35 protein-coding genes (1 of these 35 running past the window's edge) are annotated in these 41,264 nt (G+C 61.1%); 19 read left to right on the forward strand and 16 right to left on the reverse strand.

Annotated elements, in window-relative coordinates; genetic code table 11:
- Positions 1-329, forward strand: partial view of a phosphoenolpyruvate carboxykinase (GTP) gene (locus LOL23_RS15010; RefSeq protein ID WP_160975804.1) — the final stretch only. The gene continues 1,516 nt to the left of window position 1, outside the view; only the last 329 of its 1,845 coding nucleotides appear in the window; the start codon falls outside the window, past its left edge; it ends in the stop codon at positions 327-329.
- 288 nt (positions 330-617) lie between these two features.
- Here LOL23_RS15010 and LOL23_RS15015 read toward each other — a convergent pair whose 3' ends face one another.
- Together LOL23_RS15015 and LOL23_RS15020 are read right to left on the reverse strand one after the other, a co-directional pair.
- Positions 618-2,564, reverse strand: coding sequence for a PhoX family protein (locus LOL23_RS15015; RefSeq protein ID WP_160975806.1), 1,947 nt, complete (start codon positions 2,562-2,564; stop codon positions 618-620).
- 95 nt (positions 2,565-2,659) lie between these two features.
- Complete coding sequence (locus LOL23_RS15020; protein WP_160975808.1) at positions 2,660-5,047, reverse strand: TonB-dependent receptor; 2,388 nt, start codon at positions 5,045-5,047, stop codon at positions 2,660-2,662.
- 526 nt (positions 5,048-5,573) lie between these two features.
- On the opposite strand from LOL23_RS15020, the gene LOL23_RS15025 reads away from it, so the two are divergent.
- Complete coding sequence (locus LOL23_RS15025) at positions 5,574-6,560, forward strand: diaminopimelate dehydrogenase (protein ID WP_237173814.1); 987 nt, start codon at positions 5,574-5,576, stop codon at positions 6,558-6,560.
- 18 nt (positions 6,561-6,578) lie between these two features.
- Here the strand turns inward: LOL23_RS15025 and LOL23_RS15030 are convergent, their stop codons facing one another.
- Both LOL23_RS15030 and LOL23_RS15035 read right to left on the reverse strand, forming a co-directional pair.
- On the reverse strand, positions 6,579-7,553 hold the full coding sequence (locus tag LOL23_RS15030) for a Bug family tripartite tricarboxylate transporter substrate binding protein (protein WP_160975812.1): 975 nt from the start codon (positions 7,551-7,553) through the stop codon (positions 6,579-6,581).
- 197 nt (positions 7,554-7,750) lie between these two features.
- On the reverse strand, positions 7,751-8,467 hold the full coding sequence (locus tag LOL23_RS15035) for a GntR family transcriptional regulator (RefSeq protein ID WP_160975814.1): 717 nt from the start codon (positions 8,465-8,467) through the stop codon (positions 7,751-7,753).
- Positions 8,468-8,563: 96 nt separating this feature from the next.
- Between LOL23_RS15035 and LOL23_RS15040 the strand changes: the two genes are divergently transcribed.
- The 8 genes from LOL23_RS15040 to LOL23_RS15075 all read left to right on the forward strand — a co-directional run bounded on the left by LOL23_RS15040 (position 8,564) and on the right by LOL23_RS15075 (position 15,959).
- Positions 8,564-9,541: an ABC transporter substrate-binding protein gene (locus tag LOL23_RS15040; RefSeq protein ID WP_237173815.1), complete on the forward strand. Its 978-nt coding sequence runs from the start codon at positions 8,564-8,566 to the stop codon at positions 9,539-9,541.
- Positions 9,542-9,583: 42 nt separating this feature from the next.
- Positions 9,584-10,426, forward strand: coding sequence for an ABC transporter ATP-binding protein (locus LOL23_RS15045; protein ID WP_160975818.1), 843 nt, complete (start codon positions 9,584-9,586; stop codon positions 10,424-10,426).
- Positions 10,423-11,250: an ABC transporter permease gene (locus LOL23_RS15050; protein ID WP_237173816.1), complete on the forward strand. Its 828-nt coding sequence runs from the start codon at positions 10,423-10,425 to the stop codon at positions 11,248-11,250. Before LOL23_RS15045 ends, LOL23_RS15050 begins: the two co-directional genes overlap by 4 nt.
- Positions 11,247-12,011, forward strand: a complete 765-nt coding sequence (locus LOL23_RS15055; RefSeq protein WP_160975820.1) for an ABC transporter permease — start codon at positions 11,247-11,249, stop codon at positions 12,009-12,011. Before LOL23_RS15050 ends, LOL23_RS15055 begins: the two co-directional genes overlap by 4 nt.
- Positions 12,012-12,020: 9 nt before the next feature.
- Positions 12,021-12,911, forward strand: a complete 891-nt coding sequence (locus LOL23_RS15060; protein WP_160975822.1) for an isocitrate lyase/PEP mutase family protein — start codon at positions 12,021-12,023, stop codon at positions 12,909-12,911.
- Position 12,912: 1 nt separating this feature from the next.
- Positions 12,913-14,322 carry a 3-isopropylmalate dehydratase large subunit gene (gene leuC, locus LOL23_RS15065; RefSeq protein ID WP_237173817.1) on the forward strand — a complete coding sequence of 470 codons (1,410 nt, stop codon included), beginning with the start codon at positions 12,913-12,915 and terminating at the stop codon, positions 14,320-14,322.
- Positions 14,319-14,942: a 3-isopropylmalate dehydratase small subunit gene (gene leuD, locus LOL23_RS15070; RefSeq protein ID WP_160975826.1), complete on the forward strand. Its 624-nt coding sequence runs from the start codon at positions 14,319-14,321 to the stop codon at positions 14,940-14,942. The genes leuC and leuD overlap by 4 nt, the downstream gene beginning before the upstream one ends.
- Before the next feature lie 162 nt (positions 14,943-15,104).
- The gene (locus tag LOL23_RS15075; RefSeq protein WP_160975828.1) at positions 15,105-15,959 is read left to right on the forward strand and encodes a cytochrome c; all 855 of its coding nucleotides are present in this window, start codon (positions 15,105-15,107) and stop codon (positions 15,957-15,959) included.
- A 102-nt stretch (positions 15,960-16,061) separates the two neighbouring features.
- On the opposite strand, the gene LOL23_RS15080 is transcribed toward LOL23_RS15075, so the two are convergent.
- Positions 16,062-17,297, reverse strand: coding sequence for a TIGR03862 family flavoprotein (locus LOL23_RS15080; protein WP_160975830.1), 1,236 nt, complete (start codon positions 17,295-17,297; stop codon positions 16,062-16,064).
- 209 nt (positions 17,298-17,506) lie between these two features.
- Positions 17,507-17,722, reverse strand: coding sequence for a DUF1059 domain-containing protein (locus LOL23_RS15085; protein ID WP_160975832.1), 216 nt, complete (start codon positions 17,720-17,722; stop codon positions 17,507-17,509).
- Positions 17,723-18,122: 400 nt separating this feature from the next.
- Here LOL23_RS15085 and LOL23_RS15090 point away from each other — a divergent pair, with 400 nt between their 5' ends.
- Positions 18,123-18,626 (forward strand): hypothetical protein, encoded by a 504-nt coding sequence (locus LOL23_RS15090; protein WP_160975834.1) that lies wholly within the window; start codon positions 18,123-18,125, stop codon positions 18,624-18,626.
- A gap of 75 nt (positions 18,627-18,701) precedes the next feature.
- Here LOL23_RS15090 and LOL23_RS15095 read toward each other — a convergent pair whose 3' ends face one another.
- Complete coding sequence (locus LOL23_RS15095; RefSeq protein ID WP_160975836.1) at positions 18,702-19,415, reverse strand: GntR family transcriptional regulator; 714 nt, start codon at positions 19,413-19,415, stop codon at positions 18,702-18,704.
- A gap of 112 nt (positions 19,416-19,527) precedes the next feature.
- Between LOL23_RS15095 and LOL23_RS15100 the strand changes: the two genes are divergently transcribed.
- The 6 genes from LOL23_RS15100 (at position 19,528) to LOL23_RS15125 (ending at position 26,191) form a co-directional block, all read left to right on the forward strand.
- Positions 19,528-20,985, forward strand: coding sequence for a mannitol dehydrogenase family protein (locus LOL23_RS15100; RefSeq protein WP_237173818.1), 1,458 nt, complete (start codon positions 19,528-19,530; stop codon positions 20,983-20,985).
- Positions 20,986-21,028: 43 nt separating this feature from the next.
- On the forward strand, positions 21,029-22,099 hold the full coding sequence (uxuA, locus tag LOL23_RS15105; RefSeq protein WP_202411560.1) for a mannonate dehydratase: 1,071 nt from the start codon (positions 21,029-21,031) through the stop codon (positions 22,097-22,099).
- 120 nt (positions 22,100-22,219) lie between these two features.
- Complete coding sequence (locus tag LOL23_RS15110; protein ID WP_202411561.1) at positions 22,220-23,209, forward strand: TRAP transporter substrate-binding protein; 990 nt, start codon at positions 22,220-22,222, stop codon at positions 23,207-23,209.
- A gap of 82 nt (positions 23,210-23,291) precedes the next feature.
- Complete coding sequence (locus tag LOL23_RS15115; RefSeq protein WP_160975840.1) at positions 23,292-23,843, forward strand: TRAP transporter small permease; 552 nt, start codon at positions 23,292-23,294, stop codon at positions 23,841-23,843.
- Positions 23,840-25,123: a TRAP transporter large permease gene (locus tag LOL23_RS15120; protein WP_160975842.1), complete on the forward strand. Its 1,284-nt coding sequence runs from the start codon at positions 23,840-23,842 to the stop codon at positions 25,121-25,123. The genes LOL23_RS15115 and LOL23_RS15120 overlap by 4 nt, the downstream gene beginning before the upstream one ends.
- A 24-nt stretch (positions 25,124-25,147) precedes the next feature.
- Positions 25,148-26,191, forward strand: coding sequence for an L-idonate 5-dehydrogenase (locus tag LOL23_RS15125; RefSeq protein WP_237173819.1), 1,044 nt, complete (start codon positions 25,148-25,150; stop codon positions 26,189-26,191).
- Here LOL23_RS15125 and LOL23_RS15130 read toward each other — a convergent pair.
- Positions 26,178-26,357 (reverse strand): hypothetical protein, encoded by a 180-nt coding sequence (locus LOL23_RS15130; RefSeq protein WP_160975846.1) that lies wholly within the window; start codon positions 26,355-26,357, stop codon positions 26,178-26,180. The two genes, LOL23_RS15125 and LOL23_RS15130, sit on opposite strands and share 14 nt — an antisense overlap.
- Positions 26,358-26,387: 30 nt before the next feature.
- On the opposite strand from LOL23_RS15130, the gene LOL23_RS15135 reads away from it, so the two are divergent.
- Positions 26,388-27,005 (forward strand): trimeric intracellular cation channel family protein, encoded by a 618-nt coding sequence (locus tag LOL23_RS15135; RefSeq protein ID WP_160975848.1) that lies wholly within the window; start codon positions 26,388-26,390, stop codon positions 27,003-27,005.
- Between the two features lie 111 nt (positions 27,006-27,116).
- Here the strand turns inward: LOL23_RS15135 and LOL23_RS15140 are convergent, their stop codons facing one another.
- From LOL23_RS15140 to LOL23_RS15160, 5 genes are all read right to left on the reverse strand, one after another.
- Positions 27,117-32,840, reverse strand: a complete 5,724-nt coding sequence (locus LOL23_RS15140; RefSeq protein ID WP_237173820.1) for an RHS repeat-associated core domain-containing protein — start codon at positions 32,838-32,840, stop codon at positions 27,117-27,119.
- A gap of 20 nt (positions 32,841-32,860) precedes the next feature.
- Positions 32,861-33,718 carry a hypothetical protein gene (locus LOL23_RS15145; protein WP_160975852.1) on the reverse strand — a complete coding sequence of 286 codons (858 nt, stop codon included), beginning with the start codon at positions 33,716-33,718 and terminating at the stop codon, positions 32,861-32,863.
- Positions 33,719-33,729: 11 nt separating this feature from the next.
- Positions 33,730-35,853, reverse strand: a complete 2,124-nt coding sequence (locus LOL23_RS15150; RefSeq protein WP_160975854.1) for a hypothetical protein — start codon at positions 35,851-35,853, stop codon at positions 33,730-33,732.
- A 660-nt stretch (positions 35,854-36,513) separates the two neighbouring features.
- Complete coding sequence (locus tag LOL23_RS15155; protein WP_160975856.1) at positions 36,514-37,461, reverse strand: aldo/keto reductase; 948 nt, start codon at positions 37,459-37,461, stop codon at positions 36,514-36,516.
- 99 nt (positions 37,462-37,560) lie between these two features.
- Entirely contained in the window at positions 37,561-38,118 is a 558-nt protein-coding gene (locus LOL23_RS15160) for a hypothetical protein (protein WP_160975858.1), read from the reverse strand.
- 170 nt (positions 38,119-38,288) lie between these two features.
- Here LOL23_RS15160 and LOL23_RS15165 point away from each other — a divergent pair, with 170 nt between their 5' ends.
- Positions 38,289-38,795, forward strand: coding sequence for a TIGR00645 family protein (locus LOL23_RS15165; protein ID WP_160975860.1), 507 nt, complete (start codon positions 38,289-38,291; stop codon positions 38,793-38,795).
- Positions 38,796-38,945: 150 nt separating this feature from the next.
- Here LOL23_RS15165 and LOL23_RS15170 read toward each other — a convergent pair whose 3' ends face one another.
- The 3 genes from LOL23_RS15170 to LOL23_RS15180 all read right to left on the reverse strand — a co-directional run.
- Complete coding sequence (locus LOL23_RS15170) at positions 38,946-39,896, reverse strand: DNA-3-methyladenine glycosylase family protein (RefSeq protein ID WP_160975862.1); 951 nt, start codon at positions 39,894-39,896, stop codon at positions 38,946-38,948.
- A 159-nt stretch (positions 39,897-40,055) separates the two neighbouring features.
- Complete coding sequence (gene yfcF / locus LOL23_RS15175; protein WP_237173821.1) at positions 40,056-40,883, reverse strand: glutathione transferase; 828 nt, start codon at positions 40,881-40,883, stop codon at positions 40,056-40,058.
- Between the two features lie 217 nt (positions 40,884-41,100).
- Positions 41,101-41,264: transposase (locus tag LOL23_RS15180; protein WP_237173826.1), on the reverse strand; the 164-nt coding region annotated here is incomplete at its 5' end.

Here is a 41,264-nt window from a genome sequence, read left to right on the forward strand (position 1 = left end):
ATTGCGTCAATTGGTTCCGCAAAGGCCCGGACGGCAAGTTTGTCTGGCCGGGCTTCGGTGACAACATGCGGGTGCTCAAATGGATGGTAGGCCGCATCGAAGGCGCTGCCGATGGCCAGGAGAACGTCTTCGGCATTTCGCCGCGCTACGAGGATCTCGATTGGGCGGGCGCCAGCTTCGATGAGGACAGCTTCGCGCAAGTGATGGCGTCCGATGCACCGGCCTGGCAGGTCGAGCTTGCCTTGCATGAAGAACTGTTCGTTCGCTTGGCGGGGCGCTTGCCCGAAGATCTTTCGCGCATCCAGAAGGATTGGGCGGGGCGCCTGTAACGCTGGGCGCGTTTACGCGCTGCGCGCGCCAAAACGGAGCGGCGCAGCCGCCCTGGCACCGGTCGGGCTGCTGCGTTCGTGTGCGCGCCACGAAGCGCGCACACAGCGAAACAATAGCCCCCATTTCGAGAAGGCAGCGCATAGCGCCAGTCAAATCAGGAAAGCCCCTCTTTGTATCGACGCGAAGAGGGGCTTCTTCATTGGTGAAACCTGCTTATGCCAGCTTTGCCGTTGGCGATGTGGCGCGCCGGCACGGCTCACGTACCGACTGGTGCGCTTACGTGCGGCTCAGGTGCCGATTACGCCGCCGTCGTCTTTGGTGATTACCAGGGTGGCGGAGCGGGGGATGGCGTCGCCGCCATCGGGCCAATTGCTGTTGCCGTCTTCACCGGGGTGTTGCACATTGACGAACATTGTGCGGCTGTCTGGCGTGAACGTGATACCTGTTACCTCGCAGGCTTTGGGCCCCACCAGAAAACGCCGGATCTCTTTGCTGGCCGGGTCGGCGCATAGCATCTGGTTGTTGCCCTGGCCTTCATACTCGCCGCTGTTGCTGTACTTGCCGTCGGTTTGTATCCACAGCCGACCTGCTGTGTCGAAAGCCAGGCCGTCGGGGCTATTGAACATGTTGTCGGCGGTGATGTTGGCTGAGCCAGACTTCAGATCGGTGCGGTCGGGGTACTTGAGTGGGTTGCCAGCCAGCGCGAATAAATCCCACTCGAAAGCCGTCGCGCCCGCGTCGCTGCCTGCTTCGCGCCAACGCACGATGTGCCCGTAGAGGTTCTTGACGCGTGGGTTGACGCGGTCGATATCCTTACGCTTGCTGTTGTTGGTGAGGGTGGCGTAAACCTCGCCGGTTTGTGGGTGCACGGTCACCCACTCGGGCCGATCCATTTTGGTTGCACCCACGGCGTCCGCGGCCAACCGTGTATGGATCAATACCTCGGCCTGGCTGGCAAAGCGGTTGTCTGCCGCCAATACCGGGTTCTCGTTCTTATCCAGCAGCAGCCACTCGCCATGGCCCATGAATTCGCCTTGGGGGGCGCCATCATTGAAGCGCGCCACATACAGTTTGCCCGCATCCAGGAGGTCGGGGTTGTAGCCGTCGGGGCGGTACGCGCTTTCGGACACGAACTTGTAGATGTATTCGTTTTGCTGATCGTCTCCCATGTAGACGACGACGCGGCCGTCTGCAGCGAGCGCACAGGCGGCATTCTCATGCTTGAAGCGGCCCAGTGCTGTGCGCTTGCGCGGCATTGAGGCGGGGTCGAAGGGGTCGATCTCTACGATCCAGCCAAAGCGGTTCGATTCATTGGGCTCGCGGCGGTGGTCGAAGCGCTCCGCATAGGCCTCCCAGCGGAACGTAGATGCCTTTTTTGACAGGCCATAGCGTTTCTGCGCGTCGGTACGCGTGTCTGTATCCGATGTGGTGCCAAAATAGTTATTGAAGTTTTCTTCGCAGGCCAGATAGGTATTCCAGGGCGTCCAGCCATTGCCGCAATTATTGAAGGTGCCCTGCACGCGTGTGCCGCGCGGATCCGCCTTGGTGCGCAGCAGCGCATCGCCCGCAGCGGGCCCGGTCAGGCGCATGTCGGTGGAGGCGGTGATGCGGCGGTTATAGCGCGAGTTGGTCTTGATTTGCCACTTTCCATGCTTGCGCACGACGTGCATCACGCTTACGCCATGGGCATTCATGGCCTTGGCTACTTTTTCCGCCGTCCAGGGCATGGTCGCACCGCGGCCGAAGAGCCAGGCATACGTGCCGTCGTCGTTCACCGTGGTGTACTCGTGGTTCATAACTAGCAGGCCTTCGTCGCTGCGGCCTTCGAGCGGGAAGTAGTGGATGCCGTCATGATTGTCGCCCACCTGGCGTGCCTGCGCCTCGGCGCTGTCGCTGCCGTCTGTTTTCCAAGCCGGATCGCCTTCGAACAGTGGTGTTCCCCAGGGGGCAAAGGGTGTGGCGGTATAGCCGGGCGCCACGAGCACGTTATCGGACGTTGACGTGGGCACTGCTGTGAACCCGAGGAGGGCGGCGCTGCCCGCGGCTCCCCGCGCATCGCGCCGGGCGCCGCAGGCAGCCAGCGGGCCCGCGAGGAACATGGCTGCCGAGATCCCGGCGCCGGTCTTCAGAAAGCCCCGGCGGCTCCAGGCCCGCTGGACGATCGCCTGGAAATGCTCATTATCGGAAACATTGGTGGCAATATCTTCGGTGTCGGTGAGGGCTTGGTTTTTCATCTCGTCTCTCAACATACCTTGCATACTGGAAAGTTGAGAGTATCGTGCGCCAATGTTGCAGGTATATGAAGCGCGGGCCTGTGGCGCCGGGCCTTCTAGAGCTGAAACTCTGTGCTTAGCACTATGGTGCGCCCTGCGCCGGGCACACCATAGTGCTGGAAGCGATCATAGCTGGCCGACACGCGCTCGATGTAGAAGTGATCAAACACATTGTTGATGTTCAGGCGCAGCGTGACCGCCTTGCTGGGCTGATACTGCAGCGCCGCATTAGCGATCCAGTAGGCCGGTGCCGAGGCGTGGATTGAGTGGCCTTTGTAACGTCCTCGGGCTACCTCATTGCCGCTGGCATAACGGCGCTCGCCTACGTACTGGCCACCTGCACTTACCGTCCATTGCGGTGCGAGGCGGTACGATGTCCAGAGGTTGAACGTTATGCGCGGTACATTTTGCAGCCGCCCGCCTTCTTGTACAGGATGCTCCGCATCTTTGATAACACGGCCGCCATCCATTAGCGCCAGCCCGCTGAAGACGGACCATACGGGTGTCAGGCTGCCGGCTGCGCCCAACTCGATGCCCCGCACACGATGCGTAGCGGCCAGTTGGACACGCTCATCAGGCCGAACCGGGTTGACGTCGGTGGGGTTGGCGCGTTCCGACTGGAAGATTGCGCCCGTGAGGGCCAGCCGCTGATCAAGGACGTCCCACTTGCCACCCAGCTCCCAGTTGTGGGATGTGCCCGGCGAGTAGTGGGGGATGTTGGGGTCGGCGCGCTCGCCGCGCTTGGTGGCGGCCTCTGCCGCAGAAGGCTGGGTGGCCTGGGCGTACGAAACGTAGATGCTGGCATGGGTAGTTGGCTTGTAGATCAGCGCCAGGCGCCCACTCCATAATATGTGACGTTGGCTGAACGGCAGGCGTTCGCCGGCTCTGTCGTACCAGCTGGCCTTAAAGCGGTCGGCGCGCAGGCCGCCCGCGACCTCCCATTGGGGGGTGAGGGTGACATGATCATGGAAGTACGCCGCCCAGTTGTGGATGCGCGCGCCGCTGCGGTTGGCCAGGCCTGCGGGTACGTAGCCACCGTTATAGTGCATGTCTGGGTTGCCCACGTCGTACACCCAGCGCTGGCCGTAGGGAGGCACCAGGCGGTTGTCGGGCAGACGCAGATAGCTGTCTTCGTAGTGTTCGACGCCAACCACCGCCGCATGATGCATGCCCGCAGCGTCGAAATCGATCATGAAGTCGGTTTGATTGGCAACGATGCGGCCGCGATAGGCATTGGCATAATTGTTGAGTCGTTGTGTGGCCAACCTGCCGGTGGGGTAGGTTTCGTCGCCGCGCCGATCATAGCCCCAGTAATCGCTGTAGCCTACGGCAATATCCTGCACCCCCGTCGAGGCCGCGCCATAGGCATTGAGCGGGCGGCCACCGGTGTTTTGGAGGGTAAAGCGCCGCGTCTCGGACCATCGGGTTTGGTTACGTACAGCAAGTGCGTCGTTGAAACGGTGGTCGAGCCGAAGCGTGGTGGAGGATTTGCGCGTTTGCTCGGTATCTACGCCCTCGAGGCCAGCCCAGTGGTCGCGGCGAACCCAGCGCATGCGCTTGCCGCTGTTGCGGCTGATGGGCAGGCCGAAATCCGGAATATTGGTGTCTTGCTGGTGAAAGTGCGACAGCACCAGCGTGGTGGGCCCGCCCAGGCCCAGCGCCAGCGAGGGCGCAATACCCCAGCGATCGAACTCGACCGGCCCGCGCCCGGCCACGGCGTTGTGATGCCGCATGGCGTTCAGGCGGATGGCGGCGTGCTTGCCCAGTGGCTCGTTGAGGTCGAGCGTCGCGCGCCGGTATTTATCGGTGCCCAGGGCACCGTTGACTTCACGGATGGTGTGGGGGAGGGGGGATTTGGTGACGAGATTCACCGTGCCGCCCGGTGCGCCCACACCCGCTTCCACCGACCCAGTGCCTTTGAATACCTCGAGTTGTTCCAGATTGAAGATGTCGCCGCGCGTGTTCAGGGCGGTATCGCGCACGCCATCGATGGTAATGCCTTGTTCGGCGGGGAAACCGCGCAAGGTGAACATGTCGCCCCAGCCCAGCCCGCCTTCGCCGGATGAAAACGTAATGCCCGGCACGTTGGCGAGAACCTGATTGAGCTGCTGCGCACCCTGTTCGCGCAGCACGGTTTCGGGCACGATGGTGATTGATTGCGGTGTGTCGCGCAGCGGCTTGCGGTACTTGGGGGACTGGGGCTGTTCGGCCTTGTAAGCGGAGCCCTGGACTTGCACTGGCGCAAGCTGCTGCGGGGCGGCTTGTTGGCCATGGCCGGTGGCCGGCAGGGCCAGTGCAGTGAAGAAAGCCGCATGCCGCAGACGCGCCAGCTTGCGCAACTGACGCCGCCTGCTGTTGCCGCGTGGTTGGCTGGCGTGACGCAGCGATGCGCAGTGGGGAAGTGGCGCGCGGACGGTGTGCGCGACGAAGCAGCGGGGGTGCATGGGGCCTCTCCTGTGTGTTTAAACAAACACGAATGATAATCATTTGTTAAATTGGCCTCAAGCTGGAGATGAATGTAAGTTAATGATAAATAATGGAAATATCTGATATTAAAGGACGTTTTAGCAAGTTTTTGTGCCGAGGGGCGGCAGCCGCAACCACGCGAAAAGGACAATGCCGAGCGTGTACAGAGACTGGCGCCTGGCGCGTCCGTGGGCGCTGCTTCAGCAGGAAGATGGGCTCGCGCCGACGCATGTGCCCGCGTGTATTGCTTCATAAACGTGAGCGCGGGTTGTGCACCGATGTGGGTGGTGGACGTCGAGCGGGCAGCCTCAGGGGAAGGCGTAGCACATGGCGCTACAATCGGCCTTTGCCACGCGGCCGGCGCGGGTTAGAGCCCGCCGGCACCAGGCTATCTTGATCGCCGCTTTCATTGTGGGGCCATGCGTGCGTCGCCACGTGGCGTAGACAGGCCAACCTCTGAATGCGTGCAAAAGTGCGCTACGTTTTACGAGAGATACGAGTCACATGAAAGAAAAAATACGCGTCGGCATCGCCGGCTACGGCAACCTGGGCCGAGGTGTGGAAGCCGCCATCGCGCAATCAGAAGACATGACACTGGCTGCGGTGTTTTCGCGCCGTGATCCGTCTACAGTCAAGCTGCTAGATGTGTCGGTGCCGGTACGGCCGCTGGACGAGGTTGCCGACTGGCGCGGCAGGATAGACGTGCTGATTCTGTGCGGCGGTTCGCGCAACGACTTGCCCGAGCAGGGGCCGGCACTGGCGGCGCTGTTTACCACGGTAGATAGCTTCGACACCCATGCGCGCATCCCCGCGTATTTCGATGCTGTTGACCAAGCAGCACAGGCAGGCGACAACATTGCCATTATCTCGGTGGGCTGGGATCCCGGCCTGTTCTCGATCAATCGCCTGATGGGTGAGGCCATTTTGCAGCAGGGCGCCACTTATACGTTCTGGGGCAAGGGCCTGAGCCAAGGGCATTCCGACGCCGTGCGCCGCGTCTCGGGCGTGCGGGGTGCGGTGCAGTACACGGTGCCCGTGCAGAGCGCCATCGACCGCGTGCGCGCTGGCGAGCAGCCTCAACTGTCAACGCGCGAAAAGCATACGCGAGACTGCTACGTGGTGTTGGAAGAGGGTGCGGATGCACACGCCGTACGCCAGGCGATTGTCACGATGCCTGATTATTTTGCCGACTATGACACCACAGTGACATTTATCGACGACGAGACGCTGCGCCGCGACCACGGTGCCATGCCGCATGGTGGCTTTGTGATTCGCAGCGGGAAAACGGGGCAGGGTGATGGCCAGGTGATGGAGTTCTCGTTGGCGCTGCAAAGCAATCCGGGCTTTACGGCAAGCGTACTGGTTGCCTATGCCCGCGCCGCTTATCGGCTGCGCCAGTCTGGTCAGACCGGCGCGCGCACCGTATTCGATGTTGCGCCCGGCCTGCTTTCCCCGAAAAGCCCCGCCGCACTGCGCCAGGCTATCCTTTAACAACGCCCTCGCACGGGTTTACTTCTTGGACAGCCCCACAGCCTGCACCAACTCGGTGTTTGCCTTCAGCTCGTCCTGCATCTGTGCCGCGAAGTCGTTCGGGGTGCCGGTTGCAGGCACGTTGCCGCTGTCCTTCAGCAGTTTCTGCACCTTGGGGCTTTGCACCGCTGCGTTCACTTCCGCATTGATGCGCGCCAGGGTTTCGGCTGGCAGTCCGGCCGGCGCGAAGAAACCGAACACCGACATTATGTTTGCCTTAGGGTAGCCAAGCTCGGTAAACGTAGGCACGCCGGGTAGGGAATCGAGGCGCTGCGGCGCCGCCAGTATCAGAGGGCGCAAGGTACCTGCGGTGACGTGCGAGGTCAGCGTGGGGCTGACGTTCATTGACGCCAGCTCGAACTGGCCGCCCAAGGCATCGGTAAGCTGCTGGCCGCTGCCTTTGTAGGGTACGTGCGTCATGGTGGTTTTAGTGGCTGCCTGAAATTGCTCCATCATCAGGTGGCCCAGGGAGCCTTGGCCGGATGTGGCCCAGCGCAAGCCACCCGGATCTTTCTTGGACATCTCGACGACGTCGCCGACGGTTTTTCCGCTGAATGACTTGGTGCCCAGCAGCAGCACCGGAGACACCATGACGCGGGCCACGGGAATAATGTCTTTGGCCGGGTCATATTGAACTGGATTGAACAGGGGAGACAGCGTAAGCGGGCTGACGGCAGAGAAGGCCAGCGTATACCCGTCGGGTTTGGCCTTGGCGAGTTCGGCCATGCCAAGGGTGCCGCCCGCGCCGCCTTTGTTTTCGACCACAAACGGCGCACCCAGTTTTTCGCCCAAATGCTCAGAGATTGCGCGCCCTATCGCGTCGGAGACGCCGCCCGTCGAATAGGGCACGATGACACGCACCGTGTGATCGGGCCATTGCGCTGCGGATACCGCTGCCGCAGAGCCCAGCATCATGCCGGTGATGAAAAGACGACGGACGAAAGTGATTGCCATGTAGTGTCTCCTTGGTGTTTTCCGGTTTAAGGACCGCTTTCCATCGGAATTCTACATGTACGCGTTCTACCTGTATGCCCGCATGTTCGCAAGAGCGCCGACGTTTAGTATGTGTGCATACGCTCGGCGAAGCGTCGACAATCTGGCTGTTCAGCCGTTTACGGGCGCGGCACCAGCGGTCGTGTCTGGATGCGATCTCAGGCCCGACGCAGCCGACGAGGTGCTTGCAGCGCTTCGCGTTCCAGCATGGTTGTGGCGGAATGCCAGAGATGGCTGCTCATGGCCGCATAGGCGGCCTCTGCATCGCCAGCGAGGATGGCGCGGGCAATCGCGTCGTGCTGGGCAATCGATGTTTTGATGATGGCGTCGGCGCCCACGACACGCTTGAGTTGTGTCATGAAGACCGCCAGTTGATAGCGGTCGATGAGCATGGCGAGCTCCTGATTGCCGCTGACCTGCACAACGGCCTGGTGAAAGGCGCGGTTGTAGGTGATGAAGCGCCGCATGTCGAGCCGCAACGCGAGATCTTTGCCTTCTTCCAGCATGGCTTCCAGCAAGGCTCTGTTGCCCGTGCCCCCGATATTGCGAGCGGCGAGCCGGGCAGCTTGGCCTTCAAGGGCTTCGCGAATCTGAAACAGACTGACAACTTCGTCACGGGACAGCCTGCGCACTACGGCGCCGCGATTGGGAACTAGTGTCACCAGCCGATCGCCCGCCAGGCGGTGGAAGGCCTCGCGCAGGGGGCCGCGGCTGATACCAAGCTGCTCGACTAGGTCCCGTGAGATAAGCCGTTGGCCGGGCGCAAGCGTGCCGTCGAGAATTTGTTCCTTCAGCAGAGCCGCCACGCGTTCGACCGTGTCGCCACTGCGGGCAGTGGCTTCGGGGCCGGGGGCATCTGATTGAGTTTTTGCCATATCTGATATTTGCTTACTGGACGTGCTGCGCAAATGCCATTATAGTCAACAACAAAAGTGTAGGACAAAACTATACGATACTAAGAGGAGACAAGCATGAAGCTTCTATGCAAAGCTGTTGCGCGCAGTCTGTTGTTTTCGGCTGTGTTGGCCTGTGGATCGGCGTCCGCCGTCAATCTCACCGTCACGCATTGGGCGGACGGCATGTACGGCGCGCCGTTTGCGGTGGCTGTGGAGAAAGGCTATTTCAAAGGCGCGGGGGTGGATGTCACCGGATTCATTACCTCCAAGGGTGGCGGTACCACCGTGCGAAATGCGCTGGCCGCCGATATCCCCTACGGCGAAGTGGCACTGCCGGCGGCCATTGCCGCCATCAAGCAAGGGGTGAAGCTCACCATTGTCCACGGTGGCGTGGTCAGTCTCGCCGACAATTTTTGGGTGGCCCTGAAAGATTCGCCGCTCAAGTCGATTGAAGACCTGGCGGGTAAGAAGCTGGGGTACAGCAGCCCCAAGTCAGTCACGGATATGGTGTCTACCATTGCCTTAAGCAGCCGCAAGTTGCTGGATAAGGTCAATCGTCAGACGGTTGGTAGCCTCAGCTCGGCGTATACCGCCTTGCGCGAAGGCGGGGTGGATGTCATTTATATGACTGAGCCTATTTATAGTCGGGAAAAAGACAACCTCAAGATTGTGTTTCGCTCAGGCGATGAAATTCCGCACATGACGCAGACCGTCGGTATCGTACGCACAGATTATTTGAAGGAGCACCCGGAAACCATCAAGGCGATTATCGAGGGCCGGCGCAAGGGTGTGGATTATCTATTGGCCCATCCCGAGGAGGGCGGCGATATTCTGGCGCGCCAATACAAGATGGATCCGGCCATCACGAAGGCTGCCATTCGCAACATCATGTCTGCCAAGAGGGTGTACTGGAGCCCCGGCAGGCTGGACTACGAAGGCATGGACACAATGCTCAAAGGGTTGGTGCTGGTCAAGGCCATAGACGAAGGCCCGTTTGACTGGAAAGCGATCGTGAATGAATCGCTGCTTCCGGCCGATCAGCGCAGCAACTAGGTAGGGCATTACAACCTGGCAAGTGAGCGAGGGCGTCCAACCATGGCCAGTAGTTTGCATTCCGTTTCACTGACGCACGCCGCGCTGTCGGATGCGCCGGCGCACGTGAGCGTTGAAGCCGTCACCAAAATCTTTACGCGCGAGCGTGACGAGCCGCTGCATGCGCTGGGCCCTGTCAGCCTCACGCTGCGCAAGGGCGAGTTCTTTTCTGTTGTGGGCCCTTCTGGCTGTGGTAAATCGACGCTGCTCGACCTGGTTGCTGGTCTGGCGGGGCCTACCAGCGGGACGATTCTGTTCGAAGGCGCCGCAGTCAATGGCCAAGTGCCGGATGGTGTGGCAGTTGTCTTCCAGGAAGACGCCAGTTTTCCGTGGATGACCGTGTTCGATAATGCGGCTTTTGGTGCACGACGCGCAGGGCTGCCGGAAGCGCAGGTACGCGAGCGCGTCGATCATGCCCTGGCGTTCATGGGGCTGGGTGGTTTTGCCCGCGCCTATCCGGCGCAGTTGTCCGGCGGTATGCGGCAGCGCGTGTGCATTGCGCGGGCGATGGTGACGCGGCCGCGGCTCATGCTGCTTGATGAGCCGTTCGGCGCCCTGGACCAGCAGACACGCCTGCTGATGGGTGAAGAGATGCTCAAGCTGTGGCGCGAAACGGGTTCGACCATCATGTTGATTACCCACTCCATCGACGAGGCGGTCATGCTTTCGGATCGCGTAGGCACAATGTCGGCGCGCCCAGGTACCTTCATCGATATCGTTGAGACCGGCTGGCGTCGCGAGCGCGGTAGCGAGACTGCTCTTGATCCTCGTTTCGGGGCATTGCAATCGCAGATATGGAGTAAGCTGCGCGGCGAGTCGCTCAAGTCGCTCGGGGCGCGGCCATGACGCCCGCCATCCGCGAAAGCGTGCGCGGGCAGATGTACAAGACCGGCTTCGACCGATGGCGGCGTCATCGCGTGGCACTCTTGCGGCTGCTGTTCGTAGCGGCCGCCATCCTCATGCTTGAAACGGCCAGCAGGCTGGCCTGGATCGATCCCATCTCTTTCATTCCGCCCTCCAGCATGGCAGCGAGCGCCTGGCATATCCTGAGCTCCGGCACTTATAACGAAGACATACTGCTGACGCTGTCGTCGGCGGCAACGGCTGTGGTGTTGGCGATTGCTGGTGGCTTTTTGTCCGGCCTGCTGCTGTACCGGCTACCGCGCTTGCGCAGGGTGCTGGATCCGCTGCTGCTGTCTTATTACGCCGTACCCATTTTTGTGCTGTATCCGATGCTCATTGTGCTGTTCGGGCTGAACCGCTGGCCGCTGATCGTGCTGGGTTTTCTGTTTGCCATTGTGGCCATGGCCGTCAACACGCTCAATGGCCTGGAACGCATCCCCGCAGTGTTGCTGCGCACGGCGCGCGTTCTGCGCATGGGGCGTGTCCAAGAAGCCTGGCTGATCAAACTGCCGGCCAGTCTGCCCTTCATTTTTACGGGAGTGAAGCTGGCGATTGTGTACGCCTTCATTGCCGTCATCGGCGGCGAATTCCTGCTATCGGGCGCGGGCCTGGGTTATCAAATCGCGTTTGCCTACAACAATTTCGATAACCAGACCATGTACGGTTTGATGCTCCTGTTGTTGCTGTTCATTGGTGCCATCAACCTGATGCTGCATACTGCCGAACAGCGGCTATACCAGCGCAGGGTGCTGAAGGAGGGTGTATGAGCCCAGCGAGAAGGGATAGGCGGCGCAAGGCTGTGGATGCGTTCATCCTGGTCCTTGGCGTGCTGGTGGTATGGAAAGTGGCGTCATTGCCGCTCGGGCCCGATGCGCTACCGGGGCCGTGGCGCACGCTGGTACAACTACGGGACGAGTTGGCCGACCCCGACTTCGGCGCACACCTGGCTGAAACCAGCAAGGCATTTGCCGCGGCATTGGCCCTGGCAGTGGCCGGCGGCGTGAGTCTGGGGCTGGCGCTGGGCGCCCGCAGACTGGCTGGCGACGTCATGGAGCCCATCCTGATCGCCCTCTATTCCATTCCCAAGATCACGCTTTATCCCATCATTCTGCTCATGTTCGGTTTGGGGATCTCCGCCAAGATCGCCTTTGGCGTGATACACGGCATCATCCCGATCATGATTTTCACGATGACGGCGGTGCGCAACATCAAGCCTGTACTGCTGCGGTCTGCGCGCGCGCATCGGCTGACGCCCTGGCAGGCTGCCGTTCACATACTGATACCCGCCACCGTACCTGAAATTGTGGCAGGGCTGCGCATCGGCTTTTCGCTCACGCTATTGGGCACGCTGCTGGGTGAGATGTTTGCGTCGCAGCGGGGCATTGGCCATCTGCTTATGCTGGCGATCGACCGCCACAACCCGCCGACCATCATGGCACTGGCGCTGATGCTATTCGTGTTTGCCACCGCAGTCAGCATAGCGCTGCTGCGCTGGGATCGCCGGCTGCGGCGTGGAACCTTATCGTAGAGGAATACTATGGACAATCAGGCCAGCAAAGGTCAGACGCTGCGGCGCACGCTCGCGGACGACGAATTCGTTATCGCTCCGGGCGTCTTCGACATGTTCTCGGCGCTTGTCGCCGACCAGCTTGACTTCAAGGCGCTCTACATGACGGGCTATGGCGTGTCTGCTTCCCACCTCGGCCTGCCGGATGCCGGTCTAGTCACCTACTCCGACATGGTGGGTCGCGCGGGCACCATCGCGCGCGGCATATGCAAGCCACTCATTGCCGATGCCGACACTGGTTTCGGCGGTCTGATCAATGTACGGCATACAGTGCGCGGCTACGAAGCGGCCGGGGTGCAGGCCATACAGATCGAAGACCAGGAAATGCCGAAGAAGTGTGGGCACACAGCCGGCCGCCGGGTCATACCGCTACCCGACATGCTGCGCAAAATCGAGGTGGCGGTGGAGGCGCGGCGCAGCGAGGAGACGCTAATCATTGCCCGTACCGATGCCCGCACCAGCCTGGGGCTGGATGAAGCGATTATCCGCGGCAAGGCATTTGGCAAGGCAGGCGCCGATATCGTGTTTGTGGAATCGCCCGAGACGGAAGAAGAGTTCAGGCGCATCGGCGGCGAGATTCCGTACTGGCTATTGGCCAACATCGTGCCCACAGGCCGTTCACCCGAGGTGCCGGCTGAAACGCTGCGGCAATGGGGATTCAACGTCGCGATCTATCCTGCGCTGGGCATGTCTGTCGCGACAGCTGCGCTGGCGCAAGGCTATCGGCACCTGTCGGCGCGTGGCCATACCATCGACCTACCAGTGCCTATGTACACGATGGATCAACTGCACGAACTCGTGGGTTTTCACGAAGTGTGGGAGTTCGAACAACGTCACGCATCGGCCGGGCAGGAAGGCTGAGATGGCGCGCACGCTGTTCGACAAGGTGTGGGATGCGCATGAGATTGCAGTATTGCCGGGCGGCGTCAGCCTGCTGCATGTGGATCGGCATCTGATGCATGAGCTGACCGGTGTGGATGCACTTCGCACGCTGATGCGGCACGGCCTGGGTGTGCATGCACCTGCGCTTACGTTTGCCACCCTTGATCACGTCACTTCGACGCGGCCGCTTGCGCGTGATGGCGATGAGGCATGGAGCACGAAGATGATCGATGCTATGCGCACCTTGGCGGTTGAGCATGGTATCAAGCTGTTCGATGCGGATGGCGGCCGCAAAGGTATTGTGCATGTGATCGGACCCGAGTTGGGCCTGACGCTGCCCGGCCTGACCGTGGTTTGCGGAGATAGCCATACCTGCACCCACGGCGCCTTCGGCGCTCTGGCATGGGGCATCGGTTCGTCCGAAGTGGCGCATGTGCTGGCCACGCAGGCCATACGCCAGCGACGGCCCGGGACGCTGCGCATTAATTTTCGCGGCAGCACGCCCGAAGGCGTGAGCGCGAAAGACATCATTTTGCATGTGATCGGGGCGTTGGGCGCTGCGGCGGGTACGGGCTACGCTGTTGAGTACGCGGGGCGGGCGATACGCGCGCTTGACATGGAGGGCAGGATGACGCTGTGCAACCTATCAATTGAGCTGGGTGCGCGCATGGGGTTGATCGCGCCCGACGAGGTCACATTCAAGTATGTGGCCGGCCGAGAGTATGCGCCTGAAGGTGCACTGTTGGCGCAGGCGATGGAGGCATGGACGGCACTTGCTTCAGAGGAGGACGCGCGATTCGATCGAGAGCTGGAGATCGACTGCACAGCCATCCGGCCCACGGTGACCTGGGGCACCAGCCCTGAGCATACGGCTACTATTGATGCTTGCGTGCCCGACCCTGCCGGCGAGCGCGAGCCTGCCCGCCGGGAAGCCTGGCAACGCGCGCTTGACTACATGTGTTTGGTGCCGGGGCAGCGTATTGCGTCCATACCGATCGACCATGTGTTTATTGGTTCATGCACAAACAGCAGGTTGTCCGATTTGCGCGAAGCGGCGCGCGTGCTGCGTGGGCGGCGCATCGCTGCAGGTACGACGGGCTGGGTGGTGCCGGGTTCGCAGCAAATCAAGCGAGAAGCGGAACGCGAGGGGCTGGATCGCATCTTTACGGGCGCCGGATTCCAGTGGCGTGAACCGGGTTGCTCCATGTGTGTTGGCGCCAATGGAGACATGGTGCCGCCCGGCAAGCGTTGCGTCTCCACGTCGAACCGGAACTTTGTGGGGCGGCAGGGGCCGGGGGCGTTGACGCATCTGGCCAGCCCGGCGATTGCGGCGGCCAGTGCTGTGGCAGGCCACCTGGCTGCACCTTATATGCTGGAGCGGCGCGCATGAAGCCTTTTACCGTTTGCGAAGGGTACGCCGCTCCATTGCTGCGTGCCAATATCGATACCGACATGATCATCCGGATCGAACGCATTGCCCAGTTGAGCCGCGGCGAGCTTGGCCCATGGGCGTTCGAAACCTGGCGCTATACGAAGGAGGGAGAGCCCGATCCTGGGTTTGTACTGAACCGTGCACCGCATGCCCAAGCCAGTATATTGATTGCCGGTCGCAATTTTGGCTGCGGCAGCTCGCGCGAAATGGCGGTGTGGGCACTGGAGGAGTGTGGCATACGCTGCATCATTGCGCCCAGTTTCGGCGACATTTTCTTCAATAACTGCATTCAGAATGGGCTGTTACCTGTTGCTCTTCCTGAAGCCGAGGTGCACCAACTAGCGTATGCGGCGGAACAGGGCGCGCGGATGCGGGTGGATCTTGAAAAGCGTCTGGTGACGTGTTCCGGGGTTCTCGACACGGCTTTCACCGTGGCCGAACACGCTCGGCTCGCGCTGCTGGCTGGCCAGGATGATATTGCCCGTACGCTTGAGCATGCTGCGGAAATCAAAGCGTTCCAGAGCCGCGACAGGGTATCGCGGCCCTGGGCATATGGCGTGGTGTCTGTGCAGGCATGAATCGGCCTTGGGCGGCACGGGGCGGTACCCCTCTCGGCACGATTTGAACTTGGGTGTTTAGTGTTTAGCGTGATCGCTTCCACCGTTTGTATTAACGCAAACGAATGATATGTGCCGTGCGGAAGGGAGCGTAGATTTGCACAATCCCTCCAGGAGGCGATCATGCAATTCTTCTGTGCAAGTATTGCGGCAGGGCTGGTTTCGATCACCATATCGGCAAGCGTGATCGCCCAGTCTGACGATGCGCTGCTAGCCCGCGGCCGCTATTTGATGAACGGGGTCGTGGCATGCGGTAATTGTCATATTGCGCGCGGGCCGCAGGGGCAGCCCCTGTTCGAGCAGGGCTTATCGGGCGGGATGCGCTTCGATGAGGCGCCATTCACGGCGATAGCGCCCAACATCACGCCAGACCAGGAAACCGGTATCGGCAACTGGACGAATGCGCAGATTGCCCGCGCCATACGCGAGGGGGTGCGGCCGGATGGCTCGCTTATTGGCCCGCCCATGCCGGTGGGCTTTTACAGACATATCTCCGATGATGATCTGGCTGCCTTGATTGCCTACTTGAAGAGCCAACCTCCCGTGCACCATGTGGTCGAGAAATCGGTGTACCGTATGCCGCTGCCTGCCAATTATGGGCCACCCGTTGGAAAGGTGGGTGCGCCGCCACAAAGCGATCGGGTTGCTTATGGTAAGTATCTGGCTCAGATCGGCCATTGCATGGAATGCCATACGCCGCGCGACAGCAAAGGGGTGTTGGTGGAGTCGCGCACTGGCGCGGGTGGCCAGCTGTTCAAGGGGCCCTGGGGCGTTAGCGTGTCCAGCAACCTGACATCGAGCGAAAAAGGGTTGGGTGGCTGGTCCGATGCGCAGATCATTGCGGCGATCCGCGAGGGTGTGCAACCCACCGGGCGGCACCTGATGCCGCCGATGGCCTTCGGCTGGTACAAGAACATCAACGACGCGGACATGGCTGCCCTGGTTGCCTATTTGCGGTCGCTGCCGCCGCGGCAGTGATAGGTGTTGTGGCTGCTGTGTCGCGGCTGTCGATGACGGCGTGAGTTGTATCGCCGCCCCGGCGACGAGGCTTGCCTCTGTGCGGCTGCGAACCTTGGCGGATTATGTGCCGCTGCGCGGCGGCTGGCTTTGCTGCCAACGCATCAACCCTTGTGCAGCGGCCTTGCCACTGGCAAAGCAGGCGGTCAGCAGGTAGCCGCCTGTCGGGGCATCCCAGTCCAGCATTTCGCCGGCGCAGAAATAGCCGGGCAGGGCGGACAGCATCAGGTTGTCATTGATGCTGTCTGCGCTTACGCCGCCCGCAGTGCTGATGGCTTCGGCAATCGGGCGTGCCCCCGTCAATGTCAGGGGCAGGGATTTGATGGCGGCGGCCAGTGTGGCGGGATCGTCAAATACCGGCTTTGGTGTGCATTCTCGCAACAGACCGAGCTTGGCGCCTCGCAGGCCCAGCCTGCCGGCCAGGTGGCTGGACCACGAGCGTGCGCCGCGGGGCCGTGATACTTCCGCACGTACCTGGTCGATGCTGTGTGTGGGCAGCAAGTCGATATGCATAACCGCTTCACCGTCGGCCGCAAGCGCGTTGCGTAGCGCAGCGGACCACGCATAGATCAGGCCGCCCTCTAGTCCGTCGCGCGTAATCATGCACTCGCCGCGCCGCATGGGCTCGCCCGGCGGCGCCATTGCGATTGACTTTAGCGGCTGGCCTGCAAAGTGCTCGGCAAAATAAGGCGTCCAGCGCGTGGTGTAGCCGCAGTTGGAGGGTTGCAGCGGCGTGATCTGTACCCCGCGGGCTGCCAATGTCTCCTGCCATGTGCCATCTGAACCCAGGCGCGGCCAGCTGGCGCCGCCCAGCGCCAACACCACGGCATCGGCGCGATGCGACTGCGTGCCGTCCGGCGTCTCGAACATCAGGGTGCCGTCTTGAGCCCAGCCTGTCCAGCGGTGCCGGGTATGTACCTGGACGCCCGCTGTGCGCAGCCGGCGCAGCCAGGCGCGCAGCAGCGGCGCGGCTTTCATTTCTTGCGGGAAAACGCGCCCCGAGGACCCGACAAAGGTTTCAATGCCCAGACCATGTGCCCAAGTGCGCAGCGCGCTGGCGTCCATGACGGCAAGCCAATCCCGCACCAGTTCGGCTGCTTCGCCGTAGCGCGATACAAACGCCATGGGCGGTTCGCTGTGGGTGAGATTGAGCCCGCCGCGGCCCGCCAAGAGAAACTTGCGGCCAATGGACGGCATGGCGTCGTAGACGTGGACGCGCAGGCCTGCTGCGGCGAGCGTTTCGGCAGCCATCAGGCCGGCGGGGCCGCCGCCGATTACCGCGACAGGATGAGAAGACATGGGCAGGGGTGAGGGAAAAGTGGAGAGAAGTGTGGCCGACAGGTGTGTGGCCTTGGCGTAGCCTGGGCAGCGATTTTACCGCGTGCGGCACATCGCTGTCGTATGGCGGCGTGAAGCCATTGCGGCGTGCTGAATGATCCCGCCGTCTGGCCTTATGCACGACGGGTGCGGTGGCTGTGCCGGCGGCCAGCCCCGCACCAGGCGAGTGATCACGCCGCGCGCGCGGGTGCGGCGACGGGTGGTGTACCTTCGTGCATGCAAGTTTTGATTTGGGCGCGCAGCTCTGGCGTATCGGTGTGCTTGTGCACGGAGACGGCATGGTGGACGGCGGCCTCCAGTAGTTCCGCCTCAGAGTCAGCCGACAAGGCCAGCGAGCAATTCATCTCGCTAGGAAACTCGCGGCAATCGACGAATTTGCGTGTCATGGTGATCCCCTTTTGCACGCTGGCCCGCGCGGGGCTCGGCGCGCACAAATATAGACGCGCGACGCCTGCGATACCCAGCCCGATGGCGCGTCGCATCGATGCCGGATCGCTTTGAAAATTATAGGCCTGGGCATTGGCCTGTGGATGGTTTGTATTAGATTGCAACAAACCCGAGGCGCCCGCGGTTGTACGGCATGCGATGGACGCGTGGCCACATGCACGGCAGTTTGCCTCATACACACCAGATTGTGCGGCCGTCGGAGCCGAGCCCGCTGGACAGCGGCGGGTCAACAATGGTTTCAATATCGAAACAGACGCATCATAGGCATTCACCGCAGCGTCTAACATGGACGCGTCGTCATCAAGGCGGCGCCCTGCCGCCTGGTGGCGGCCGGTGCCCATGTACTCACGAACTATTTTCATGCAGGCGAATTCGCTATCAAACCGCGTCGGGGCGGCCGCGACCCGATCAAATCATGCCTCGTTTTACACCACCGTCGCACGGCTGCTGACGGTGGGGGCGTTGGTTGCCTTGGGCGGCTGTGCGCCGACGATGGTAGGACAGGTTGCCCAGGCGGGCTATGACGTAGCACGCAAGACGTTGGGTAACGATGCAACGGCGCAGGCGCCCGATGAACGACAGCAAAAGCTGAGGGCGATCATGAACCAGGTCGAGATTGGTCAGGAGATTGGCCCTATTGTCGAATCGATGGGTGAGCCACCCAAGGAAAAATCCGGCAACAGCCAAGGCTACACGTGCTACGAATATGCGTCGGTATATTCGGCTACAGATGCCGCTGTGATCGTCGCCCGTGACGGCAAGGTCGTGTATTACGGCAATTCGCGCTGCACGGCTGAGATGCAGGGTGTGAATTTCACCAGCGGCGGCAAATACGCGCCTTGAAAAAATAGAATACGTCGTTGTCCGCAAGGCAGAGCGATTGACCAGGCGCGCGGCCGCACGTGACCGCCCATTGCATTATGTTTCCTTCTCGAACAGATCGGGGTGCCGTTTGACGATTTCGGGCAGGGTGCGCAGGATCACTTGCAGATGCGCGCCCATGGCCGCCATCGCGGCCTTTTCGTCGCCTTGTTCGATGGCGTCGACGATGCGGCCATGCTGGCGCGCCAGCAACTCGAAGGGCGTTTGTGATTCCAGGCTGAGGTAGCGCACCCGATCGGTCTGCGCCTTGGACTGCTCGATGACCTCCCAGGCATAGCCGTGATGCACAGCCAGCGCAAGCGTGCGGTGAAAGGCGTCGTCCAGCTCTTGGAAGGCGGGGTAGTCTTCCGCCTGCACGCGCATTTGGCGGGCGATCAAGTCGCGCAGCGTGCGCACCAGCGCCGGGTCGTTGCGGCGCGCGGCTTCTCCAACGATGCGTGTTTCGATTGCCTCGCGCACCCACTGCGCTTCGAGCACGCGGGCCGGGGACACCCGCACGACGAAGGTGCCTCGTTGTGGAAGGATGGCCAGCAAACGGCGCTCAGCCAGTTTGATGAAGGCCTCGCGCACCAACTGGCGGCTGATCGACAGGTGCTGGGCCAGCTGCGCTTCGGACAAGCCCTGGCCCGGCCGCAGCCGCCCCTGGATGATGGATTCGTAAAGTGCGTTGAACAGCGCGGTACCCGCTGGGCCGGCGTCGGGGCGCCATGTCAGTGCTTTGCGCAGAAAATCCAGAGTGTTTTCGTCCATATTTTTCCTTGACTGGATTGGCTTGCATTCTCCATTTAAAAACTTTACCATGCCGTTCTACTAGTCTGACTAGTTAGGTTAAAAGAATGTCATACAAAACGGAGATGACAAGATGCGATTGAGCGCGGCCACCCTGGCTGCCTTGCCAGTCCAGGTCGCACGGCCCAGCTACCCGCGCAGCCGTGTGCAGGCGTCGGTCGTGCATCTGGGCAGTGGAGCCTTCCATCGCGCGCACCAGGCGTATTACACCGATGCAGTGCTGCGCTCGGGCGATCTTGCGTGGGGTATTGTTGGCGCCAGTCTGATGTCGGCCGACAAGAAGCTGGCCCTGCAGCCGCAAGACGGCCTGTATACGCTCAGCGAGATCGATGGCGGCGGGGAAGCGTTGCGCGTCATCGGTTCAATAGTCGGCCTGTATGGCGGGCGGGGAGATTTGCTCGCCTTGCTCGCCCGCATGGCCGATGCCGCTACACGCATCGTGTCGCTGACCGTCACCGAAAAGGGCTACCATCTCGACCCGTCCAGCGGCCTGCTGCAGCTGACAGCGCCGGACGTCGCCGCGGATCTCGCTCGTCCTGACGCTCCCGAGACGATACTCGGGCTCGTCGTGGAGGCCCTCAGGCGTCGCCGCGCGGCGGGTGTTGCGCCGTTCACAGTACTGTCGTGCGACAACCTGCCGCAAAACGGCACGCGCGCACGCGCCGCAGTGCTGGCTTATGCCTGGCAGCGCGATGAAGCGCTAGCGCGCTGGATCGAAGCCGAGGTTCCCTTTCCCTGTACCATGGTCGATCGCATTACGCCGGCAACCACCGATGCTGATCGCGCGCGCATCGAGGGGCTGCTGGGCATGCACGATGCCTGGCCCATCGTCACCGAACCCTTCAGCCAATGGGTGATTGAAGATCGCTTCGCCATGGGGCGTCCCGACTGGACCGTCGGCGGCGCAGTGTTTTCGGACGACATTGAGGCCTGGGAGGCCATGAAGCTGCGCTGCCTGAATGGTGCGCATTCCACGCTGGCGTACCTCGCGTGCCTGAGCGGCTGCGAGACGGTCGCCGATGCCATGGTCGAGCCCATGATTGTCGATGCTATCGATGCCTTATGGCGGGAAGTCTGCGCGGTCACGCAGGCGCCGCGCGGCCTGGATGCCACCGCCTACGTGCAGAGCTTGAAGCGGCGTTTCGGCAACCCGGCGTTGCGGCATCGCACAGCGCAGATTGCCATGGACGGTTCGCAGAAATTGCCGCAGCGTCTGCTGGCGCCATTGCGCGACCGCATTGCGCAAGGCCTGGATTCGCCCGCGCTCGTCACGGCATTGGCCGCCTGGATGCTTTATGTGTCCGGCGTGGCGCAAGGCCGGCTGCGCACTACGCTTGAAGACCCGCTTTCGGCTCGCCTGCTCGAGACGGCGCGCCGCAGCGGTGATACGGAGGCGCTTGCGGCGGGGCTGCTGTCCATCGAATCCATGTTCGGACGCGATCTGGGTGCCCAACCTGAACTGAAGGCGGCGCTTGCGCGGCGCATCGGCGAGTTGGCGGCCCATCCGGCCATCGCGCCCGCCATTTCCTGAACACCGGCATCGCCGGTCTCTCACACACTAACTGGTTGCAATCATGAAGATGACTTTTCGCTGGTACGGAGAATCCGATCCGGTGAAACTGGCGTACATACGGCAGATTCCCGGCATGTACGGCATTGTTTCGGCTGTTTATGACGTGCCGGTTGGCGAGGTATGGCCCATTGCCAGCCTGGTGGCGCTGCGCGCCCGCATCGAAGCCGCGGGCCTGAAGTTCGAGGTCGTGGAAAGCGTGCCCGTGCACGAGGACATCAAACTGGGCAAACCCGGGCGCGATCGCTACATCGAGAACTTCAAGCAGAACATCCGCCATTGCGCCGCCGCCGGCGTAAAGGTGATTTGCTACAACTTCATGCCTGTGTTCGACTGGACACGCACTGAAATGGCCAAAGTGCTGCCCGATGGTTCCACTACCCTGGCCTTCGATGCGGAACAGGTTGCCGCCATAGACCCGGAGCAGGGCATTTCGCTGCCGGGCTGGGATGCGAGCTACCGGCCCGAGCAGCTCAAGGGCTTGCTCGACGAATACAAAAACGTGGACGAAGACGCCTTGTGGCGCAATCTCGAATACTTTCTGAAAGCGATCATCCCGGTGGCGGAAGAGGCTGGTGTGCGCATGGCGATGCACCCCGACGACCCACCGCGCCCGATATTCGGGCTGCCCCGCATCGTGAAAAACCACGATGACTTGCAGCGATTGGTGGATATTGTCGATTCTCCCAGCAATGGCCTGACGCTGTGCTCGGGTTCGTTGGGTGCGGACCTGTGCAACAACATCCCTGCTCTGGTGCGCAAATTCGGCGGGATGGGCCGCATCCACTTCGCGCACATCCGCAATGTGTCGGTGCAGCCCGATGGCACGTTCTACGAATCCTCGCACCTGTCGTGCGAAGGCTCGCTGGATCTGGCGGAAATCGTGAAGGCCTACCACGACGTGGGAGGGGAGGTATATGTGCGCCCCGACCATGGCCGCATGATCTGGGGCGAATCCGGCAAGCCTGGCTATGGGTTGTATGATCGCGCGCTTGGTGCGGTGTATATCAACGGGCTTTGGGAGGCTGTCAGCAAGTATGCAGCCAGGTCTCAGGGCATGCCTGGCGCCGCTTGACGGCGCCGCCTCGTCAGCACCCACTAGCCGATTACAGATAGCCAAGGGCCAATTGTTTATTGTCCATTGCCCATAGCCAGTAGCAGGCAGTCAATTTTCAACCACAAAGGAGACACCACTGTGAAGAAATACGTAAAAACCCTTCTGGCCGCAGCCGCGGCAACATTAATGGCGGGCGCCGCCTGCGCCGATACCATCACGATCAAGGTTGCCAACTATTTTGCGGCCGAGCACCCGCAGAACGTTGCCCTGCGCGAAAAGTTCAAGCCTATGGTGGAAAAGAACTCGGGCGGCACGCTGAAGGTCAATATCTTCGAGAACAACAAGCTGGGTGGCGAGCAGCAGTTCTATACGGGCGTGCGCAACGGCACCATCGATATGGGTCTGCCGGGCATGATCATGCAGGCCGATGTGCCCCGCATGGGGGTGCCGGAGTGGCCCTTCATGCTGCGCGATTTCAAGCACGCCAAGGCCGTACTGCAGGGCCCCATCGGCAAGGAGCTTGCCGAAGATCTTGAAAAGACACACGGCGTGCATGTGCTGGCCTGGAGCGTCAACGGTTTCCGTATGTTCTCGACTAGCAAGCCGCTGGAAACCTGGGATGATTTCAAGAACATCCGTATGCGTATGCCCAACACGCCGGTATACGTAAAGATGGGTCAGGCACTGGGCATGACAGTGTCGCCCATGCCCTTGTCCGAGGTGTTCACCGCCATGGAGCAGAAGGTGGTTGATGGCCAGGACAACCCCATCGCCACCGTGCGGGCGTCCGGTTTCTACGAAGTGCAAAACCAGATCTTTGAATCGCGTCACAGCTTCAGCCCCAATGTGCTGATCGTCAGCAAGAAGCTGTGGGGCAAACTGACGCCCGAGCAGAAAAAGGTGGTGGAAGACGCTGCCGCAGCCTATGCCGATTACCAGTGGCAATTGGCTGAGAGCGGCTATGAAACCGACAAGAAGTTCCTGCAGGAACACAAGATGAAGTTCGTGACGCCGGATGCTGAGCTGCGCCGCAAGATGGAAACCGCCACTGCGCCGGTGCTGGACGAATACTACGCCAAGTATCCCTGGGCAAAGGATCTGGTGGCACGGGTCAAGGCGGCCAACTAGTCGTACGGGCCGGCTCCCGCAGCAATTCGAACGAGGCCGGGTGTGGCGCATGCGGCGCGCCTGGCCGTTTCAAGGAAGCAACATGAGCAAACCGTCGGGCGGCTCGGTCGGGCTTATTACGCGCGGCCTCAATCTGGCGATCGCGGGCGCATTGGCGCTGATGGCTATCTTTGTTTTTGCCAATGTCATCATGCGGTACTTTTTTCACTCGGGCCTGACGTGGGCCGAAGAGGTGTCGCGTTTTCTTTTCATCTGGCTGATTTTCCTGGGTGCCATCGTTGCCTTCAAGGCGAACGAGCATCTGGGCATCGACGCCTTGGCGCGCCGCCTGTCGGTGCGCGGGCGGCGCATCTTGTTCGCGGCTAACAGCCTTATCATCCTGGCCACGCTGGGCCTTACGCTGCATGGCGCATGGCTGCTCACGGTCATGAACCTCGATCAATCCTCGCCAGCCATCAATCTGCCTTATGCCTACGTGTATTCGTCGGGCCTGGTCGGGCTTCTGGGCATGGCCATCATCGTCGTGATCAATCTTTACAAGCTGCTTTCCGGGCGCATGGATGACGATGCTCTCATCATGTCTGTCGAGTCCGAAGAGATGGCCGACCGGGCCATCGCGGAGGAACGCAAATGACGGTGCTTGTATTTCTGGTGTCGCTGTGCGGCGCGATGGCGCTGGGTATCCCCATCGCGTTCTCGCTACTGGTCTGTGGGATTGCGCTGATGGTGTTCCTGGGCGAGTTCGACACACAAATCCTGGCGTCCAATCTGCTCGATGGTGCCGACAACTTCCCCCTGATGGCCATACCGTTCTTTATCCTGGCTGGCGAGCTGATGAACGCGGGCGGGATTTCCCGGCGCATTATCGAATTTGCCATGTCGCTGGTGGGGCATGTGCGCGGCGGCCTGGGGTATGTGGCGATCATCGCCAGCGTCATCTTTGCGGGGCTGTCGGGCTCCGCAGTGGCCGACACGGCCGCGCTCGCGGCGGTGCTTGTGCCCATGATGGTGGCGGCGGGCCATGATCGCGCCGAATCGGGCGCATTGATTGCAGCATCGGGCATTATCGCGCCCATTATTCCCCCCAGCGTACCCATGATTGTCTTTGGGGTGACCGCCGGGGTGTCCATTTCCAAGCTGTTCATGTCGGGCATCGTGCCGGGCCTTATGCTGGCGGTGTTTCTTGCCATCGGGTGGGCGTACATGACGCGCAAGGGCAAGTTCAAGGTTCGCCCGCGCAGCAATGCGCGCCAGATCGCGATGTCGGCGCGCGCCGCACTGTGGGCGATCGGCTTGCCCGTTATCATTGTGGTGGGCCTGCGCGGCGGGGTGTTCACGCCCACCGAAGCGGCAGCCATCGCCGCTTGGTATGCGCTGTTTGTGGGCGCGGTGGTGTATCGCGAACTGTCGATGCGCATGCTGCTGAACGCCTTGGTGTCGTCGGCCAAAACCAGTGCGGTCATCATGTTGCTGGCCGCGGCCGCGATGGTGTCCTCGTACCTGATCACGCTGGCCAACATCCCCGAGCAGCTCACCGGCTTTCTAGAGCCGCTGAAGGACAACAAGATACTCCTGATGCTGGCTATTAATGTCGTGGTGCTGCTGGTCGGCACGGCCATGGACGTCATGCCTACCATCCTGATCCTGACGCCCGTTCTGATGCCAATAGTGAAAATGGCCGGCATCGATCCCGTTTACTTTGGGCTGATGTTTATATTCAACAACTGCATAGGCTTGCTGACGCCGCCGGTGGGAACAGTACTCAATGTGGCCGCTGGGGTGGGGCGTATGTCCATGGAAAGCATCATCAAGGCGGTGATGCCGTTCGTCTGGATCGAAGTGGCTTTGTTGCTGCTGCTGACGCTCTTCCCCGACCTGGTGATCGTGCCCATGCAGTTTCTGACGCAACGCTGATTTTTAGGAATGCAGGAGATACCCATGAAAACCCGAGCTTGTGTATTGCACGCACAACAGGATGTACGCATCGAAACGCTGGACGTCGGCGAGATCGCGCCCACCGAGGTGTTGGTGAGGATGGGCGCAGGCGGCGTCTGCGGGTCTGACATCCATTATTTCTGGGATGGCGGCATTGGCACCATACGCGTTAGCGAGCCCATTGTTCTGGGTCACGAAGTGGCTGGCACAGTCCAGGCGGTGGGCGGTGCGGTACAGGGCCTGAAACCCGGTGACAAGGTGGCGTTAAACCCAAGCCGGGCCTGTGGCCAGTGTCGCTACTGCCGCGAAGGCCAGTATCACCATTGCTTGAACATGCAGTTTTTCGGCAGCGCGATGTTCAAGCCGCACAGCCAGGGTGGCTTCCGTGACCTGATGGTCGTTGACCAGGCGCAGTGCGAGCCAGTTGGTGCCAGTGTCTCCCTGGGCGAGGCTGCGTGCGCAGAGCCGCTCTCGGTCGCCGTGCATGCCGTTAACCAAGCGGGTAGCCTGGTGGGCAAGCGGGTGCTCGTCACCGGCGTGGGGCCGATCGGTGCACTGGTCGTGGCGATGGCCAAGTATGCCGGCGCGCTCGAGATCGTTGCTACCGACCTTTCGGCGGCACCGCTGAAGGCCGCCGTCGCCATGGGGGCCACCGCCGTCATCAATGGCAGCGAGGAACCGCAGCGCCTGATGGCCGAGTATTCCGCCGACAAAGGGGCTTTCGATGTCGTGTTTGAATGCAGCGGCGCCGCGCCGGTGCTCAAGCAGGTGTTTGCCTTGACGCGGCCGCGCGGCACCGTCGTCCAGGTTGGCGTCATGGGTGAGACCCCCATCCCCATGAACGCGCTGGTTGGCAAGGAAATCTCGCTGGTCGGCACCCATCGGGCCAACACCGAGTTCGCCACAGCCGCCCGCCTGATACGCGAACGCCGCATTGATGTGCGCCCCATCATCTCCGATACGCTGCCCATGGAGCGCATTGGCGAGGCTTTCAGCATGGCGCGCGACCGCTCGTCGCACATGAAGGTGCAGCTCAGCTTTGCGTGATGGCGCCGACGCCTGATCGCCGGGGATCAGGCTGGTGCTCGATGCGCGGCTTCAGCGCGCCGATGGCAGCGGCCGCCATCGTGGCTATCACGCTGATCGTGCCCGAAGGCAGAAAGGCCTTAGCCGCCAATTGTGAGTCATCAGCCGCCGACGCAGTAAACTTCATGCACGCGCACATCCCGGAGCTGAATACATTATGGTGTTGTTGACCCTATACTTGGTGGCGATCACCGCCGAGGCCATGACGGCCGCCTTGGCTGCCGGCCGGCGCGACATGGACTGGGTGGGGGTGTGTATCATCGCCTGCGTGACGGCGCTTGGGGGCGGCTCGGTGCGCGACGTGCTGCTGGGCCATTATCCACTTACCTGGGTCAAGCACCCCGAGTACCTCTGGATGACGGCTGGCGCGGCCATCTTCACGGCCATCATTGCCCCTGTCATGCGCCGCCTGCACGGTTTGTTCCTGCGGCTGGACGCGTTGGGCCTGGTCGTCTTTACCGTTATCGGCTGCATGGTCGCCCTTGAGATGCAACTCCCGTTCACCATCGTGCTCATCAGCGGCATGATCACCGGCTGCGCGGGGGGCGTGCTGCGCGACATCCTGTGCAACGATATCCCCCTGCTGTTGCGCAAAGAGCTGTACGCCAGCGTGTCGGTGGTCACGGGTGCGATGTTTATTGGCAGCCAGGCCGCGGGTTTACACACCAACGTAGCGATGATCGTTTCCATGGTTGTCGGCTTTGCCATGCGCATGCTGGCTCTGCGGTTCAACTGGCAGATGCCCAGGTTTGTGTACCGGGACGAGTGGCGATAACGCGGCAAACACGGCGGCAGCCTCGACTATCCCGCATGCCTGGGATGACAGCGGCGTCGCCGGTACGGCCAGCACCAGGGCCATGAGCGGCCTGGCCTGCAACGGTCTGTGTCACTTCTTGCCGCCGGGTGTGGCAGGCTGCGGCGTCTGCATCCAGAATGGCGGCTTGGCCCACATCGGCGACGCATACGTCATGCTCGTTCCCTTCGAAAAATTCGTGAAATCGTTCCACAGGCCCAGCGCACGCCCATTGCCCATGCCTTTGAAGCCGCCCTGCGCGAGCACGTCGGCAGCGAAGTGCGAACAGTTGGCGCATTTGAAGTCGAATGACTCGATGCCGCTTCCTGGCAGGCGCCCCTTGGCGTGGCTCATTGCATTGTCGACCGAGGCTCGGGGTATGCGTATTGTGTTGTATTCGAAGGGGCGCCCCGGAGCATACATCGAAGGTTGCCCTTGCGCTTCATTGAAGTCCGCAAAGTACGTTTTCTTGGGGCCTTGCGGGGTATCAATGATAGGCCCGCGCTTGGCGTTCTTTTCCGCAAACCAGAAGCCACCGCCTTCTTTCTCGAAGATGACGGCAACGTGGCCGTCGGGGCCATCGGGCATCTTGGCAAATCCCACGCCAATATCCTTGCCGGTCGGAGAGGGCGCGAAGTTTTGCAGGTTTTCTTCGATGAGTGTGAAGCGGCCCGCGCGCGTCGAGAAAGTATCAGCTGGCCCCAATCCCCGTACTTGGCCAACGTAACTGCCTTTACCGAAGCTGGCGCTACGCACGTTCTTCGAGCCGAATGGCGCGAGCGAAGTGACAATATCGAAGGTGCCCGTTAGATAGTTGCCTTCGCTGTACTGCTCGATGCCGTTGGCCACGCCCATGCCAACGAGCGGGATTGCCACTTCCGGCGCGAAGACGGCCACGGGTGCGATCACCGCGCCCAATCCCATCGATATGCCCAGCTCGCTCCATGAAAAGCCTTCGGCGCGCTTGCGCGGATCTTCTGACATCTGGATGCCCTGGCGCACGGCGTTCAGGCCGCCCGCGACCACAGCGCCCACCGCCATCACGGCCAGCACGGCCAGGAAGGCAAAGTCGCCGTCGGGATCGATCAGATCGATCGGGTTTTGCGCCGCATAGACATACAGCGATGGCGAATTGGCATAGCCGAGCGGGTCCGGTGACAGAAACAAGCCATGCAACGGGTTCATCAACCGTCGTTTCGATAGATAGAGCCCCGTTGAGGCAAGGTGGCGTTGGCCCCCGAATATCGGCTCGATGCCAAACGCGGAGGTCGACAGGGCTGACCCCGCGCCATCAAGAATGGAGGGCAGACCAAACGGCCGATATCGATAGAGTTCGACCAGCGCTCCCTGGTCGTCGGCAAGCGCCACCAGGTTGTAGCGGCCATCGAACAGCAGGAAGTGTGTACCCTGCGCGCTATGGTAGGCCAGTGGCATTCCTGTCGTTGCATGGACCGTCTTTTGCCTGACGGGGATGCCGCCTTCGCTTTCCTGGTCTGCCGAATCGCCAAAATAATGCAGTCGCCGCGCCGGCCTTCCCTGTTCACTGATAACAATGGGCCGGCCTAGCGCGTCATAGCGCAGACTCAGTATCGTGGTGGCGCCGGATTTGACGGTGGTAACGCGGCCCAGTGCGTCGGCACGATAAGTGAAGGCGCCGTCGCCGGCCAAGATGCCTTGCGCGGAATGGTTGAACGCGGAGATTCCGTCGCTTTGTATCTGGTGGCCGGGAAGGTAGGCATAGTTGCGGGCGGGCTCGCCCGTGTGGGTGGCCGTCAGCCGAGCGTCGCTGGCGTTGTAGGTGAATGTCTCTTTATCAGTGGCGCCTGTTGCCGCTACAGCGGCCGCTGCGATCGCGGCGTCTTGAGCCGCCTGAGTGGGGGCGTCCGGCAGCGGCAGGGTGAAGTTCTTTTGCGCGCTGGCCAGCCGATATTTTGCGTCGAATGCAAAATACGACAGCGCCGGCGCCTGGCCGCGCAAGGCCTCGATGCGCCGTCTGTTCGCTTTGTCGTGGCGGTAGCTGATACGTTGGTCCGCACCTGCGGTGCTGGACGCTGCGAGATCGACGAGGCGTTTGCGTTCGTCATACTGCGCCTTGACGGCGAGGGCGCCGGGCAGCGCGGCTGTCCCAAAATGACCGCCTCCACTGGGCTTGAGCGCCGCAAGCAGATTGACGCCGGACCCTAGCGTGCCGGCTGCTGTTTCCTCAATGCGGGTAAGGGTGCCATTCAGATCGTGGCTGTGTTTCTCGGTGCGTCCGTCCGGCCAGATGCGCTGCACCTCGCCGCTGCTATCGTCGAAGCTGCGCCGGATGGTGGCGCCACCGCTTGTCTCGCTGATCAGCCGGCCATGGCTGTCGTAGGCGCGCAGTACTGTTTCGCCGCCGAGGTCGGCACGCACTAGCCTGCCCATGCCGTCATAATGGAATTGATGCGCGGGGAGGGCGTCGACCCCGGCGGGGGTTGCGGTATTGGTGATGGCCGCCAGCCGTCCCGCTGCGTCATAACCATACTGAAACGCCAGGCCGCCCCCCAGGGTCTCTTGCGCGATGCGTCCGTCGGCGCCGTAAGCGCGCGTGGTGGTCACGCCGTTGGGGTAGGACAAGGCCCGCAGTCGGCCGACACCGTCATACGCGTAGGTGGAGACTTCGCCGGATGGATCGGTGTAGCGAATTGGGCGGGCCAACCCGTCCAGGTCCCAGCGGTGCCGCACGGCCAGCCCCGCTGTGTCGTAGACTTCCTCCACGCGCTGCCCCAGCGCGTCGTACGCAATGGTTTTGACGCGCCCAAAGGCGTCGGTCTGCCGCACCAACCGGTCTGCGGCATCGTAGCCAAACGCAATTGATGATCCGTCGGGGTCTATCGCGGCGTTGCGGCGATTGCGCGCGTCGTAGGTGTAACGTTTGACGATCGACGAGATCGAGCCGTCGGGCTCGATATGCCGGTTTTCAGTCCTGATCAGGTTGGCCGCGCCGTCGTAGTCGTAGCGCTCCTCGTTGCCCATGGGGTCAGTCTGGCTGATCAGGCGCCCGAGTCCATCGTACGCAAAGTGTGTGGTGCCGCCGCGCGGCCCGATGATACGCACGATACGGTCCGCAGCATCATAGAAGTACTTGGTCACCAGGCCTATCGCCGTCGTGGGGTCATCGGCAAACGTCGCCACGGTTTCCTCGATGAGCCGATACTTCTCGTCGTAGTGGTAGCTTGTACTGGCCAGGGCGCGCACGGTGCCGCTGCCGTCATCGCCGATTGTCTCCACACGCTCGACCAGATTGCCGCTGCGCCAGGTTAGCGACACTTCAGTGCCGTCGGCGTGTATGGTTTTTTGCAGGCGCGCGAATGCGTCAAGCTGGTAATGCGTGGCTACGCCGTCAGAGCCGATTTCCTGTGTCACGCGGCCGCTGCGGTCATGCACATTGCGGGCCGTCAACTGGGCGCCGTCGGCACCGGCATGGCTTACTTTGATCAGCAGACCGCGCTCGTCGAACACGCGGTCAACCTTCATGCCCTCGGGCCCAATTGTGCGCGTGGCGAAGCCGCGATAATCAAAGTCCGAGGCCACGGTGCGCGGCGTTGCCGTATTGGCTGCCATGATTACTTTCACCGGATAGCCGAGTACATCGCGTTCGAATTGATCCACAATGCGCGGGCCCAGGCCTGCTTCCTTGTAATCGCCGCTTGGTCGCTCGATGGCGGCGAGCCTGCGGTCGGTGTCGTAATGAATGAAGATGCGCGGGTCATCGCCATTGACGGAGGGAGGCGATACGGCTTCAGTCTGGCCGAGCGCATTCACGAGCTTGTCGGTGCTGTTTCCATTGCCGTCGATGATCGAGACGTCGTAGCCGAAGGCGTCATAGGCAGTTTCGTTGACGAGGTTGAGCCCGCCGACGTCAAAAACCTGGCGCACCAGGCGGCTCGCTCCTGCGCCGGTTGTGCCGTACGTCATTTCATTGCGCGTGCCGTCGGGCAAGGTCGTTGCGGTCGCCTGGCCTTTGGCATTGTGTTCGAAGCGTGTCTCCGACGCCTGTACTGTACCGTCGGGCAGCGTGGCATCCGGGTGGCGGATGCGCTTGAGCTTGCCGGTATTGGTGGGCGCACCGGGGGTCAGATCGAAATCGTAGTCGTAGCGCACCCGCCCGCCGGCTTCGTTGCGCTCTTCAACCAGCAACTGGTAGGTGGGTTCATAACCGCCGCGCCAAATGATGCGGCTGGGCGCCGGAAAACCCGCCGCTGCTGTAAGCTCGCGCCGCAGCAGCTTGCCGCGCATACGCGGGTCGGGGTTGGCATCATCATAGACATTCAGCTCCGAGCTGGCATCGGGCAATGTCGTCGAAGCCAGATTGCCCTGGCTATCATAGGTGTAGCCGATGGCGGCCACACGATAAGACTTGTCCTTGACCAAGCGGTAACGCCGGTCGAGCAGATCGCCGCGATAATTGAACGTATAGGTTTCCACGCCGAAGTCGGGGTTCATGACTTCGACTCGCACAGCACCGATATTGATAAACAGTGCACTGTCGGGCACATATTGCAGCTGGGTATAGCAAAACTGAAACAGGTAATCGCCGTACAGCTGTTCCGTTACCCGGGCAAAGCTGAACGACGCCGGGTCATCGTCATAATAGTTTTCCAGGTACACATTGCCCTGCGTATCCGCGACTCGCACAATGTTGTGGCGGATCAGCGGGTGATCGAACGGATCGGCGTATACATAGATGCGGTCGATGCCATCCGGATGGTCGGTTGTCGGCGGCGACACCACGCGCGTCAGCTGCATCGTCTGTTCATCATGCTCATACCGCCAGCGCCGTCCTGCCGGGTCGCTGATTGCAGTCAACAGGCCGCAGTTGTCGTACTCAAAGTGCAAAAAGCGGTCATCGTCGTCGCGCACCTCGGCGACACGGTTCTCGGTGTCGTAGGTAAAGCGCAGCGCATTGCCGTGGCGGTCCCGCAGCCATACGATAGGGATGCGCTCCGCTTCGGTCCAGCCGGCGGGCCGTTCAAAACGCATGGTGGTGCCGCCTTCGCCATGCACCTCGTACGTCTGTACCTGGCCGGCTACTGGCTCAAGCTTCTCGAACACGCCGCGCGGGGGTTCGAAGCCGGCGCCGGTCGGCTTGAATATGTCCTCGTGCAGGTTGCGCCAAAGTGCGATTGTGCCGTTGGAAAGTTCGCGCACGTACAGGTTGTAGTTGTGGTCGAAATTCCAGCCGAACGGCCCGAACACTGCAATGCCGCTGCGATAGCTGCGTCTGATCGCAAGCGGCAGCACGGTATTGGCGATCTCCAGATCGGTTTCGTCCAGAAAGAATGCGCCGTTGAACAGGTCCACCGGGTCGCCGCCATCGGTCTTGATCTTGGGCTTTTCCGAGGACACTTGCTTTTCGGGCTGCCCCGCCGGAGGGCGTGTGGGCTCCTCTCCCGGCGGTGGTGGCGCATCCGGCGGCGTATCCGGTGTTTCTTCGCCTTGTGTACCGGCTTCTTTGGGGGCGGGGGCGCCTTGTTTGTCACCCGAGTCGCCTTCGTTCGGGTTCGGCTGGGCCTCATCCGGAGGTGTGGCGGGCGTATCGGTTGGCTGTGCATCCGTACCCGGACCGCCGCCCCCGCCAGAGGCAACGCACTCGTCATGCATGTTCTGCCAGAAGTTGGGCGACTTGTCGCCGCGGCCGGTGTCCGGATTCTGGGTGTTGAATGCATCAGCAAAAGCCAGCACATCGCAGGCGCTGTTGCTGGTGAACTTGTCGCCGGCGCTGTACTGCTTACTGTCGTAGGTAAACGGTTTGGCGCTCTTGGGCAGGGTAACAGTGTATTTGTCCGGCACGGCCCTCTCCTTGTTCCCGTTCAGCGTATGGCCACCACCACCGCCCGGTTTCCATCCCAGACGAGGTCGCCGTCGTTGATGTCAACGTCGACCGAGGCGATTTGCGACGCGGTATCGAGGAATGCGGCCAGATCGGCCGTCAGTTGGTGGCACTCGGCATCTGTCATGACCCGGCCCGCGATGTCGACGATCTCACAAGGGCGTTCGGGATCCGTAATAAATCGTTCGATCAGCACATGTTTCGGCCTGCCAGTGCGCCGATCTCGGCCCAGATGGATTTCCAGGGCATCGCGCACAAGCTCGTTGCGCGTTACGGTAATGGACGCGGGTTGGCCAAAATAGTCGATTTCGACGCCAACGACGTCTTCGACTTTAGCCATAGCCAACTCGGGGTGGCATGCGGCGATCGTCTGCATGATCTCTGCGGTGCGTGCCAATTCACGGCCAGCAGCGTCGTCACGTGCAATATTCAGGATGAATTCTTCGCTGCTGTGGCCATCCCCCGCTGCCACGTGCCAGACACTGGACGTATGGCCTTCTTTGATATTCCATAGGTCACAGTGGCCGCCGTGCAAATCGAGCCGCGTCTCAACGAAACGCCGTGCTGCCTGCGCCGACTGCTGGAACGACAGCACGTGATGCTGCAGCGCACTCAGCCGAAGCAGGGCGAGATCGGCATTTGCGCCGATGGCCTGGTCGAACAGCTGATGCGCGTAGCGCTGCCATTTGTCGTGATCCACGCCGCCGATCAGGCTGCGCGGCACGATGCCATGGAACGGGCCATCGTCCGTCGCTGTGCCGATACGGTCGGGGCCATGGTAGACGCTGAACGTTGGCGCCACCGGCTCCGTGCCGGAGGCGCCCGCGAGACGGGTCATGATGGCATCCCTCAGCGGCGTTTCGTCTGCGCGCGCTTGGGTTTCTTTTCAGCGCCTATGTCAGTGGCGGGGTTGGCGCCAGGGTTCTTCTCGCGCGTGAACGCCACACCCATCGCCGCAAGCTTCATTTTTTGCGCCTGCGCTTCGTCCATCTTGGTGATGCGCGCGAGATCAGTGCTGCGTAAGGTGAGCACATCGGCGAGAGACAGCGTCTTAGCGTCCTGCTTCAGGTATTCCGCGACGCGGGACACCACTTCCTTGGGCAGCCTCGATGCGGCCTGGCCGCCAATAAGTTCGCGCCCAACGCGGCTCTGCAAGATTCTGTATTCGAGCTGCTTGGCAAAGAAGTTGGTCTCGACGAACTTTCGGGGAACGGCCGTCGGATCGTTCAGGCTCTTGAGCGTTTCGGTGCGCATATAGTTCGACAGCTCATTCACCTGCTGCAGGGTATAGCGGGCTTCTGATACGCGGCCTGTTGGCGCCGTTGTCATGACGGTGGACTGCGAGGCTGCCGTGACGCGCGCTTTCTCGGCGCATTCGATACAGGGCTCGCCATCCACCGCGTGCGCATGCGTTGCCATGGAGGCAAGCGGTGCCGCCGCCCCAGCGGCCATGTATTGCGCCGCATAATTGCCTGTAGCGCGCAAGACTGCATAGCGGGCGGGAATAGGGCGGACTGCGACGACCCGTTCGTCGAGTGGGTGCCGCACCTGTTCCGACGCACAGCAGCATAGCCCGCGCGTCGTGATCATCAGCACCTGCTCCTCGCCGATTTGCTTGGTCGGTTTTGTCGATACGAGGTTTACCTGTACCTGGCGCCGCGCGTGGCCGGCCCACGCCTGAATGGTATCTGGGCAATCGACGCAGACTTCGCTGCCCTCGTAACAGATATGCCCCCCAGCTTCGGCATTGATGTTCAGCGTCTCGCCGTTGGGCGTGACCACGACGCTGGTCGAGCCGTGCGTCGCTTCGTTAATGAGGTCGTTATACGATTCAATGCGGTAGCCGGCAGGCGCGTCGTAGGTGACCGAATCCTGAACCTGTGTGCGGTAACACTGGTAATGCACGTCCCAGCAATCGATGAAACAGGCGCGCGCGCCCACAATGCGCTCGGCGGGGATATCGTGTTTACTTGCAACCGGCGCATTGGCCGACGCAATCGAGGTTGATTCCGACTTGCGGTCGTAGTCCATGACGGGCGTGGTCGTCAGGTGGCTTGTGTCCAGCCGCAGCGCCACGCAGAAATCGTCCTGGTCCTTTGGTTGGGCCACCACCAGAAAGAACTCTTGTATCCCCTCGACCGGACGCGGGCCGCGCACAAAGCCCGATGGCTCTTCCAACGTATGTGGCCGAGGCTGCACGAAGAAAACGGCGCGGTTGGTACCCAAATGGTAGCTATCCAGCAGGTGATACATTTGCGAGATCTGGGTCGAATACGAAAAGGTTTCGCGCTTTTCCTGGCCCACGTCGGTGGAGCGCGAAGCCATGCCTTCCTGTGCATTCAGTTGCTTGGTGCCCCATTGGCCATTGGGTGCGGTGTAGGTGAAACCGCCGCCCGTACCCGCATAAGACGCTTGCGCGCCAAAGCCGCCGCCGCCCATGTCGACGTCAAGAATCTCCGTTGATTGGGTGGTGCCGCTCGATTTGGTGACGTTGAGCGACTCGATAGATCGCGATTGCTTCTCTTTGGTGTCGGTGGCCAGTTCGTAGAGTTCGCGCTTTTTCGGCTCAAAATCCATGAAGAAGGGATAGTCCGCGAGCTCCATGCCACGCGTACCCGCTTTGGGCCCAACCAGTACTTGCAGAATCGCACCGTGGCAGGGGTTGTAGGAATTGAGGAGTTCTGTGAGCCCCGGTATCGTCGATACATCGACACCGTTCCAGTCGATTGAACCCTGGACCTCCTGGTCTAGCGGCTGGTAGCCCGTGAGTGTCGCCGTTACCTTGAGATAAGTGATCCGATACTTGGGATAGATCTGATTTTCTTCTTCAGGGGCATATTTGAATACCGCCAGAGAGGTTTGCCACTTGCCGGGGAAACGCGCATCGCAGATACGCGGGTCAATCATGTCTTCGGTCACGCAGATGCGTTCCCAAGGAATATCGGTTGGCAGGCTAAGCTTGAAGTTAGACACGTTCTTCTCCTTCTTGGTGGATTCCCCACGTGACGACTATCGATATTCGATGTTCGCGAACGCCACCCGCCTGCATGCTGGCAAGTCCGGTGTGAGCCTGGCGCCTTCCGGCCAAGGCAGGCCGCAATCCGCTTTAACTTACGAAACCAACCGGAGACTCATGATTTGTTTCCGCTTTTCCCTTTACCCCATTCTGATGTGTGCGTTGGCAATTTCGGCGCGCTGCTGTGGCCGTTGAGAGAGGCACCACAGCTGGTCAACACGCCGTTCGGTTGAGTGCCCGATATGCCGAAAAGATTAATATTTCCTTTCAAAATATTTGAAAGAAATGATTACTGAATATATTAAAAATGATATTTATATATCTTTGTGTATCGGAAATAAGAAAGCTTATAGTGTTTGCCCGAATGAACTAAGTTGTCAGCGGGCAACAAGGAAATAATGAGTCACAATTAATCTGATGGTGCAAAGGTTTGGTTTGGCGGCTGAGGCGGCCGCAAATACAGGCGCCCCATCTATATCTATATATGTCACAAGGCAAGGTTGATGTCCCCCGGCGGTAGGCTCGCCCAAACATACACTGGCGTTTTCGCCGCGCCGCCTCAGGCACTGCTGCCCGTATGGCTGACGCTGTAGCGGTTCAACGTTCATGTTCAACGTTCACCACGTGCTGGCTTGCTCAAGCCGCGCAATGTCCTTGGTTGACAGCGCGAGTTCCGTCGCGCGGATGAGGCTGTCCAACTGATCCAGCGTGGTTGCGCTGGCTATGGGGGCGGTGACACCTTCGCGGGCGATGAGCCAGGCGATAGCAACCTCTCCGGGCCGGGCGTTGTGGGTGGCGGCAACCTCATCCAGCGCCGCAAGAATGCCAAACCCGCGCTCATTCATGTAACCACGCGCACCGCCGCCACGCGGGCTTTTGCCCAGATCATCCTCGCTGCGGTATTTGCCGGTTAGAAAACCCCGGGCCAGGCCGTAATAGGGGGTGACGCCAATCTGCTCGGCCATTGCGAGGTCGCGCAGCGCACCCTCGTACGTGGCGCGGTCGTACAGGTTGTATTGCGGTTCAAGTACTTCGTAGCGGGGCAGACCGGCCTTTCGGGCTGCCTCGAGCGCCGCCGCAAGTTGCTCGGCGGAGTGATTGGAGGCGCCGATGGTGCGCACCTTGCCGGCTTTGATCAGCCGGTCGTACGCACCCAGTGTTTCTTCCAAGGGCGCCTCGGCGTCGAAGATATGCGAAAAATACACGTCAATATGATCGGTTCGCAGCCGACGCAGCGAGTTCTCCACCTCCTTTTCTATCCATGCCGCGGAGAGCCCCTTACCATCGGGCATCTCCATGCCCACCTTGGTGATTATCACCATTTGCGAGCGATTGCCGCGCATAGCCAACCATTCGCCAATTATCGTCTCCGACTCGCCCCCTTTGTTGCCCGATACCCAGGTCGAATACATATCGGCGGTGTCAATGGCCTGGAAACCGGCGTCCGCAAAGCGATCCAGCAATTCGAATGAACGTTTCTTGTCTGCCGTCCAGCCAAAAACATTGGCACCCAGAACGAGCGGTGAGATTGAAATACCCGACTTGCCCAATTCCCTCTTTGTCATACGGCGTTCCTTTATTGCGCTTGTGGTTTGGGTCGGGTGTGTATGCGCTAACCCGATACCCAAGCCGCTACTGGTTTTTGCGATGTTGATTGCTTGATTTCAGCTTGCGCGCGTTACCGCATTGAAACGCGCTTCGGCTTCGCGGAAAAGTGTTTTGGCCGTTTCGAAATTCCAGGGGCCTTCGGTGAGAGTTTCAGGATCCCATTGGTGTCTTGGTCTCATTGGATGGAAGAAATCGCCGCCATAAACATGTATTGCGCAGGTCATTTTGCCGATCGGGTTTACCACTGAGTGAATGGTGTCCTGGCCCAACGCAGCGATGTCTCCCGCGCCCAGCGAGCGCGCGCTCGCGGCTTCGATGCCGGCCGGCGACCGGCGCCAGAAAATATTGTCTTCGCGGCCTGCATAAATGCCCACCACCGAAAACATCTGGTGGTCGTGCGGCATGAGGCTCATACAGGGCGCCCACACGAACTTGATAATCGTAAGATCCGGCGCGTTGTGCAGCGCCGTAATGCCCGCATGCTCAGGCTCGCCGAGCCCCGCCATCACCGCAGCCGGGTCCGACACTGCCCGCGCCACAATCTCGCGTATCGCGGCCTGCCCCTCGGGTACCGCGTGGATACAGTCTTGGATAAAGCGTTGCTGGTCAAACATGATGCTTCCCCCCGCAAACTCCGGCTTGAGGAACCGGCGCCCAACGCACCATCAATCAATATAGTCTCGCCGTGGAGGCGTTGACAATAGCGCGTCACAGGGAGTGGCAGAGAGAAGCAAAAATCCCTGTAAAATGGCTCCCCTTCCTATTTATCGACGGTATACCGCCCATGAGGCACCTGGAAAAAGCATTCGAACGCACCCTTTTCACCAGCCGTTGGCTGATGGGGCCGGTTTACCTTGGGCTGGCGTTTGCGCTCGTGATTTTGCTGGTGAAGTTTGCCAAAGAAATCTGGTACCTCTTCGCGGACATCATGAGTGCCAGCGGTGGCGAGCTGATCATTGGCGTGTTGTCGCTGGTGGACATCGCACTGATCATGAATCTGCTGATCATCATCATATTCAGCGGTTACGAAAACTTTGTGTCCAAGATGGACGAGCTGCACAACCACCAGGATCGTCCTGAGTGGATGGGGCACATTGGCTTCTCTGACCTCAAGCTCAAGCTCATCGGGTCGATTGTTGCGATTTCAGGGATCGAGCTGTTGAAAGCCTTCATGAACGTAGGCAACCTGTCAGATCGGCACCTGGCCTGGATGGTGGGCATCCACGTCACCTTCTTGTTTTCGGGTTTGTTCTACGCGGCCATGGATCGTATTGCCGACAAGGGGCACTGAGGCTGTCGGGTGGCACAGCACCACTGGCCGCTATGTCATCGGCCGCGGCGTTGGCTTCCGTCGATATCAGTTATCTGGTTTTCCTTCGCCTGGGCAGCATGCGGTAGGGCCCGCGCGCCGACTACTTGCACGCGTCGTTTACGTGCATGGTCAATATGCCGTATTGCTTCGCGACGCCCATAGGTGGGCCGCCATGAGCGCTCGCCACGGTGAAAATTCCATTAACCACGCCTGGGCCTGCTTCTCGTTCAGCTTGTCGGGGCGGGCCAGCAAGGCTTCTATTGCTCGGCGAACCGCCACGTCGCCGTGCAGGGAGCCGTCCAGCCATCCGAAGCCGCGCAGCAATGTGTAATTGACCGTCCAGGGGCCGATGCCCCGGATGGCCAGCAGGCGTTCGCGGATGTCGTCCATGGCGGGCGCTTGTTGCAGCCAGCGTTCGAACGGTAACTGCTCATCGGCGATCAGTGATGCCAAGTGCAGCAGCGCATTGGCTTTGCTGGTGGAAAAACCCGTCTGGCGCAAGGTGTCGGCCCCCAACTGGACGATGTTCTTTGGCCCAGGGTGGCACAACAAGCCGCTTGAATGTTTTATGTTTGCCGCTTGCATCAACCTGCGTCGTATCGATACTGCGGCGCCCACGCTGATCTGCTGGCCCATAATCGCCCACGCCAGCGCCTCGAAGGGCGTTGCGGCTGCTGGTACTCGAAGGCCGGCCTGCTGGCTGACCATCTGGCCCACCACAGGATGCGTGCGGAACCTCTGTTCGAAGACTTCGATATCCTGCGACAGCCCGAGCATGCGCCGCAGCATGCTTTCGAGCCGTTTTTCGCTATGGACGGAGCGCGGCGCAGGGGCATCCAACAGCAGCGCTGCGTGCACCTGTTCCCGTTGGAACCGGATGCGAAGACATGCGGGTCTGTCGTCCCAAAGTAAACCTTTTTCCAGTACAGCGCCGCTGACGCGCTCCGCAATCTCTTGCGCATCGCGTCGATGGAAGTCAAGGGCGTCGCCAGCGCGAAAACCTGGCGGCAGTGGCACGACGCAGGTGATACCCTGCCCAGCGGGTGGGGAGGAACGGCCTGCAGCGTTCAAGTGCGGCATCACGCCACCCCACGGCCGCTTCGGTGTGAGCCCGTTGCTGGTGGCATCGCCATGAGGTTCACCATACGGGTGTGCCGGCTGCGAGCAGAGCGCATTGCCTGCCGGGCCACGCTGCCCGTAAGCCGGGCACGATACCTTCGCGGCTGCGCGGGGCGATGTTCAGGATTGTTGCCGCGCAAACGCCCACCAGCTTTGCACGCAGGGCCGGGCTGATTGATGTTCGACATAACGTTGCACTTTGCGGGGTACCGGGTCGCCATTGGCACACAGCCGGCTGAGCATCACTGAAAAATCGACGTCGGCGATTGACCATTTGCCAAACAAATGGTCGCTGTTCTCGTCGATCAAGGTGTCGGCGACGGCGAGGAGTTTGTCGGCGGCCTGCTGTGCCGCGGCGCTTAATGCCTGCGGGCGCTTGAGGCCGTAGATCACACTGGTTGGCCGCTCGGCGCGCAGTGCGGCAAGATCGCTGCGCACCCAGGCCTGCAGCTGCCGCGCGCGTGCCCGCAGGCGAATATCTTCCGGAAAGACCGCTGGAAACTCCGGAGGTGTATAGGCGTCTTCCAAATACTCAATAATGGCCGAAGACTCCGACAATGAAAAATCGTCGACAGCAAGCGTGGGAATACGGGACGTCAGCGAAAGCTGGCGATACGCTTGTCCGCGGTTTTCTCCCGCGGACAGATCGATCGTTCTGAGTTCGAATGGCAGACCTTTTTCGCATAGCGCGGCATAAACCGACAGCGCATAAGGGCTGGAGTACTCGCGATTGGTATACAGAATCATGTCGGTGTCCAGGGGGATATCAGTGAGCAATACGTCGAATACCTTTAATAGTAGAGCAAGTCCAGCGCGCGTGTCGCGGTTGCCGCCGGTCCCACCTCGAATTTGAACCGTATTATCGTGCCGCTTCTCGGGGGAATTGTCCGAACGGAAAAATCCGATCCATAGGCGGCCCCATCCTAGTGTGCCGTACGCTCCGCGCAACTGCGGGCATCGGCACAGGCTGGCCGGGGTTATCGGGGTTGCCCGCTAAGGCCGGGCCATCATGGAGACCGAGTGGGGGTTTTGTTGACCGCTTGGTGTCGCTGTCCATCGGAGCTCATCCGGACTGAAATCTCGCATTGATTGATCAGGTGCGCGGCAAACCTCCCCCTTCAGGGCGGGGAAGGGTAGCGCGGACGGCGAGCCGTCCTTTGGGTGGTCAGTGCGGCGTCCGCTGCTGTTCGATGTACTGGCGGATGACATCGATGGGCGCACCGCCACAGCTACCGGCAAAATAGGACGGCGGCCATAACGCGCCGCCCCACAGCTTCTGGCGAATGCTGGGGTGGTTTTTCTTGCGGATCATTCGGCTGGATACGCCCT

Source organism: Paracandidimonas lactea, from assembly GCF_021653995.1.
In the GTDB taxonomy this organism is placed as follows: Bacteria; Pseudomonadota; Gammaproteobacteria; order Burkholderiales; family Burkholderiaceae_B; genus Allopusillimonas; species Allopusillimonas lactea.

Coding starts and splice junctions, on each gene's coding strand:
- LOL23_RS15015 (WP_160975806.1), bottom strand. CDS start 2,564: ATGAAAAACCAAGCCCTCACCGACACCGAAGATATTGCCACCAATGTT.
- LOL23_RS15020 (WP_160975808.1), bottom strand. CDS start 5,047: ATGCACCCCCGCTGCTTCGTCGCGCACACCGTCCGCGCGCCACTTCCC.
- LOL23_RS15025 (WP_237173814.1), top strand. CDS start 5,574: ATGAAAGAAAAAATACGCGTCGGCATCGCCGGCTACGGCAACCTGGGC.
- LOL23_RS15030 (WP_160975812.1), bottom strand. CDS start 7,553: ATGGCAATCACTTTCGTCCGTCGTCTTTTCATCACCGGCATGATGCTG.
- LOL23_RS15035 (WP_160975814.1), bottom strand. CDS start 8,467: ATGGCAAAAACTCAATCAGATGCCCCCGGCCCCGAAGCCACTGCCCGC.
- LOL23_RS15040 (WP_237173815.1), top strand. CDS start 8,564: ATGAAGCTTCTATGCAAAGCTGTTGCGCGCAGTCTGTTGTTTTCGGCT.
- LOL23_RS15045 (WP_160975818.1), top strand. CDS start 9,584: ATGGCCAGTAGTTTGCATTCCGTTTCACTGACGCACGCCGCGCTGTCG.
- LOL23_RS15050 (WP_237173816.1), top strand. CDS start 10,423: ATGACGCCCGCCATCCGCGAAAGCGTGCGCGGGCAGATGTACAAGACC.
- LOL23_RS15055 (WP_160975820.1), top strand. CDS start 11,247: ATGAGCCCAGCGAGAAGGGATAGGCGGCGCAAGGCTGTGGATGCGTTC.
- LOL23_RS15060 (WP_160975822.1), top strand. CDS start 12,021: ATGGACAATCAGGCCAGCAAAGGTCAGACGCTGCGGCGCACGCTCGCG.
- leuC (WP_237173817.1), top strand. CDS start 12,913: ATGGCGCGCACGCTGTTCGACAAGGTGTGGGATGCGCATGAGATTGCA.
- leuD (WP_160975826.1), top strand. CDS start 14,319: ATGAAGCCTTTTACCGTTTGCGAAGGGTACGCCGCTCCATTGCTGCGT.
- LOL23_RS15075 (WP_160975828.1), top strand. CDS start 15,105: ATGCAATTCTTCTGTGCAAGTATTGCGGCAGGGCTGGTTTCGATCACC.
- LOL23_RS15080 (WP_160975830.1), bottom strand. CDS start 17,297: ATGTCTTCTCATCCTGTCGCGGTAATCGGCGGCGGCCCCGCCGGCCTG.
- LOL23_RS15085 (WP_160975832.1), bottom strand. CDS start 17,722: ATGACACGCAAATTCGTCGATTGCCGCGAGTTTCCTAGCGAGATGAAT.
- LOL23_RS15090 (WP_160975834.1), top strand. CDS start 18,123: ATGTACTCACGAACTATTTTCATGCAGGCGAATTCGCTATCAAACCGC.
- LOL23_RS15095 (WP_160975836.1), bottom strand. CDS start 19,415: ATGGACGAAAACACTCTGGATTTTCTGCGCAAAGCACTGACATGGCGC.
- LOL23_RS15100 (WP_237173818.1), top strand. CDS start 19,528: ATGCGATTGAGCGCGGCCACCCTGGCTGCCTTGCCAGTCCAGGTCGCA.
- uxuA (WP_202411560.1), top strand. CDS start 21,029: ATGAAGATGACTTTTCGCTGGTACGGAGAATCCGATCCGGTGAAACTG.
- LOL23_RS15115 (WP_160975840.1), top strand. CDS start 23,292: ATGAGCAAACCGTCGGGCGGCTCGGTCGGGCTTATTACGCGCGGCCTC.
- LOL23_RS15120 (WP_160975842.1), top strand. CDS start 23,840: ATGACGGTGCTTGTATTTCTGGTGTCGCTGTGCGGCGCGATGGCGCTG.
- LOL23_RS15125 (WP_237173819.1), top strand. CDS start 25,148: ATGAAAACCCGAGCTTGTGTATTGCACGCACAACAGGATGTACGCATC.
- LOL23_RS15130 (WP_160975846.1), bottom strand. CDS start 26,357: ATGAAGTTTACTGCGTCGGCGGCTGATGACTCACAATTGGCGGCTAAG.
- LOL23_RS15135 (WP_160975848.1), top strand. CDS start 26,388: ATGGTGTTGTTGACCCTATACTTGGTGGCGATCACCGCCGAGGCCATG.
- LOL23_RS15145 (WP_160975852.1), bottom strand. CDS start 33,718: ATGACCCGTCTCGCGGGCGCCTCCGGCACGGAGCCGGTGGCGCCAACG.
- LOL23_RS15155 (WP_160975856.1), bottom strand. CDS start 37,461: ATGACAAAGAGGGAATTGGGCAAGTCGGGTATTTCAATCTCACCGCTC.
- LOL23_RS15160 (WP_160975858.1), bottom strand. CDS start 38,118: ATGTTTGACCAGCAACGCTTTATCCAAGACTGTATCCACGCGGTACCC.
- LOL23_RS15165 (WP_160975860.1), top strand. CDS start 38,289: ATGAGGCACCTGGAAAAAGCATTCGAACGCACCCTTTTCACCAGCCGT.
- LOL23_RS15170 (WP_160975862.1), bottom strand. CDS start 39,896: ATGCCGCACTTGAACGCTGCAGGCCGTTCCTCCCCACCCGCTGGGCAG.